The 57,671-nt window shown below is 64.2% G+C and carries 42 protein-coding genes (1 of these 42 running past the window's edge); 20 read left to right on the top strand and 22 right to left on the bottom strand.

Annotated elements, in window-relative coordinates; genetic code table 11:
• On the bottom strand, window positions 1–144 hold the start of the coding sequence (locus GM676_RS20955; RefSeq protein ID WP_229262800.1) for an outer membrane protein assembly factor BamB family protein. The gene continues 819 nt to the left of window position 1, outside the view; only the first 144 of its 963 coding nucleotides appear in the window; its start codon is at window positions 142–144; its stop codon lies beyond the left edge, outside the window.
• A 73-nt stretch (window positions 145–217) separates the two neighbouring features.
• Entirely contained in the window at window positions 218–2,965 is a 2,748-nt protein-coding gene (locus GM676_RS20950; RefSeq protein WP_155465867.1) for a TonB-dependent receptor, read from the bottom strand.
• A gap of 498 nt (window positions 2,966–3,463) precedes the next feature.
• On the opposite strand from GM676_RS20950, the gene GM676_RS20945 reads away from it, so the two are divergent.
• Both GM676_RS20945 and GM676_RS20940 read left to right on the top strand, forming a co-directional pair.
• Window positions 3,464–5,323 carry a glycoside hydrolase family 13 protein gene (locus GM676_RS20945; RefSeq protein ID WP_155465865.1) on the top strand — a complete coding sequence of 620 codons (1,860 nt, stop codon included), beginning with the start codon at window positions 3,464–3,466 and terminating at the stop codon, window positions 5,321–5,323.
• Window positions 5,320–8,616, top strand: coding sequence for an alpha/beta hydrolase-fold protein (locus GM676_RS20940; protein WP_155465863.1), 3,297 nt, complete (start codon window positions 5,320–5,322; stop codon window positions 8,614–8,616). The genes GM676_RS20945 and GM676_RS20940 overlap by 4 nt, the downstream gene beginning before the upstream one ends.
• On the opposite strand, the gene GM676_RS20935 is transcribed toward GM676_RS20940, so the two are convergent.
• The 5 genes from GM676_RS20935 to GM676_RS20915 all read right to left on the bottom strand — a co-directional run bounded on the left by GM676_RS20935 (window position 8,606) and on the right by GM676_RS20915 (window position 14,256).
• Window positions 8,606–10,057, bottom strand: a complete 1,452-nt coding sequence (locus tag GM676_RS20935; RefSeq protein WP_155465861.1) for a putative bifunctional diguanylate cyclase/phosphodiesterase — start codon at window positions 10,055–10,057, stop codon at window positions 8,606–8,608. The two genes, GM676_RS20940 and GM676_RS20935, sit on opposite strands and share 11 nt — an antisense overlap.
• 111 nt (window positions 10,058–10,168) lie before the next feature.
• Window positions 10,169–11,797: a methyl-accepting chemotaxis protein gene (locus GM676_RS20930; RefSeq protein WP_155465859.1), complete on the bottom strand. Its 1,629-nt coding sequence runs from the start codon at window positions 11,795–11,797 to the stop codon at window positions 10,169–10,171.
• A gap of 93 nt (window positions 11,798–11,890) precedes the next feature.
• Entirely contained in the window at window positions 11,891–12,403 is a 513-nt protein-coding gene (locus tag GM676_RS20925) for a GNAT family N-acetyltransferase (RefSeq protein ID WP_155465857.1), read from the bottom strand.
• On the bottom strand, window positions 12,400–12,921 hold the full coding sequence (locus tag GM676_RS20920) for a GNAT family N-acetyltransferase (protein WP_155465855.1): 522 nt from the start codon (window positions 12,919–12,921) through the stop codon (window positions 12,400–12,402). The genes GM676_RS20925 and GM676_RS20920 overlap by 4 nt, the downstream gene beginning before the upstream one ends.
• A gap of 60 nt (window positions 12,922–12,981) precedes the next feature.
• Window positions 12,982–14,256, bottom strand: coding sequence for an amidohydrolase family protein (locus GM676_RS20915; RefSeq protein ID WP_155465853.1), 1,275 nt, complete (start codon window positions 14,254–14,256; stop codon window positions 12,982–12,984).
• 184 nt (window positions 14,257–14,440) lie between these two features.
• Here GM676_RS20915 and GM676_RS20910 point away from each other — a divergent pair, with 184 nt between their 5' ends.
• The 4 genes from GM676_RS20910 to GM676_RS20895 all read left to right on the top strand — a co-directional run bounded on the left by GM676_RS20910 (window position 14,441) and on the right by GM676_RS20895 (window position 20,984).
• Window positions 14,441–15,070, top strand: coding sequence for a phasin family protein (locus GM676_RS20910; protein ID WP_155465851.1), 630 nt, complete (start codon window positions 14,441–14,443; stop codon window positions 15,068–15,070).
• 170 nt (window positions 15,071–15,240) lie between these two features.
• Window positions 15,241–16,995, top strand: coding sequence for an ABC transporter transmembrane domain-containing protein (locus tag GM676_RS20905; protein ID WP_155465849.1), 1,755 nt, complete (start codon window positions 15,241–15,243; stop codon window positions 16,993–16,995).
• Window positions 16,985–18,766, top strand: a complete 1,782-nt coding sequence (locus GM676_RS20900; RefSeq protein ID WP_155465847.1) for an ABC transporter ATP-binding protein — start codon at window positions 16,985–16,987, stop codon at window positions 18,764–18,766. Before GM676_RS20905 ends, GM676_RS20900 begins: the two co-directional genes overlap by 11 nt.
• Window positions 18,767–18,926: 160 nt before the next feature.
• On the top strand, window positions 18,927–20,984 hold the full coding sequence (locus tag GM676_RS20895) for a tetratricopeptide repeat-containing diguanylate cyclase (RefSeq protein ID WP_155465845.1): 2,058 nt from the start codon (window positions 18,927–18,929) through the stop codon (window positions 20,982–20,984).
• On the opposite strand, the gene GM676_RS20890 is transcribed toward GM676_RS20895, so the two are convergent.
• Together GM676_RS20890 and GM676_RS20885 are read right to left on the bottom strand one after the other, a co-directional pair.
• On the bottom strand, window positions 20,985–21,314 hold the full coding sequence (locus GM676_RS20890; RefSeq protein WP_155465843.1) for an apolipophorin: 330 nt from the start codon (window positions 21,312–21,314) through the stop codon (window positions 20,985–20,987).
• 68 nt (window positions 21,315–21,382) lie between these two features.
• Window positions 21,383–21,835, bottom strand: coding sequence for a hypothetical protein (locus GM676_RS20885; protein ID WP_155465841.1), 453 nt, complete (start codon window positions 21,833–21,835; stop codon window positions 21,383–21,385).
• Between the two features lie 138 nt (window positions 21,836–21,973).
• Here GM676_RS20885 and GM676_RS20880 point away from each other — a divergent pair, with 138 nt between their 5' ends.
• Both GM676_RS20880 and GM676_RS20875 read left to right on the top strand, forming a co-directional pair.
• Window positions 21,974–23,005, top strand: a complete 1,032-nt coding sequence (locus GM676_RS20880; RefSeq protein WP_229262799.1) for a M29 family metallopeptidase — start codon at window positions 21,974–21,976, stop codon at window positions 23,003–23,005.
• 41 nt (window positions 23,006–23,046) lie between these two features.
• A complete protein-coding gene (locus GM676_RS20875; protein ID WP_155465837.1) occupies window positions 23,047–23,241 on the top strand; it encodes a hypothetical protein in 195 nt (64 codons plus the stop codon).
• Between the two features lie 36 nt (window positions 23,242–23,277).
• Here the strand turns inward: GM676_RS20875 and GM676_RS20870 are convergent, their stop codons facing one another.
• The 6 genes from GM676_RS20870 to GM676_RS20845 form a co-directional block, all read right to left on the bottom strand.
• Entirely contained in the window at window positions 23,278–24,054 is a 777-nt protein-coding gene (locus tag GM676_RS20870; RefSeq protein ID WP_155465835.1) for a T6SS immunity protein Tli4 family protein, read from the bottom strand.
• A gap of 599 nt (window positions 24,055–24,653) precedes the next feature.
• Complete coding sequence (locus GM676_RS20865; RefSeq protein WP_155465833.1) at window positions 24,654–26,300, bottom strand: T6SS phospholipase effector Tle1-like catalytic domain-containing protein; 1,647 nt, start codon at window positions 26,298–26,300, stop codon at window positions 24,654–24,656.
• Between the two features lie 2 nt (window positions 26,301–26,302).
• Window positions 26,303–26,992: a DUF3304 domain-containing protein gene (locus tag GM676_RS20860; RefSeq protein WP_155465831.1), complete on the bottom strand. Its 690-nt coding sequence runs from the start codon at window positions 26,990–26,992 to the stop codon at window positions 26,303–26,305.
• Window positions 26,971–27,831, bottom strand: coding sequence for a DUF4123 domain-containing protein (locus tag GM676_RS20855; RefSeq protein WP_155465829.1), 861 nt, complete (start codon window positions 27,829–27,831; stop codon window positions 26,971–26,973). Before GM676_RS20855 ends, GM676_RS20860 begins: the two co-directional genes overlap by 22 nt.
• Before the next feature lie 4 nt (window positions 27,832–27,835).
• Window positions 27,836–30,742 (bottom strand): type VI secretion system Vgr family protein, encoded by a 2,907-nt coding sequence (locus tag GM676_RS20850; RefSeq protein WP_155465827.1) that lies wholly within the window; start codon window positions 30,740–30,742, stop codon window positions 27,836–27,838.
• A 163-nt stretch (window positions 30,743–30,905) separates the two neighbouring features.
• Complete coding sequence (locus GM676_RS20845) at window positions 30,906–31,835, bottom strand: LysR family transcriptional regulator (RefSeq protein ID WP_229262798.1); 930 nt, start codon at window positions 31,833–31,835, stop codon at window positions 30,906–30,908.
• Between the two features lie 99 nt (window positions 31,836–31,934).
• Between GM676_RS20845 and GM676_RS20840 the strand changes: the two genes are divergently transcribed.
• Window positions 31,935–32,774 carry a phytanoyl-CoA dioxygenase family protein gene (locus GM676_RS20840; protein WP_155465825.1) on the top strand — a complete coding sequence of 280 codons (840 nt, stop codon included), beginning with the start codon at window positions 31,935–31,937 and terminating at the stop codon, window positions 32,772–32,774.
• Window positions 32,774–33,592, top strand: coding sequence for a sugar phosphate isomerase/epimerase family protein (locus tag GM676_RS20835; protein WP_155465823.1), 819 nt, complete (start codon window positions 32,774–32,776; stop codon window positions 33,590–33,592). Before GM676_RS20840 ends, GM676_RS20835 begins: the two co-directional genes overlap by 1 nt.
• On the opposite strand, the gene GM676_RS20830 is transcribed toward GM676_RS20835, so the two are convergent.
• The gene (locus GM676_RS20830; protein ID WP_155465821.1) at window positions 33,580–35,511 is read right to left on the bottom strand and encodes a CHASE domain-containing protein; all 1,932 of its coding nucleotides are present in this window, start codon (window positions 35,509–35,511) and stop codon (window positions 33,580–33,582) included. The two genes, GM676_RS20835 and GM676_RS20830, sit on opposite strands and share 13 nt — an antisense overlap.
• A 2-nt stretch (window positions 35,512–35,513) precedes the next feature.
• Window positions 35,514–36,596, bottom strand: a complete 1,083-nt coding sequence (locus GM676_RS20825) for an HD-GYP domain-containing protein (protein WP_155465819.1) — start codon at window positions 36,594–36,596, stop codon at window positions 35,514–35,516.
• Between the two features lie 115 nt (window positions 36,597–36,711).
• On the opposite strand from GM676_RS20825, the gene GM676_RS20820 reads away from it, so the two are divergent.
• The 9 genes from GM676_RS20820 (at window position 36,712) to GM676_RS20780 (ending at window position 47,890) form a co-directional block, all read left to right on the top strand.
• On the top strand, window positions 36,712–37,170 hold the full coding sequence (locus tag GM676_RS20820) for a MarR family winged helix-turn-helix transcriptional regulator (protein ID WP_155465817.1): 459 nt from the start codon (window positions 36,712–36,714) through the stop codon (window positions 37,168–37,170).
• A 9-nt stretch (window positions 37,171–37,179) separates the two neighbouring features.
• Complete coding sequence (locus GM676_RS20815; protein ID WP_155465815.1) at window positions 37,180–37,947, top strand: 2OG-Fe dioxygenase family protein; 768 nt, start codon at window positions 37,180–37,182, stop codon at window positions 37,945–37,947.
• Window positions 37,948–37,982: 35 nt separating this feature from the next.
• Window positions 37,983–39,335 carry a hybrid sensor histidine kinase/response regulator gene (locus tag GM676_RS20810; RefSeq protein ID WP_371866318.1) on the top strand — a complete coding sequence of 451 codons (1,353 nt, stop codon included), beginning with the start codon at window positions 37,983–37,985 and terminating at the stop codon, window positions 39,333–39,335.
• Between the two features lie 254 nt (window positions 39,336–39,589).
• Window positions 39,590–40,780, top strand: a complete 1,191-nt coding sequence (locus GM676_RS20805) for a GGDEF domain-containing protein (protein ID WP_155465813.1) — start codon at window positions 39,590–39,592, stop codon at window positions 40,778–40,780.
• A 141-nt stretch (window positions 40,781–40,921) separates the two neighbouring features.
• Window positions 40,922–41,620, top strand: coding sequence for a CerR family C-terminal domain-containing protein (locus GM676_RS20800; RefSeq protein WP_155465811.1), 699 nt, complete (start codon window positions 40,922–40,924; stop codon window positions 41,618–41,620).
• Window positions 41,617–43,173, top strand: coding sequence for an efflux transporter outer membrane subunit (locus GM676_RS20795; RefSeq protein ID WP_229262797.1), 1,557 nt, complete (start codon window positions 41,617–41,619; stop codon window positions 43,171–43,173). The genes GM676_RS20800 and GM676_RS20795 overlap by 4 nt, the downstream gene beginning before the upstream one ends.
• Before the next feature lie 15 nt (window positions 43,174–43,188).
• Window positions 43,189–44,322 carry an efflux RND transporter periplasmic adaptor subunit gene (locus GM676_RS20790; protein WP_155465809.1) on the top strand — a complete coding sequence of 378 codons (1,134 nt, stop codon included), beginning with the start codon at window positions 43,189–43,191 and terminating at the stop codon, window positions 44,320–44,322.
• Window positions 44,323–44,331: 9 nt separating this feature from the next.
• Window positions 44,332–47,457 (top strand): efflux RND transporter permease subunit, encoded by a 3,126-nt coding sequence (locus tag GM676_RS20785; RefSeq protein ID WP_155465807.1) that lies wholly within the window; start codon window positions 44,332–44,334, stop codon window positions 47,455–47,457.
• On the top strand, window positions 47,429–47,890 hold the full coding sequence (locus tag GM676_RS20780; RefSeq protein ID WP_155465805.1) for an AraC family transcriptional regulator: 462 nt from the start codon (window positions 47,429–47,431) through the stop codon (window positions 47,888–47,890). The genes GM676_RS20785 and GM676_RS20780 overlap by 29 nt, the downstream gene beginning before the upstream one ends.
• Here the strand turns inward: GM676_RS20780 and GM676_RS20775 are convergent.
• From GM676_RS20775 to GM676_RS20755, 5 genes are all read right to left on the bottom strand, one after another.
• On the bottom strand, window positions 47,880–49,328 hold the full coding sequence (locus GM676_RS20775) for an efflux transporter outer membrane subunit (protein ID WP_229262796.1): 1,449 nt from the start codon (window positions 49,326–49,328) through the stop codon (window positions 47,880–47,882). The two genes, GM676_RS20780 and GM676_RS20775, sit on opposite strands and share 11 nt — an antisense overlap.
• Complete coding sequence (locus tag GM676_RS20770) at window positions 49,325–50,557, bottom strand: HlyD family secretion protein (protein WP_155465803.1); 1,233 nt, start codon at window positions 50,555–50,557, stop codon at window positions 49,325–49,327. The genes GM676_RS20775 and GM676_RS20770 overlap by 4 nt, the downstream gene beginning before the upstream one ends.
• A gap of 2 nt (window positions 50,558–50,559) precedes the next feature.
• On the bottom strand, window positions 50,560–52,218 hold the full coding sequence (locus GM676_RS20765) for an MFS transporter (RefSeq protein WP_229262795.1): 1,659 nt from the start codon (window positions 52,216–52,218) through the stop codon (window positions 50,560–50,562).
• Between the two features lie 46 nt (window positions 52,219–52,264).
• Complete coding sequence (locus GM676_RS20760; protein WP_155465801.1) at window positions 52,265–54,685, bottom strand: catalase; 2,421 nt, start codon at window positions 54,683–54,685, stop codon at window positions 52,265–52,267.
• A gap of 87 nt (window positions 54,686–54,772) precedes the next feature.
• The gene (locus tag GM676_RS20755; protein ID WP_155465799.1) at window positions 54,773–55,126 is read right to left on the bottom strand and encodes a hypothetical protein; all 354 of its coding nucleotides are present in this window, start codon (window positions 55,124–55,126) and stop codon (window positions 54,773–54,775) included.
• A 176-nt stretch (window positions 55,127–55,302) separates the two neighbouring features.
• Between GM676_RS20755 and GM676_RS20750 the strand changes: the two genes are divergently transcribed.
• Window positions 55,303–57,582 (top strand): hypothetical protein, encoded by a 2,280-nt coding sequence (locus tag GM676_RS20750; protein WP_155465797.1) that lies wholly within the window; start codon window positions 55,303–55,305, stop codon window positions 57,580–57,582.
• Window positions 57,583–57,671 lie beyond the last annotated feature (89 nt).

The following is a 57,671-nucleotide window of genomic DNA, read 5'->3' as shown; positions in this document are numbered from 1 at the left end:
CCATGACGACGCCAGACGCTCGAACACCGCATCGGCATCGGCCACGCCCGCGTGTTGCGGACCGCCCATGAACATCGGCCAGTCGCCGGCATGAGCAGCGGTGGCGGCGAAAACAACAGAGAAAAGCAAACGGTGCAAGCGCATTCGGTCTCCTGTTTTTATCAGCGAAAAAAAACGGCGTCCCGAAGGACGCCGTTCTATCTTAAGCTAAATCAGCTTAGAACTTGTAATTCACGCCAGCCAGCACGGTGCGGCCGTACTTCTGGTATTCCAGCTGCTGGTTGCGGTCGCCGTTGTAGGTTTCGTAGGCGGCGTTGCGCAGGTTGTTCACTTGCAGCAGCAGGCCCAGGCCTTTCATGGCGCCGGTGTTGAAGGTGTAGCCGATCTGGAAGTCGATCACGTTTTCACCCACCACATAACGCAGGGCGCGGTCGTTGGCGAAGTTGCCGATCTCACCCACGAAGTCCGAACGCTTGCGCTGCGAGATACGGGTTTCGAAGCCGTCTTTCTCGTAGTAGGCGGTCAGGTTGGTGACGCGCTTCGACAGGCCTGGCAGCGGGATGTGCTGGCCAATGCTGCCGCTCGGATCTTCAATCGTGATCTTGCTGTCGGTGTAGGTGGTGCTGGCCACGACGCCGAAACCATCCAGCGACTTGCTCACCATGCTCAGCGGCAGCGACGCCGACAGTTCCGCACCCTTCAGGTTGCCACCGTTGCCGTTGTATGGCGCGGTGTAGTTACCAATCGTGGTGTGCAGCGGGAAGCTCGCGCCGCTGCCAACCGAACCAGGCGGAACGTAGGCGCTGAAGTCATACGACTGGGTCTGGGTGAAGATGTAAGTGTCCAGCTTTTTATAGAAACCGGCAATCGCGAAGTAAGCCTTCTTGTCGAAGTATTTCTCGTACGAGATGTCGAAGGCCTTGGCGCGCCATGGGTCCAGACGGGCGTTACCGCCGCTGCCGCCCGGCTCACGCTTGGTGGTGTCGATGCCGAAGTCCAGCGCCGAACGCAGCTGGTCGACACGTGGACGGGCCAGTTGCTTGGCCAGCGCCACGCGCACGGTCTGCTGGTTGTCCAAGCCGAAGGCCAGGTTCATGCTAGGCAGCACGTCGGTGTATTTCTTGCCGTCGTTGACCGGCTTGATGGCGCCGGTGGTGTTGTCATACCAGCGCGATGCCGACGACTGGTCGGTACGCTGCACTTGCACGCCGATGTTGCCGCGCAGGCTGATGTCCGCGCCCAGTTCCGCCTCGATGTTGGCCTTGGCGAAGGCGGTGGTGATTTTCTCGCTGACTTCCCAGGTCTTGGCGATCAGGTAGCCGGCGGTGTCGGTTGGCGCGAACACCATGTATTTGTCGACCACGGCAGGCACGTTCCAGGTTGGAATCGAGCCGGCGCCGGCGAAGCCCAGGTCGGCCGACTGGTAGAACAGGTCGGACGAGATCAGGGTCGGCGCGCCCTTCAGGTTGATGTTGCCTTCAGGCTGGTGCTTGTTCTTGGTACGGTCGCTGTAGTTGGCGCCGATGTCGAAGCTGGAGAAGGCTTTTTCCAGCGCGCCGGACGACTGGATGTTGGCGGTCAGCTTGAAGCCTTTCAGCTCGTCTTCCACGCTCGGGGTCTTGCCGTAGCCGGAACCGTAGATGGTGTTGCGCACATACAGGCTGCCCGGGGCGTTGTAGTCGCGGCCGGTGGTGATCTGCGAGAAGCCGCCGTTGCCAATGCCCAGCTTGACCGAATCCAGGAATGGATCGCCGGCGGCGTTGGAGATTTGCAGGTTGTTTTCCAGGCTCAGCTCGTCACGCTTGGCTTTCGAATAGTTCAGGTCGGCGAACAGCGACCAGCCATCCAGACGGACTTCATTGCTCCAACCGGCGGCGCGGATATCGTCCTTGCGCTTGTTGTACATGCCGCGCACCAGCGGGTAGATGTTGTTGGCGGTGGCGCCGGCGATGGTGCCGTTGGTGGTGGTCACGCCGGTGTAGACCGGCGCCGGATCGAAGCCGCCGTTCCAGCCGCCCAGATTGATCTCGATCTGGTTGGCGGTCTCTTCGGCCTTGAAGCGCGACGCGTACACGTCCACCATGCTGGTCCATTGCTTGTTCGGACGGTATTGCAGCACGCCCATCACGCCATCGCGCTGGTTCTTGCCGCTGCGGGCCACGGCCTTGATGCCGTCGGAGCCGAAGGTGCCAGCCGGCAGGCCGGCGCGCGCGTCGCGCTTCCATGGCTCGTACAGGCCGGTTTCATTGTCGAGGATAGGGGTTTCCAGGTGCGCCCAGCCCAGCGCGATACCGATGGTGCGGTTGGCGAACTGGTCGATGTAGCTGGCGCTGAAGCGGTTGCCGGTGTCCTTGGCGTTGGCGATCTTGCCCAGCGAGTTTTTCTCGCCGCGCAGGTTCAGGGCCACGGTGCGGCTGCTGAAGTTCAATGGGCGCACCGACTGCATGTCGATGGTGCCCGACAGGCCCTGGCCGATCAGGCCGGCGTCCGGCGTCTTGTAGATGGTGACGCCGCCGATCAGTTCCGATGGGTACTGGTCGAACTCGACGCTGCGGTTGTCGCCGGTCGAGACTTGCTCGCGGCCATTCAGCAGGGTGGTCGAGAAGTCCGGCGACAGGCCGCGGATCGAGATCACTTGCGCACGGCCGGCCACGCGCTGGGCGGCCACGCCTGGCAGGCGCGAGATCGATTCGGCGATCGACACGTCCGGCAGCTTGCCGATGTCTTCGGCGGAGATGGCCTCCACGATGGAGCTCGAATCTTTCTTCACCGAGATCGCGTCTTCGATACCGCGGCGGATGCCGGACACGGTCACCGACATCACTTTGGCTTCCTCGGCCGGCGCAGCGTCGGCGCTCTGGGCGTGGGCGGGGATGGCGGCAGCGGCGATCAGCAGGGCGCAACCTGCGGCAACGGGGTTCAACGGGAATGCAGTGTGGGTGCGCTTACTTGCGAAGATGTTCATTTAATGTCCCCTCTCATGACACAAATATAAGTCCCGCAAAGAGCTCAACTACACGGGATCCAAGGAATTACAACGTTCTGAAGACGTTCTGGAAAGAATTTTGTACTAAAACTAGATTCGGTGTCAATGAAACTTCCTTACCACTACGGATTCCAAGGCGCCGCATTGCCTCTACGCCCCACGGTAAGCGCTATCACGTTGTATTTCGGCTACAAGCCAGATAGGGAGGGATTGTAGTGGAACTACAATAAACGCCATAAAGTGGCTGTTTTTTGTTATCAATTGACGAGCCGAAGCAGCCTTGCAGCCCGCAAGAATGCGCAACTTTCCGTGACGAAACGCAATTTGGAGGAAAATGACGAGATTGCTGTATTCCGGGTAAATTTCAGTTCGCCAGCGAGCTTGGCCGTCAGCAGCATTCTCTCGTAAAATCAAGGCATTAAGCCCGACCATGCACACAATACGGGCCTGTAGTACGACTACCAATTTGGAGACTACATGAACAAATCCCTGCTGGCGGCGCTGTTGACCGCCGTCCTGCCGGCCTTGGCCGGCGCCGCGTCGCAGAACTACCGTATCGACCACATGGACCCGCCCTCATGGTGGACCGGCATGCACAACAGCAAGTTACAACTGATGGTGCATGGGCCGCGGATCGCCGACCTGGAGCCGACGCTGAACTATCCGGGCGTGCGCATTGCCAGCGTGTCACAGGTGGATAACCGCAACTACCTGTTTATCGATCTGGAGATTGCCCCGGATGCCGCTCCGGGCAGGCTGGAGCTGCTGTTCAGGCGCGGCGTGCAGAGCCTCCACTACAGCTACCAATTGCAGGCGCGCGCGCCTGGCTCGGCGCAGCGCGCCGGCTTTAACAGCGCCGACGCGATCTATCAAGTGATGCCGGACCGCTTTGCCAACGGCGATGCCGCCAACGACAATGTGGCCGGCTATGCCGACAAGTTGAATCGCGCCGAGGGCGGCGGCCGTCATGGCGGCGATATCCAGGGCATCATCGATCATCTGGACTACGTGGCGGGGCTGGGCTTTACCCAGCTATGGCCTACCCCGCTGCTGGAATCGAATATGCCGGCCTACTCCTACCACGGCTATGCGGCCACCGATCATTACCGCATCGATCCGCGCTACGGCAGCAATGAGGCGTATCGCCAGCTGTCGGCGCAGGCCAGGTCGCGTGGCATCGGCATCATCCAGGACGTGGTGCTGAATCACATCGGCAGCAAGCATTGGTGGATGCAGGATATGCCGATGCACGACTGGCTGACGTATCAGGGCAAGCACGTGCCGACCGCGCATCATCGGGTGGCGGTGCAGGACCCGTATGCGTCGCAAGAGGACCAGCGCAATTTCACGCAGGGCTGGTTCTCGCCGGGCATGCCGGATATGAACCAGGCCAATCCCTTTGTAGCCAATTATCTGATCCAGAACAGCATCTGGTGGATCGAGTATGCGGGCTTGTCGGGCCTGCGTGTGGATACCTACGGCTATTCCGATAATGCCTTCCTCACACGCTGGTCGGGCGCGGTGATGGCCGAGTATCCGAAACTGAATCTGGTGGGCGAGGAATGGAGTCCGCTGATTCCGGTGGTCGCACACTGGCAGGAGGGCAAGCAGAACTTCAATGGCTACGTGTCGCACATGCCAAGCATGATGGACTTTCCGCTGAACGACGCTTTGCGCCGCGCACTGATGGCGCAGGACGATAGCGAGCAGGGACTGAACGCGCTGTATGAAACGGTGTCGATGGATTACCTGTATCCGAACGCCGGCAATCTGGTGCTGTTTGAAGGGAACCATGATCTGTCGCGCATTTACAGTGCGCTGGATGAGGATCAGGATTTGTTCCGCATGGCGCTGGCGTTTGTGGCGACCATGCCGCGCATACCACAGTTCTACACCGGCACCGAGATCCAGATGACCAGCACGGTCAAGGGCCGCGACGATGCCTCGTATCGCCGCGATTTCCCTGGCGGCTGGGCGGGCGACAAGGTCAATGCTTTCACCGGTGCCGGACTCACCCCGCAGCAGGCCGACGCACAAGCCTATGTGCGCAAGCTGTTCAACTGGCGCAAGGGCGCGAGCGTGATTCATGGCGGGAAGCTGATGCATTATGGGCCGGAGCAAAGCACCTACGTCTACTTCCGCTACGGCGGCGGCAAGAAGGTGATGGTCGCGCTGAACAAGAATAAAACCGACATCACGCTGCCCATCGCGCGCTTCCACGAAATGCTGGCCGGCGTACGCAGCGGCGTGGATGTGATCAGCGGCCAGCGCGTGTCGCTGGATGGTCAAGTTAAACTGCCGGCGCGTTCCGCGCTGATACTGGAGATCGAACAATGAAGCAATTCACACCGCTGTGCGCCGCGCTGGCACTCGCCTTCGCCGCGCCGCAGGCACACGCCGCCAGCGGCTCGGCGACTGCCGTTTATCCGACCTGGGACGGCAAGCAGGACACAGTGCGCTATGCCACGCCGGACGCCGGCGCCACACTGCGCAGCTACACGCAATCAACCACCATGCGCGTGCGCGAGGGCGGCAAGCAGGAGATCAGCTACACCGAATCGCCTGCCCTGCCGACGGTCCGCAGCGGCAATCTCGCCTTCGACGCCTTGTTCGCGCTGGCCGGCAATGAAATGAATCAGGACTCCGTCAGCGAAATCCGCGACGGCAGCTACAACGGCGGCAACGCCATCCCTTGCGAGTGTTTTGAAACCGGCGAGTTGTGGCATTACGTCTGGACGCGCGATCTGTCTTATGCGGCGTCGCTGGGCCTCGGCATGCTGGACCCGCAGCGCACGCGCAATTCGCTGGAGTTCAAGCTGGCCGGCTATCGCGATGGCATGAGCGCCGGCCTGCACGCCATCGGTGATGGCTATCAGATCGTGCAGGACACCGGCAGTGGCGGCAGTTGGCCGGTCAGCACCGACCGCGTCACCTGGGCCTTTGGCGCGGACGAGGCATTGAAAGCCCTGCCGCCGTCCGAGCGCGCGGCCTTCGCGAAGAAAGCCCTGCACGCGCTGACCAACACGCTGGAGAATGACCGCATCGCCGTCTGGGACGCGGCCGATGGCCTGTACAACGGCGAAGAATCCTTCCTCGACTGGCGCGATCAAACCTATGCCGCGTGGATGCCGAACGAGTTGTCTTATATGGCGACCTCCAAGGCGCTGTCCACCAACGCCGCACACTACAAGGCGCTGACGCTGGCGGCGCGGCTGGCGAAGGAGCTAGGCGATGCCCGGCTGGCGGCCCGCTACGCCGATTGGGCCGTGCAGCTGAAAGCCGCCATCAACAAACGCTTCTGGCAGGCGGATAGTGGCATGTACAGCAGCGTCACGGCCGGCCACTTCGATGGCGCCGCCATGTACAAGTATGACTGGCTGGGACAGGCGCTGGCCATCGTTACCGGTATTGCCGATGCGCGCCAGGCGCAGAGTATTCTGGCGCATTATCCTCACGGCCCGCTCGGCGCGCCTGTGATCTGGCCGCAGCAGTCCAACACGGCGGTGTATCACAACCGCGCCATGTGGCCGTTCGTAACGGCTTACGGCTTGAAGGCCGCGGCCATAGGCGGCAACGTCGCCGTGGCCGATGCGGCTTACGCTACCTTGATGCGCGGCGCGGCCACCAATCTGTCCAACATGGAGAATCTGGAGTGGCTGTCAGGGCAGCCGATGCTGGACGACGGTAAGCTGAGTGGCCCGGTGGTCAATTCGCGCCGGCAGTTGTGGTCTGTTGGCGGTTATCTGGGCATGGTGGTCGGCAGCGTGTTTGGCGTGCAGACCACCAATGATGGCATGACGCTCAAGCCATTCATCACGGCCAGGTTGCGGCGCGAGACCTTTGCTGGCAGTGATGTGATTACGCTGAATAATCTGGGTGTGCGCGGAAAGCGTCTGCAAGTGCGCGTGCTGCTGCCGGTTGCGGTCAAGGGCGATGGCTACTACGCGGTGGATGGTATTACCTTGAACGGCAAGCCGGTCAATGCGTCGTTGGCATGGGATGCGCTGGGTGAGGATAATGCGATCGAGATCCGGCTCGGCAAACTGCTGCCGGGCCAGCAGGTCAAGCGCAGCGTGAGCGCCAGGCCGCTGGTGCAGGATGCGGCGGTCTACGCGCCGCCAGAACCACGCATCGCAAAACTGGAGCGCGGCACGTATGGCTATCCGACGCTGCACATCACCCCGGGCGGCGGTGCGGACGCGGACGGTGCGCGTGCGAGCGGGGCACATGGCGCGGCTGCGGGCCCGGACGGCGCGGGGGCGGCGGGCGTGGTGTATAACGTTTATCGCAATGGCCAGCTGGTTGGCGCGCGCGTCTCGGCCGCCACCTGGGCGGATCGGCGCGTTGGCGCGGCGGCGAATCTTTGCTATGCGGTCGAAGCGGTGTACGCCAAATCCGGCAACCGCAGTCACCACAGCATGCCGGTCTGCCTGAACGCCGGCGAGGATATCAACGTCGCCCGCGTCGACTTCGGCGCATCGCCGGCCGATGTCTTCACGCAGCAGATCAAGATCGAGCGCGCCGGCAACCATGCGGTGCAGATCAAGTACCGCAACACCGCCCATCAAATCAATCTGGGCGTCAGCGGCGGCGTCAAATGGGCGGCGCTGAAGGACAGCAGCGGCAACATCGTCGCCAACGGCGTGGTGCAACTGCCGCACTCCCCGGCCGACGAAGGCGCCAAGTACTCCACGCCACTGCGCGCCAGGCTGGCGGCCGGCAGCTACACTTTGCAGCTCAATGACTTCTACAACATGAGCTACATGAAGAACAACGCCACCTACAGCGATGCAGGCGGCGTAAAAGGCCCATCCAACAAGTTCGACATCCACGGCGTGCGCGTGATGCCTATCCCCGACAGCGACGCGCCCACCAAGGCTGTCGCCACCGGCACCTTGCGTATCATCGACAGCTTCGCCTCGCCGCAGCTGAACAACAGCCGCAAGCTGCGCATTTACCTGCCGCCGGGCTACGACAACAATCCGCGGCAGCGCTACCCGGTGCTCTACATGCACGACGGCCAGAACCTGTTCGATCCCAAGACCGCCGCCTTTGGCACGGCATGGGAAATCGGCACCAACATGGACAAGCTGATCGCCGCCGGCGTGATCGAACCGGCCATCGTGGTCGGCATCGACAACACGCCGGAGCGCATCGCCGAATACACGCCATGCTGCGACAAGGAACACGGCGGCGGCAAGATCGACGCCTACGCCGCCTTCATCGTCGATACCGTCAAGCCGTGGGCCGACGCCAACCTGCGCACGCTGCCGGACCGCGAGCACACCGCCATCATGGGCTCCTCGCTGGGCGGCATCGCCTCGGTCTACATCGCTCAGAAATACCCGCAGGTGTTCTCCAGGGCGGGCGGTGTATCGAGTTCGTTCTGGTGGAATGATCAGACCTTCATCAAGAACGTGCCGGCGCGCCAGCCGGTGAAGTTCTATATCGATGCCGGCACCGACGGCGACGGCATCAGCGACACCCGCAAGATGCGCGACGCCATGCTGGCACAGGGCTACCAGCTCGGCCAGGACTTGTACTACTATGAAGCCGAAGGCGGCAGCCACAATGAAAAATCGTGGTCGGCGCGCGTGCACCTGCCACTGACCTGGTTCTTCAGGAAGTAAGCACCTCAACAGGCTGCTGGCGTCCTGCCAGCAGCGCCTCCACCTCTTCCGGCGATACGGCGGCGCTGAGGTGGAAGCCAAACGCCTCGTCGCAGCCCATCTCCCTCAACTGCGCCAGCTGCTCGCCGGTTTCCACGCCGGCCGCGATCACCTGCATATTCAGCGTGTGCGCCATCTCGATGATGGCACGCACCATCGCCCCGCCGCGCGACAAATCATCCACAAACGATTTATCGATCTTCACCACATCCACTGGAAAGCGCCGCAGATAGTTGAGCGAGGCATAGCCAGTGCCAAAATCGCTGATCGCTATCCGCACGCCCAGCTGCTTGAACTGATGCAGGATCTCCTCTGCGTTCTGGCTCTTATCGATCAACATCGCCTCGGTGATTTCCAACTCGATGCAGCGGCCCGGCACGCCGGCCTTGTCCAGCGTATCCGCAACCACCTGCACGATCTCCTTGTGGAAGAACTGGCGCGGCGACAGATGCACCGCCACCGTCAGCGCATGGCCGCGCGCCATCCAGCCGCGCACCTGCGCGGCCGCCGTCGCCATCACCCAGGCGCCGACCGGCAGTATCAGCGAGCTTTGCTCCAGCACCGGCAGAAAATCCAGCGGCATCACCAGTCCCAGCTCCGGATGTTTCCAGCGCAAGAGCGCCTTCACGCCGGTGATGCGCCGCTCGCGCAGATTCATCTTGGGCTGATACGTCAGCACGAATTCATTGTGCTCCTGCGCGTGGCGCAGCGCCGTCTCCAGTATCAGGCTGGAATAGGCCTTGGCCTGCATGCTGGGCAAAAAGCGCAGGCTGGCGCCCTTGCCGCGCTGCTTGGCGGCGTACATGGCCACGTCGGCCTTTTCGATCAGCGTCTCGATATCGGCATCGTCGTCCGGGTACACCGCCACGCCGATGCTGGCCGCCACCGGCAACGCGTCGCCATTGATCATGAACGGTTCGGCGATCACCCGCATGATCTTCTCCGCCACCTGCTGCGCGTCGGCGCCGTTGCGCAGCTCCGTCAGCAGCACGATGAACTCATCGCCACCCTGCCGCGCCACCGTGTCCACCTCGCGCACGCACTGGCGCAGGCGCTGGGCGAACTGCGCCAGCACCTGGTCGCCGGCGTCGTGGCCCAGCGTGTCGTTGATGGTCTTGAAGTGATCGATATCGACAAACAGCACCGCCAGCAGGCTGCCGTGGCGGCGCGCATAGGCCACGCCGTGCTCCAGCTGCATCTGGAATTGCAAGCGGTTGGGCAGGCCGGTCAGGCTGTCGTGGTGGGCGATGAAGTCCAGGCGCATTTCGGTATCGCGCTGCGCCGCCAGCGCCGCCTGCAATTGGGCACAACGCGCGCGCAGGCCGCGCGCCTGCCATTGGCCGGCCGCCAGCGCCAGCAAACATGGCGCCACGCCGGCCGCTACCGGCCATAAGCTGTTCATGCTGTCCCTCTTCGTCGGACTGCGGAAGAAGGAATGATAGTGGATAGAGCAAGCCGCCACCGGCCATTCCCGCGCCCGCTTGAGGCGCATCAAACTGCCTGTGGCAAAAACTCAGCCCGCCAGTTGCAGCGCGCGGCCGCGCGAGCGCGGCAAGGCCGCCACATCGGACCGGTCTTGCAGCTTGAAGACGCTGACCGCCTCCGACAGATTGGCGGCCTGCTGTTCCAGCGCGTCGGCCGCCGCCGCCGCTTCCTCCACCAGCGCGGCGTTCTGCTGTGTCACGCTGTCCATCTGGCTGATGGCAATGCTGATCTGCTCGATGCCGTCGCGCTGCTCGCCGCTGGCCACCGAAATCTCGCCGATGATGGCGGTGACGCGCTGCACGCTGGCCACCACCTCGTCCATGGTCTCGCCGGCCTGGCCGACCAGCCGGCTACCCTCCTCGACCCGGCCGACCGAGGTGCCGATCAACTCCTTGATCTCGCGCGCGGCGGCCGCCGAGCGCTGCGCCAGATTACGCACCTCCGACGCCACCACCGCGAAGCCGCGCCCCTGCTCGCCGGCGCGCGCCGCCTCCACCGCCGCGTTCAGCGCCAGGATATTGGTCTGGAAGGCGATGCCGTCGATCACGCCGATGATGTCGACAATCTTGCGCGAGCTGTCGTTGATCTCGCCCATGGTGCGCACCATCTGCGCCACCGCGTCGCCGCCCCTGGCAGCGACGTTGCTGGCGCTGTCGGCCAGGCGGCAGGCCTCGGCCGCGTTCTCGTTGTTCTGCTTGACGGTGGTGGTGAGCTCCACCATGGCCGCCGCCGTCTGCTCCAGCGAGCTGGCCTGCTCCTCCGTGCGGCCCGACAAATCCAGATTGCCGGCGGCGATTTCCACCGTGGCGCCATGGATGGTCTCGGTGCCGGTGCGCACCTGGCCGACGATATTGCTGAGGTTTTGCTGCATCTGCTTGAGCGCGCCCAGCAGCGCGCCGATCTCGTCGCTGCTTTGCACCTGCACTTCACTGCTGAGGTCGCCGCCGGCCACGGTCTGCGCCACGCTCACCGCCTCGTCCAGCGGACGGGTGATGCTGCGGATCAGCCACACCACCGTCACCACGCCCACCACCAGCGTGATCAGCAAGGTCACGCCCATGGCCAGCATGGCCGCGCGGTGGGCGGCGGCGTTCTCCTCGGCCATGGTCTCGCTCAGGCGCCTGGCCTGCTTGCCGATGTAGTCGACGATGTCATCGATCTTCTTGGTCGGCTCGCGGTCCATGCCCTTGACCAGCGCGTCCACCACATGGGCGCTCTCGGGATTGGCGGAATCGTATTTTTTCAGCGCCTCCAGGTAGCGCGTGACCAGCTCGTTCTGGGTCTTGATGGCCTCGTCCACCAGCGGCGTGCCGAGCCGAAGCTTGTCGAGCAGCGCATCGAGCTTTTGCAGCTCGGCGCGGGTGGTTTCGCCGCCCTTGACGAAGGCCTTGCTGTACTTGTCCAGCTGGGCCGGATCGTTGCCGCGGATCAGGATGTTCTTCCACTCCTGCACCTGCGTCTTGAATTCGACCTGGGCGCTGCGCGCGGCGTCGATGGCCTGGCTCATGGCGACCGAGCGCGCCATGGCGTCGGCGCTGCGGGCGTTGCTGTCAGCCAGCGCGCGCCAGCCGGACGTGGCGACGATCGCCAGCGCGACGAAGAAGAATGCGCCCAGCAACCCCAGGCGCACGCCTATCTTGAGATTGGCGAGTTTCATCGTTACCTCCTTGGCAAGGACTGTTATCCATCATGCACGCATGCCGCGCAAATGCCAATATGGGGAAGCCGAAATCCTCGCGAATTCTCACTGCTACAACAGCTGGCGCGCGTAAATATTGGTAGGACGACCATCCGGCGGCAGCACCTTGTGCTCGACAAAGGTCAGGCCCAGCTTGGCCAGCAGGTTGATCGACACCGTGTTGGCCGGATTGGTAATGCCCATCAGGCGCGGGATGCGCAGCACGTCGCGCGCGTACGCCACCACGGCGGCGGCGGCCTCGTAAGTATAGCCCTGGCCGAAATAGGCCGGACGGATGGCGTAGCCGATATCGACCTCCGGCAGGCTGTCGCGCTTGATCAGGCCGCACAAGCCCAGCGGCGCGCCATCGCTCTTGCGCTCCATCACGTACAGCGAATGGCCGAGCCGCTGCTGCATCACGCACGGGCCGTCGAGGATGGCGGTGCGCGCCTCCGCCACGGTGCGGATGCCCTTGTCGCCGATATGCTCCAGCCAGGTGGGATCGTTGACCAGCTCGTAGTAAAACAGATCGTCGTCAGCGTTGATGGTGCGCAGGGTGAGGCGTGGGGTGTCCAGTATTTTCATGCGTCCGGCCAGTGGGTGGGGTCTGTCAGCAACTGGTACATCACGTAGACGTCCACATAGCCGAGGTATTGATGACGGTAAGCGCGCGGCAGGGTGCCGACGATGGAAAAGCCCAGCTTCTTCCACAGCAGCACGGCCGGCATGTTCGAGCTGACCACGTAATTGAACTGCATCGCCAGATAGCCTTGCTCGCGGGCGCGCTCGATGCAGTCGGCCCCCAGCAGCTTGCCGACGCCGACGCCCTGCGCCGCCGGGCTCACCATGAAGGAGGCGTTGGCCACGTGCGCGCCACGGTCGCGCTGGTTGGAAATCAAACGGTACATGCCGACCAGGCGCTCGCCGTTAAGGATGGCGACAAAGCTCTGCACGCCGGGGCCGAACCAGTAGGCGTGGCAATCTTCACGACTGGTATCGGCTGCAAAATAATACGTATCGCCGCTGGCGATCAGTTCCTGGAAGATGTCCCACATGGGGCCGAAGTCGGCTTCCGTTGCGGGTCGGATGGCGATTTCTTTCAAGGTAACTCCAGACCGGTTTAACAGTGTTCAATTGTCATGTATTTCCCGGTGCAAGTCCAGCTAGCGCCCCAAGCGGAAATCCACCTGCGGCGGCCGCTCAGGCAAGTGCAGGCGTGCCTGGGCCCGCGGCGACTCGGCGATGATTTTTCCCCGGCGCATCACTAGGCGGCGGGCGGCGCGCAGGCGGATCGCCTCCACCGGATCGGCAGCGTCCAGCAGCACCAGATCGGCATGGCAGCCGGGCGCCACGCCGTAGCCTTCCAGCCCGAGAATGGCGGCCGGCGTGCTGGTGACGGCGTGGAAGCAATCGCGCATGGCGTCCTGTCCGGTCATCTGCGCCACATGCAAACCCATCTGCGCCACCTCCAGCATGTCGCCCGAGCCCAGGCTGTACCATGGGTCCATCACGCAATCGTGGCCGAAGGCGACCGGAATGCCGGCCGCCAGCAATTCCGGCACGCGCGTCATGCCGCGCCGCTTGGGATAGCTGTCGTGGCGGCCTTGCAGCGTGATGTTGATCAGCGGATTGGCGATGGCGTTGACGCCGGCCTCGCGCATCAGCGGCAGCAGCTTGCTGACGTAATAATTGTCCATGGAATGCATGGAGGTCAGGTGCGAGCCGGTGACGCGGCCCTGCAAGCCGAGCCGGTTGCTCTGGTAAGCCAGCGTTTCGATATGGCGCGACAGCGGATCGTCCGACTCGTCGCAATGCATGTCCACCATCAGCCCCTGGTCGGCGGCGAACTCGCACAGAATGCGCACCGACTCCGCGCCCTCGGCCATGGTGCGTTCGAAATGCGGAATGCCGCCCACCACCTCGACACCCATGGCGATGGCGCGCTTGAGATTGATCAGCGCGTTGGGCGCGCGCAGCACGCCATCCTGCGGGAACGCCACCAGCTGCAAATCCAGATACGGCGCCACCAGCCGCTTGACCTCCAGCAGCGCCTCCACCGCCAGCAGGCGGTCGTCGCACACATCCACATGCGAGCGGATCGCCAGCAGCCCGCGCGCCACCGCCCAGTCGCAATACTGCAGTGCGCGCTCGATCAGCGCTTGCTGGGTAAGATGCGGCTTGAGCTCGCCCCACAGCGCGATGCCCTCCAGCAGCGTGCCGGAAGCGTTGACGCGCGGCAGGCCGTAGCTGAGCGTGGCGTCCATGTGGAAGTGGGCGTCGACAAACGGCGCCGTGAGCAAGTCGCCGCCGGCGTCGATCTCCTGCGCCGCCCGCACCGGCAGGCGCGGGCCGACGGCGGCTATGCGCCCCTGTTCGATGGCCACGTCGACGCCCTGCTGCCCGTCCACCAGACTGGCGTTGCGGATCACCACATCCATCTGCACCTCCGTTGATTTAAAGTAAAACCATTGTAGGCATTTTCACCAAAATACACCAATTGTTGCATCGCATTAATTTCGCCTGTTGCGATTAGTGCGTCATGGTAGAAAAAATAACTTTCCAAGCCAGAAAATCGTCGTTAGAATGGACTTATTGCGTTGCATCATAATTTCAGGAGAAACCATGTCTTCGATCACCGAACAGTTTTCCGCAGCCACGAAATCGCAACTTGAAGCGCAGTTCCAGATTTTCAGCACCATCGCCAACACGGCGGTAGGCAGTGCCGAAAAGGTGATCGCGCTGAACCTCAGCACCACCAAAGCCTCGGTGGAAAAATCCTCGGCCGCCGCCAAGAGGCTGCTGACCGCCAAGGACCCGAAAGAATTCTTCACCCTGAGCACGTCCGAGCCAGCCAGCTTTGACGGCCTGCTGGCCTACGGCCGCGAGCTGTACAGCATCGCCTCGACCGCCCAGAACGAACTGATCAAAAGCGCCCAGGACACCCTGAAACAGGTGACCGACCTGGCCGCCACCAAAGCCACCGTCGCCACCGGCGTCACCCAGACCCCGCCGGCGCTGGCCGCCGCCGTGAGCAAGGCGGTGGAAGCGGTCGCCGCCAACGAACCGGAAGCCGCGCCGGCGCCGAAGGCCCCGAAAGCCAAGCCGGCCGCCGCCCCGGTCGCGGAAGAAGACAGCTTCGTCGAAGTGAAAGTGGAAGCCAAGCCCACCTTGTTCCCGGAACCGCCGCCCAAAGCCATCGCCCTGGCTCCGGAAGACAAACCCGCCAAACCGGCCCCCAAAGCCAAAAAATAACCTCGGCCCCAACCCGGGGTCAGTTCTGGTCCCAACCCGGGGTCAGTTCTTGCAATCCAACACGAGCACAGCCGTAACGGTCGTTATGGCTGTGCTCGTGTTGGATTGCAAGAACTGACCCCGGTTTTTGTGTATCCTAGCGGGCTACACGGTTTACCGAGGCAACATGCATGTCTAAACTCTCCCGGCTGATCGGCGGTTTCGTCCGCCAGCACAGCCGCGCCTATATTCTGTCCGGCGCCATGCTGGCCGGCGTGGCCACGCTCAGTATCTGGGTGCCGCGCAAGGTCGGCGCCATGATCGACGGCCTGGCCAATCACACCCTGTCCGGCAACGCGCTGCTGATGGAAATCGGCGCGCTGCTGTTGATCGGCGCCGGCATTTATTTCCTGCGCGTGGCGTGGCGGCAGATCCTGTACGGCGCCGCCTATCAGCTCGGCGTCTCGCTGCGCACCCGCCTCTACACCCGCTTGACGCTGCAAGGCCCGGCCTTCTACCAGCGCCAGCGCACCGGCGATCTGATGGCGCTGGCCACCAACGATATCGACGCCATCGAGATGGCCGCCGGCGAGGCCATGCTGGCCGGCTTCGACGGCGCCCTCACGCTGGTGATGGTGCTGGGCGTGATGCTGCTGGGCGTCGACTGGCGCCTGGCCTGCATCGCCCTGCTGCCCTTCCCGCTGATGGCGTGGGCGTTCTGGTACATCTCCGGCCATATCCACACCGCGTCCACCGACTCGCTCAAGCGCTTTAGCGCGCTAAACGACCATGTGCAGGAGACCTTGTCCGGCGTGCGCACCCTGCGCGCGCTCGGCCTCGAACAGCGCAGCGCCCAGCAGTTTTCCGCACTGGCCGCGCAGGCCTCCGACGCCAGCCTGCGCGCGCAGGTGTGGGAAGCCGCCTACGAACCCGCCGTCGGCCTGACGCTGACCGCCGCCACCGGTCTGACGCTGGGCCTGGGCGGTTATCTGATCTGGCATGACCAGCTGACCATCGGCGCGCTGACCAGCTTCACCATGTACCTCGGCCAGTTGATCTGGCCGATGTTCGCGGCCGGCTGGGTGCTGTCGCTGATCGAACGCGGACGCGCCGCCTGGCAACGCCTGCAACCGATGCTGGACGCGCCGCTGGCCATCGACGATCACGGCACGCTCACCGCCGTGCCACCCGGCACGCTGACGCTGCGCGGCATCAGCTACGCCTACGCCGGACAAACCTCGCCAGCCATCAGCGACATCACGCTGACGCTGCAACCCGGCCAAACCCTCGGCCTGGTCGGCCCCACCGGCAGCGGCAAATCGACGCTGCTGCGCGTGCTGCTGCGCCAACTCACGCCGCAGCACGGCAGCGTGCAGTGGAGCGGCCACGCGCTCGATGCATACAAGCTGCAAGCGCTGCGCGCCGCCATCAGCTGGGTGCCGCAGGAATCCTTCCTGTTCTCGGCCTCGATCGCCGACAACATCGCGCTGGCCCGTCCGGACGCCACGCGCGCGCAGATCGAGCACGCCGCCAACCTGGCCGCCATTCACGACGACATCCTGCTGTTCGCCGATGGCTATGACACGCAAGTCGGCGAAAAAGGCATCACGCTGTCCGGCGGCCAGCGCCAGCGCGTCGCCATCGCCCGCGCGCTGTTGGCCGATAACGATTTGCTGCTGCTTGACGACGCCCTGTCCGCCGTCGATACCGGCACCGAAACCCGCATCCTCCAGCACCTTGAGGAGCTGCGCCAGGAGCGCAAGGGCCGCAGCGCGGTCATCGCCAGCCACCGCCTCAGCTCCGTGGTCAGCGCCGATCTGATTATCGTGCTGCGCGACGGCCGCATCACCGAAACCGGCAATCACGAACAACTGCTCGCGCTGGATGGCTGGTACGCCAGCCAGTGGCGCTATCAACAATTGGAAGCCAGTCTCGATGAAGCCTGAACCAACCTCCACCGCCGGCCAGATGCGGCAGGCCATCGCCCTGCTGCGCCGCGCCGCCCTGCCCGACCAGCATCACCTGTTCTGGGCCGTGCTATGGCTGATCGGCGCCGCGCTGCTGGAGGTGCTCGGCCCCATCATGGGCAAGGCGCTGATCGACGAACACCTGCTGCCGCACCATCTGGACTGGCCGCGCATGGCCGGCCTGCTGGCCGGCGTGGTGCTGACCGGCTGGATCGCCAGCGGCCTGCGCTACCTGCAACTGGTGCGCCTGTCCGGGCTTGCCATGCGCTCGGTGATGCGCTTGCGCGAAATGGTGTACACGCATGTGCTGCTGCTGCCGATGTCCTTCTTCGACCGCGCCATCACCGGGCAGCTGGTGTCGCGCGTCACCAACGACACCGAGGCGGTAAAGAGCCTGTACATCCAGGTGTTGTTCGTGATGCTCGACTCCACCATCGTATTGGTCGGCACCGTGTGCGCCATGGCCTGGCTGGACTGGCGTTTGATGCTGATCGTGCTGGCCCTGCTGCCGGCGGTGCTGCTGATCGTCTGGCTGTATCAGCGCTGGAGCGCGCCGGCCGTCACCCGTGCCCGCGCGCTGCGCAGTGAGATCAACGGCCAGATGGCCGAATCGATCGGCGGCATGAGCGTGCTCCAGGCCAGCAACGCCGAAACGCGTTTCGGCCAGCGCTTCGCCACCACCAACCAGGATCACTACACCGCGCGCCTCTCGGAACTGCGCGCCAACGCCTGGTTGCTGCGCCCCGCGCTGGATCTGTTCAACATCATCCTGCTGGGCGCCGTGATTTTCATGTTCGGCCACCGCGAGATGACCGCCACCGAAGTGGGCGTGCTGTATGCCTTCATCAGCTACCTCGCGCGCGTGATCGAGCCGCTGATCCAGATCACCATGCAGTTCAGCCAATTGCAGCAATCGGTGGTGGCCACCGCGCGCGTGGCGACCCTGCTCGACGAAGGCACGGCGCAGGAACACGCGCGGCAAGCTCCCCAGCGCGCCGCAGCCGCCAACGATGACAACCTGCCGGCCGTCTCCATCCGCCATCTGAATTTCGCCTACAACGCAGGCCAGCCGGTGCTGCACGACCTGTCGCTGGACATCCCGCAGGGCGATTTCGTCGGCATCGTCGGCCACACCGGCAGCGGCAAATCGACCTTGCTGTCGCTGCTGCTGCGCTTCTATCCAGCGCCGCACGGCAGCATCCTGATGCACGGCATGCCGCTGGACGCCATCGACAATGAACGCTTCCGCGCCGAAGTGGGCCTGGTGCCGCAAGACCCGTTTCTGCTGGCCGCATCGGCGCGCGAGAACATCGACATGGGCCGCGGCCTGACGCAAGCGCAGATCGAAGCCGCCGCCCGCGCCGCCCACGCGCATGACTTCATCGCCGCGCTGGAACAAGGCTACGACACGCCGCTGGGCGAAGGCGGGTCGCGCCTGTCGGTCGGCCAGAAGCAGCTGATCGCCATCGCCCGCGCGCTGGCCGGCGCGCCGCGCATCCTGCTGCTGGACGAAGCCACCTCGCACATCGATTCGCAAACCGAGCAAATCGTGCAGACCGCGCTGGATGAATTGCGCGGCAAGGTGACGGTGATCGCCATCGCGCACCGCCTGTCCACCATCCGCGACGCCAACCGCATCATCGTTCTCAATCACGGCCGCATCGCCGAAACCGGCCCGCACGAGCAACTGATGCAGATAAACGGCGGCTTGTATCAACGCCTATATCTTTTGCAACAACTGGCCGCCTAGCTGGCGCAAAACTGTGCGATTTTGGCGAAAAATTCGTATATCTTGAGGCTTTCTCACTTGCAACAGGCATATAATTGTCTAGACATTGCAGGGTGATCGCGGGGGCGTCAAGTTGGCGGGACTAAGAAACGGCGGATGGTGGCAAACGAAGCGGCATGCCATGGTTGCAGCCGTGGTGCTGGTACTGGCGCCGGCATGCGTGCTGGCCCAGGCCACGCTGGATGAACGCATCCTCGACATCCGCGAGCAAAGCCGCTTCGTGCCCGACAAGGCGCTGGCGCAGTTACTGAAACTGCAACCGGAGCTGGCCGCCGCGCCGTCCGGCACCCGCGCCGAATTCCTCAGCCAGATGAGCACCGTGCGCATGCGCCTCGGTCAGAACGACGTCGCGCTGGATGAAGCCGAACAGCTTATCGCCTTCGGCAAATCGCTGCGCGACAACGCCATCGTCGCCAAAGGCATGCTGGCCAAGACCTATGTGCTGTTTGCCCAGGCCGAGGTGGAAGCGGCGCACCGCCTGGCCTTCGAGGCCGAAAAGCTGGCGCTCACCACCGCCGACAATCCACTCAAGGTGCAGGCCACCATCACCGCCGGCCAGACTTACGCCGAACAAGGCAACTTCCCCGCCGCGCTGGTCAAGCTTCAGCACGCGGTGGATATTGCGCGGCCGCCGGCGGGCGACACCCTCAGCCTGGTGGCGGCGCTTAACGCGCTGGCCAAGCTGCACACCCAGATGAAGGAGTACGACAACGCCTCCGAAACGCTGGACGAGCTGCTGAACGAAACCGAAAAACTTAAATCGCCGGGCCGCATGGCCATGGCCAAGAACACCGAGTACGGCCTGGCCATCGATTCCGGCCAGCCCAAGCGCGCCTTGCGCGCGCTGCTGCAAAGCCTGGACCTGGAACGCAGGCTGGGGGCGGAGCGCATGGTTGGCATCACGCTGGTCAACCTGTCGGACAGCTACCTGAAAGAGCACGACTACGCGCGCGCCGCGCAGTATGCGCAAGAGTCGCTGCGCTCGGCCGAGCAGACCAGGGACAAATCCACCGAAGCCACCGCGCGCCTCAACCTCGGCCAGGCCTACCTCGGCATGGGCCGCCTGGCCGAAGGCAAGAAGCAGTATGAACTGGGCCTGGCGCGCTACGAGCAGGAAAACAACAAGCCCGATCTGCAAGCGGCCCTGCGCGAATATGGCGAAGCGCTGGAACGCAGCGGCGACATGGCCGGCGCGGTGCAGGCCTATCACCGCGAACGCGCCATCTCCAACGAATTGTTTGAAAAGCGCCGCCAGCAAGCCATGCTGGAGCTCCAGGAAAAATACGAGACCGAGAAAAAACAGCGCCAGATCGAAATGCTCAGCCACGAGAATCTGGTGAAGGGCGCGGAGATCGACAACCGCCGCCTGCAACAGCGCGTGTGGTGGCTGCTGGCACTGGTGTTCGCGCTGGCCGCCGCCGTGGTAGGACTGTTGTACCGCAAGGTGCGCCACACCAATGCGCAGCTGGAGGTGAAGAACCTCGAACTGAAAGCGCAGTCCACGCTCGATCCACTGACCTCGCTGTACAACCGCCGCCACTTCCAGGAATTCATGCGCGGCCTGAACGCGAAAGAGCGGCAGGACGATATCGTCGGCGCCCTGTTCCTGCTGGACGTCGACCACTTCAAGCATATCAACGACAACTACGGCCACGCGGCCGGCGACGCCGTGCTGCGGATGATCGCCGAGAACCTGCGCATCGCCCTGCGCGAGACCGACATGATTGTGCGCTGGGGCGGCGAGGAATTCCTGGCCTTCCTGCCGGCCATCCCGCGCCACGGCGTGGACGAAATCGCGCGCCGAATTTTACTGAGCATCTCCTCGCAGTCGCTCAGATATCAGGAGCACGAGATTTCAGTGAACGTGTCGGTGGGCTTCTCGCCCTTCCCGCTGGTGCCGGGCGGCGTACCGCTGCCGTGGGAGCGCGCGGTGAACCTGGTCGACATGGCGCTGTACCTGGCCAAGGCGCACGGCCGCAACCGCGCCTACGGCGTGCGCCGCTTCGAGAACTTCCACCTCACCTCGATGGAAGCGATCGAGCAGGATCTGGAGCGCGCCTGGCGGGCCGGCTTTGTGGACCTGAGCGTGGTGCTGGGCGGCGACCCGGGGGCGCATCCGCCCACGCCGAACGAGCACACCAACGTGGTCTCGATCAAGCAGGCCACGCAAAAGCACTGATTACTTTTTCGATTCGCGCTCGTCGGCGGTGGACTGCATCTTCTCGCCGGCCTGTTCCAGCTTGCGGCCGGCTTCGCGCGTGGCGTCGTTGAGCTTTTCGCTGGCCTTGTCGCTGGCCTGATCGAGCTTCTGGCTGGTTTCCTTGGCCGCGTCGCTGAGCTGCTGATTGGCCTGCTGCACCGCGTTATCCATCTTCTGGCCGGCCTGCTCGGTGGCCTGATCGATCTTGCGACCCGCGCGTTCGGCCGGACCGGCCTCGCTCGGATCGTCCTTTTTCTGGCAAGCGCCCAGCAGCGCCAGCGCCGCCACCATGACTGCGAAATAACGCATGACTATCTCCTGAAAGAATGGGTTCTTTCCAAGAGCATACAACGGCGCGCCAAAACGCAGCGCACTGCTTATTCGGCAACGATCTTCTTGGGGGGAGGCGGCGGCGCGAAATCGATGGTTTCGCCGGCGGGAGCGCTGTCGAGGGCATCGGATTTTTCCAGCCAGTTCATCAGCTTTTCCATGCGGCGGATCAGGATGCCCTTGTTGCTGATATAGCCGACCTGCTCGAAATTCTCCGGCTTGCTGACCATCTTGGACACGGTGGGCAGGTTCTCCGACAAGCGCTCAAACGCCTTGCGGGCCTTCTGCTCCCACTTGGCCAGGTTGGCCTCGTTGAAGCGATTGCTTTCGTAGTAAATGGTCAAGGTTCTGTCATGGTTGCCGTAGCCGACTATCGCCGCGCCCATGCGCACGGCTTCCAGCACATCGCCCTTGATGGCGGCGGTCGGCACAAACAACGCTGCGCGCCCGGTGGCATCCGGTCGCTCCAGCGGCAAATCCTGTCCCATTAATACAGTCATCTTGCTTCCTGTTGTCATCGCCATGAAGTTGCTGGTAGGCTATTTTTTAATTCTATATCGCACTTGTGAGCATTACAAGGAGAAAGCGCAGGCTGGCCAGCCCTTATAATGCGGGCTGATCCATCTGAACCACGCATCATGACGTCCACCCTGCCCCCATCCGCGGTCGATACCGCCGAACGCAACCTGCGCGACACGCTGACCCACGCCATCGAACACCGCGCCCCGCATGCCGCGCTGATCGTCTACGACACCCGCACCGAGCTGAATCGCGTGCTGACCGAGGCTTACCGGCGCGTGGTGCCGGACGCACAGTTCATCGATTTCGACAGCACCACGCCGGACGTCATCCTGGGCGTTTTTGAGCGCATGGCGGCCGGCGACCTGGTGGTGCTGGTGCAATCGACCAGCTTCCGCATGGACGCCTACCGCATCCGCATCGAACTGTTCAAGCGCGGACTGAAAGTGATCGAGCACGTGCACCTGTCGCGCATGCCGGGCGAGCAGGGCCTGCACTACATCGACTCGCTGGCCTACGACCCGTCGTACTACCGCGGCGTCGGCCATGCGCTGAAAGCGCGCATCGACAGCGCGGGGCAAGGCGTGGTCGATAGCGGCGACGGCGCGCGGCTGGTGTTTGCCTCCCCGTTTGAAGGCGCCAAGCTGAATATCGGCGACTACAGCGGCATGACCAACGTAGGCGGCCAATTCCCGCTAGGCGAAGTATTCACCGAAGCGCGGGATCTGGAAGCGGTGAGCGGACGGGCGCGCATCTTCGTCTTTGGCGACACCAAATTCCTGGTGAACCGACCCGAGACGCCCATCACCATCGTGGTTGAAAAAGGCCGCGTGGTGGGAACGGAAAACAGCACGCCGGAATTTGAGAACATGCTGTCCATCATCCGCGAGCATGAAGGCGAAGTATGGCTGCGCGAACTGGGCTTCGGCATGAACCGCGCCTTCTCGCGCGAGTGCATGGTGGACGACATCGGCACCTACGAGCGCATGTGCGGCATCCACCTGTCGCTAGGCGCCAAGCACGGCGTCTACACCAAGCCGCAACTGAAGCGCAAAGACGCCCGCTACCACATCGACGTCTTCGCCATGACCGAAGGCGTCTACCTCGACGACCAACGCGTCTACCAGAATGGCGCCTGGCAAATCTGCTGACTGATACACTTGCTCGCAGTCGCGGTGAAGCGCGTCATTGCATGGCAGATTGTCCTGGGAAAGAAAGAGCAAAAAATGACGAGGACCACCCTGGCCGAAAAGATGCTTACCAGCGAGCCTTCATCGGCCCGCCCCGCATCGAAGACTACAACTTCGCCTACGATAAAAAAGCCGGCTGGCAGATCGACTCCATCTTCTACGGCGGCAATGACTTCGGGCGCGTTCAATTCAGCTGAACTCAACCGCTAGCGTTGCTGGATCGCCCCCTTATCTCAACGCATGCGTATTGTCCTGGTGACGCTGTCCCATAATGCCAGCAATCCTTTTTCATCCTGCGTGCCAGAGCCTTTGGCATCCATCTCAAGATGGATTTTGGGTGCGGCAACCGAAGGGACAGGTCGCATTGTCTCCAGCGCAAAACTCACTTGCTTCTCGCCTCCATCCTCCCCCAGCACAACCGATGCGCCCCACTCCTGCGCGCGCATGCCTGCTACTGTATGTTCACTTTTCCGTAGCACCTTCTCCTTGGCCTGAAATTTTCTCAGCAAAGAGTCCTTGCCGCCGACGCGCTGCAACAACGATTCAGTATCGTCCTTGCGGAAAGTATCAAAGTCCAAGGCAAACGTAATCTCCGAAGCAGTACTTCGATAGCCAAGGCTAGCTGACTCCGAACGGTATCTCCCCTTGACAGCTACATCCCCTAAGCAAAAAGTGCCGGGAAGGTCGCTGGGGGATTGCACGTACTCGACATTGCGTTTGAATTCGAGCAGCAATGCCTCCGCACTTTTAACCTGATTATTGTACGAGTCGATACGTGCGATCAGGTAACGGTCATGTAACAGCCAATGGACTTCGCTCTTATATGCATCATCGATTTCATTCACCCGGAACAGCATGCCGCCGTCGCCGGTCTCCTGCGACAAGACCAGCTTGTCCATGTTGCCATGGTTGACCTCAGCCAAGGCGGCCTGACGCTCCTTGACCCGCTTGGCAAATGCGGTCTGACTGGTTTTTTCTTCAACGATCAGATCAATACTTGCATCCGCCACCACATCTGATACGGCACAAAGATGCCTAGTGCGCCAGGACTCGACGTATAGCTATCAGGCAGATCGATAAGGCTATGACCGATGCAGTGCGGCCTCATTGCCGACGTCATTTTCAATTTTTCAACATCATTTTTCTTCGCATCACACCCCGCGAGAATCAGGGTGAGCGCCAGACTGCGTATCACCGCCACCGCTTGTCGACGAGCTGAGATAGATATTGCCAATTGTTGTCACCGTGGTCGTATCGTTCGGGTAACGCGGCCCCACAGGGCCAGCGCCTGGGATTCGTCTTTTGCGCTATCGCCCTTTACCGTCATCTCGAAATGAATTTTTGGCGCAGCCGGCGACGGCACAGGCTCGGCCAGCATGGCCGAGGCTTGGTCGACAGCATCACGCAGCGCCCTCCCATCCGGCCTTAACGGAGGTGCTTTGCTATCGCCGACAATGTCATTCGTGGGGTTTGCGATCATCGGGACACCGTGGGTAACGAGACAAGTCCTCGCGCACCCAGCAGGTGGCGTCGCCGTTGTCCTGCCAGTGGTAGCGGATGCGCACGCCGCCCAGCTTGTCGCAAGAAAGTAAACGGCATCGACCACGCATCAGGCCATGGTACGACCCTCGGACATATCCGGGGAAGGCGTCAGCATGGCCGTTTTCGCACCTTGGGTCAAAGGACTCTTGCCTTCGTACCGCCAGTAGAGGAACTTCTTGTCGCGTTTACCCATGAAATACTGGCGGTTCCTGCTCCAGCGGCTGGCCTCAACGAAGCCAATATAAGCATCGCTCATCTGATTTTTGAAACCTGCCACGGAATCGTGCACATACCGGTCGAAGAATTTATCGAACAACGCCCGCTTTTCCGCGCTCATCTTTTTGCGTATAGTGCCTTTCCAAGCCTCGAATATCACATCCTCCAATGGCGTGGTGGAGCTGCGGAAGAAGCCGGTTCTTTTTTCTGCGATATCCTGCACATCAGCTTCCCATTCCTGGTCTGTGACCGTCATATAGGTATCAGGAGTGGCGTACGCCACACTCTGACCGGAGGCAATGATCGCCTGACGCTGTTTTCGCTCTGCGCGCTGACGTTCCGTCCGCCCCCAGCGCCAATGGTAATAAGCGCCCATGTGACTGACCACTTGCTGCTCCAGCCTGCTCCCATCCGGAATCAGGCTCATATAAGTCTCAAAACACGACTGTAACTCTGAACTGATCGAGAACAATCCACCGCATTCACGATTGATTTGTTCGGGCGACTTGAATGGCACCCCTGCGGCATAGGCGGAAAGATACATATTGCAAAGCGGAATGCGCGCCAGCTCGTTGGTGCGACCTTCCTGCGCCATAGACTCATAGCCGCCTCCGACATCCGAATGCGCGCCGGGATAGAAGGTTTCGCGGCAGTTGCCCGGAACGGCCTGATCCACGCGCACCGAATCGGAGGGAAACTTCTCCCTGACTTCATGCGAAGCCACGTAGTGCTCGCAAAAGCGGACATAGGAAGGTATACGGAGCTCGTTGGCCCAAGCAGCGTGACCACCATCATCCACGAGATAAAGAAGCCCGCCCCAAAACGGTCCCACCAGATATTTCAGGCGGGATTCAAGCCTGCTACCTCCGAACCCGACCGAAGCTACAGTATCGAAAATGCCGACAAAATAAATCACCACCCGGGGCACATCGCCACCGCTGTGCGTCCATAGTAAATCCTGATTTTGCCGGGCACAGATAGCGCCCAACTGATGGATGAAGGCACGCGCCTCAGCAGCACCACGACTGAACCCAAAGATCGCGACATTGATCTGGTTAACATGGGGCATGTGCGCGTCGACACGCTTTTTAAATTCCTTCATCATATAGTCTAGGCGAAGTTGCCCTTTGGCGGCGTTAGCCATGCCGGTGGCCTTGTCGATGCCGCCGCCACTATCGCCCACTTCCGGAAATGGCGTCCCCACCCCCGGCACATAAATCGCGTAAGCGCGGTTCGGCACGTCGGCGTCCTTGTGCGCGAACATGCCCAGCTTGGCCACGTTGCTGTACTTGATGTTGTCGGGATTTTGGCTACCAAAGCCATCTTCGCGGAAATTGTTACCTGTACCATCAAAGAAACAACTGATCCACACCGGCTTTTTGCACGCCGAGAGGTCGGCGGTCATTTCCACCTTGCTCAACTGGTTGCGATAAATACCGCGCGCGGCTTTCTCCGCTTTACTCAGTGATTCCACCCTGCGCACCGTCGGCTTGCTCATCTCTACTCCCTATGTGGTTTGCGCGGAATCCCATACCAGGGATTGTCAATCTCATGCTGGCAGTGACTTCCTTTGGGCAAGGTCATCGCATGGACCGCGACCTCCGCCGAAGGTAGAGGCTGCTCCAGCTTGCCGTCGCCAACCAATGCCACGACCGCACCATCGCGCAGGAAGTGCAAACGCAGATTATCGAACTGAGCGGGATATGGCGCGCGTACAGGCACCACCAGTTCGCACCAACGGCTTCCGGGTGCCGCCGCTCTGGAGGCGCGGTGGTCGAAACGGCCGCTCTCGCCTTCAAACAGATCAAGGTCGTACACCACCTGCCAAACCACCCTCAACGACACCGGAGGCTGAACGCTTTTATCCCAATAAAAACAGCAGGCGGACGACGAGTAATAAACCGTCTGGCCATTGTCCATGGTCGTCTGACTGGCATTGCGAAAATACACGGGACCGGCATAAGCAGCCTCCTCAATCTTAAACGGCAGATTGGCAAACTTGAAATACACTTCGGTGACATTACTGTCCGTGTAGTTGTACACGCTGGTATTCAAGGTCTGCTGCAACTGATTCTGGCGCCAGCGCAGATCCTTTTCGGGCCCGTCGCATCCCGCCAAAAACAGCACTGCCAGCCAAAGAAATATCCTGTATATCACGCTCACTCCCATCAAACTTCCAAGCTTTGCCATTCCGCCGCGCCCCAGTCCAGCACCGCGTTGCTTAGGCCGTGCGGCGACTGAAGCACCGTGCGCAGCAATGGCAGTCCATCAAACTCGGGGCCCAACAGGGTCGCCAGGAAGCAGTATGTCTTTAGGTCCGCCATCCCAGTTACACCATGCTCTTTTGCCCGCGTCAATTGGCGAAGAAAAAAATCATATCTTTCGAAATCAGGAATCGCACGCAATTCCTCGACATGGTCACTGAGCAGAAGATCCGTCATCGTATAGGGCAGGCACGCATCCATCAACCTGTCTACCTGCGCCGCGCTCAACTCGACAGGGCGGGACGGCGCCGGCAAGTACCCGCCCTCATGATGAAGGGTCTGCAACTCCCCTCTGCAATCGACATAAGACCATTGCGCGATACCGGCCAACGCCTCGGCCCGCTGCTCCTCTGTAAGAACACTTAACCAATGCGGCAATACCCGCGGGTCATAGTAACGCATCACCCATCGGCTGCCATCGTCATGCAGAACCTCCGTCAAGGCGCTTAAACGCTGGATGATCTCATCGACAAGCAATCGCGAGCGAATCACGGAAACGTAAAGCGCCGCATCGGGTAGCTCGACAAGCCGGCCAAGCTGGTAGCGCAGCATGCCCGGCTTGAAAGATTGCAGCAAAGGACCCGCGTATTTTGCATCATGCTCAACCGTACCGGTCAGCAAGGAAACCGCGGCCGATATTCCATAATCCCGCTCGAACTCGATAAAGCTCTTGCTGCATTGCGCACCGTCCACGAGCGCATAAATATTCTCAGCATCATCCAATGGCATTTGCTCGGCCAGCTTTTGAAGATTGATCTGGTTCATCCTTTCAACCTCCTATGGCGGCAAATGGTGAGGCGCTTTTCGCCGCGTTAAGAAGACATTCCTTACACACACTGCGTGCCAGGACTGGCATGGCGTATTTGGCACTTTCGGCGCTGCTGAATGACTTCTTACCGGCATGGACGGTCAACTTGCCCGGACACTGCACCGTGATGTTGCCGCCCTCGATGGTGATGTTGGCGCCGCCCGCCGTGGACAGGCTGATGCGCTTGGCCGCCGCCCAGTCCACGCCGGCGTTGGCGCTGATGACGTTGACCTCGTCGCGCGCCTGCACTTTCAGTTCGTCGGCCTGCGCCTGGATGTCGACGGCGTCCTTGGCGGCGATCAGCTGTACGCCGACGCCGCCCTCGCCCGGCTTGACCGCGCCGCCCAGCACGCCGATCGCCTGGCCGCTGTGCGCGCGCAACTGGCCGCCGGTGATGAACTGGCTGTCGTTGCCGCTCATGAGGGAGATGGTTTCGCCATTGGCCAACTGCACCGCCGCGCCGGACGTGACGCCGATGCCGCTTTTGCCGCTGATGGCGATGATGGGCGCGCCGGCGTGCGGCAACTGGTCGTCGCCGGGGGCGGTTTTCCTGTCGGCCGCGTCGGCGCGCGCCGCGTCCAGGCTGGCGTTGCCGACCATGCCGGATACCGCCGTCAACATCGCTTGCAGCGGCGCGGCCTTGTCGTCCAGCGTGCTGGCGTTGGCCTTGGCCGCGCCCAGATGGGCGGCCAGCGCGACCGTCTCGTGCGTCCTGGCCGCGTCGTTGAAGGTTTCGCCCAGCTTGAGGGCTTGCTTGAGCAGCGCGATGCCGGCCGCGTTGTCGCCCGCCGGTTCGCGCGCGTCGGCGTTGTGGTTGATCTTGTAGCTGCTCACCAGCAGGCCGGCGCCGGCGCGCACCGCGCCGTAGGCATCGGTGCGCAATTCCGCACCCTGTCCGCGCAGGCTGCCGCGATAGTTGTCGGCGCTGTGGATCAGGTGACCCAGCGTCAGTTCGCTGGCGGCGTGGGTCGAGTGCAATTGCACGCGGCCTTGGGCGTCGGTGTCGTCGAACAGCAGTTGGTTGTAGCCCTTGCCGCCGAATTCCTTGCTGCGCACGCCCCACTGGGCGGCGGCGTTGCGGTGCCCCGCACTTTCCGCCGAGGCGCCATGCCATAGCGGGCTGTTGCCGCCGGCCAGATTGCCTTGCGCCGACACCGCATGGTCGCTGGCCGGCTGGAAGCGCGCGGCCTGGTCCTCGCCGCCGCTTTGCGCGCCCGGCGTTGGCGGTACGCCGCCCTCGCCCTGTCCGTTGTACAGCGCGCCGATGATGATCGGCCGGTCGATGTCGTTTTCGATGAATTGCACCAGCACTTCCTGTCCGATGCGCGGCAGGAACTGGCTGCCCATGCCGCCGCCGGCCGAGCGCTGCGCCACGCGCACCCAGCAGGTGGCGTCGCCGTTGTCCTGCCAGTGGTAGCGGATGCGCACGCGGCCCAGCTTGTCGCAGTACAGTTCATCGGCGCCCGCTGGTTGCGCCAGGCCGTCGGCGCCGATGACGATGGCGCTTTGCGCGCCGCGCGCGGTGGGCTTGGGATGGCTGCGGCCGTCGCTGCCCGGCAGTTGCGGGCGCCAGATGACGTCGGCGGCGATGGCGTCAAAGCTGTTGGCATAGCCGGTCTCACGCGCCTGTGCGATGGTCAGGGCGAAGTCGTCGCTAGCGGCGGCCGCCAGTTCTGCGAGTAGTTCCGGCAGCGGGCCAAACAGTTCCGCCAGCGCCTGCTGTGCCGGCGACGGCAGGTTGTTGACGCCAACGCTGCGCACGCGCAGCAGCACGTACGCAGGCGCGGCATCGTCCGCCGCGCCCGAGGCCGAACCGGCCGTCGCGCCAGCCGTCAGCGACAGTGGCCCTTGCGTCAGCGTGAAACGCGTGCCGGCGGCCATGGTACGCACGGTGGAACGGCCGCGCCACAGCTGGGCGGCGGCTTCGCGGCCTTGCATCTGGAGGTCGGCGTAGCGCTGCGCCTGCGCGGCATTGGCGTAGCTGTACTGGCCCGGCACATCGTAGCTTTCCAGCGGTGGCAGCTTGCCGGACGGGAGACGCGAAGGTGCGCTAGCGTTGACCGCCTGTTTTGCCTTGTAGTCGTAGCTCAGCAGCGTGGTCAGCGAGGCGGTGACGGCGCGCCGCGCTTGCAGGGCCTGTATCGTATCGCTGGCCTCGCCGGCGCGCACGCCGTGGTAGCGAATGCCGCCGCCCGCCTCGCTGCTGGCGTCTTCCGGCGTGGCGCTGAGCTGACGGCTGTCGGCGAACAGCACCACGCCGACGCCGTCTTCCAACTGTTCGTAGCGCCACGCCAGGCCTTCTTCGGTCAGCAGGCGCTGCACGAAATCGAGATCGGATTCGCGATACTGGCAGCAATAGCTGCGCGCCACCGCGTCCGCCATGAAGGGCTCGGCTTCTTCGCTCCAGCGCCATTGCGCCAATGGCGCGTAGCCTTCGAACACCTCGTCGATTATTTCAATAACGGTCTTATCCTGCCAGACCCGGCTGTTGCGCACCTGGCTCAAACGCCACAGCCACGGCGTCAGGCGCAGGCGGAAGCGCGCCAGGCCGCCCTCGCTGCCCAGCATGGCGGCCTGCGTGATCTCGCCACGGAATTGCGTGCGGCTGCCGTCGGCCAGGCTGACTTCGAGCGCGGCCGTCCGTCCCAGCAACGGCGCCAGCGGTACCGAGGCGTTGGTCGACAGCACGATGACGTCGCGCGCGCCCACGCCCTGAACGCTGTCCTCCGCCGCGAACGCCTCCACCAGCAGGCCACCGGCGCCGAGGTCGTCGCTGTCGCCAGCGTCCAGCGTCAGTTGGAACAAACGGGTGGCGCTGGAAAACTGGGCCAGGGCGGCGGTGATTTGCTCTAACAATGCCACAGCCATGAAATTTAAATATTATCAATAGTGCAAAACACTATACTGACTCGTCTGTTCACATGGCGCACGATTCATACGTAACACCTCTGAGAATGGGAGCGACTAAGTTCAACGGCCAAATCCATTTTGGCATTTTGCGTTGTCGTTGCCAAAAATGATAGCGATGGATTTAAAACAGGCCGGCGGTGCTGAGTTCCTTGTCCCAAGGCGGGAGCGGGTGGTATTCGGCGATCAGGAAGTCGATCAGTGCGCGGACTTTGGGCGAGGGCTGGCGGCTGGCGGGATACAGTGCGCTCAGGTGGTTCAGGGGAAGTTCCCAGTCGGTCAGTACTGGCACCAGCGTACCTTCCAGCAAGCTGCGCCATGCGAGGAACGTCGTGTTGTAGACGATGCCCAGACCGCGCTGGGCTGCCTGCTGTAGCACCAGGCCGTTGTTGGCGGTGAAGGCGGCGGGCACGCGCACCGATTCCCGCTCCTCGCCGCGCTGGAAGTGCCATTGGGTGCCGTCGGTCAGGTGGCTGAAGTGCAGGCAGCGGTGTTGTTGCAGCTCTTGCGGCGTTTGCGGCATCCCGTGCCGCGCCAGGTAGTCCGGCGACGCGCACAGCACGGCGCGACATGGCGCCAGCGGACGCATCGCCAATGCGCGCACGTCCGGGATGCCGCCTACCCGTATCGTCAAATCAAATCCATGCTCGATCGGGTCGAGCAGCGCGTCATCCACATACAACATCGGCGCCAGCAGCGGATGCTGGAGCGCGAATTGCGCCACTGATCCGGCCAGCCATTCACTGCCGAAGCTGGACGGCGCCTGTATCCGCAGCGGCCCGGCCAGATCGTCGCCGGCCTGCGCCACCACCCGCGCCGCTTCCTGCGCCTGCGCCACGGCCGCCGTGCACGGCGACAAGTAGGCCTGGCCGACATCGGTCAGGCTGACCTCCCGTGTCGAGCGGTGCAGCAGCCGCGCGCCCAGTTTTTCCTCCAGTTGCAGGATGTGCTTGCTCACCATGGCGCGCGTCAGCCCGAGACGGCGTCCCGCCTCGCTGAAGCTGCGCAGCCTCGCCACTTCCACAAAAATTTCCATCGCCCGTAACTGATCCATGGGCCGATTGTCTCCATTCCGGCGACAATGTGTCAACCCATTGTCGTTCAAAGGCCTTGTAAAATGGCAGCCATCGAATATTCCCCACGGGAGCTGGACATGCTGACGGAAGCACAAAAACAACAATATCAACGCGATGGTTTCATCGTCATCCCCGGTTTCAAGACGGCCGAGGAGATCGCCAGACTGCGCGCCCGTGCCGCCCAGATTGTCAACGATTTCGACCCGGCCGCCCAATCCGGCATTTTCAGCACTGTCGAGCAGGAAAAGACCACCGACGATTACTTCCTCGGCTCCGACAACACCGTCCGCTGCTTTTTTGAAGAGGAAGCCTTCGGCCCGGACGGCCAGCTGAAACAGGCCAAGGAACTGTCGATCAACAAGATCGGCCACGCCATGCACGATCTCGACCCGGCCTTCCGCGCCTTCACCGCCGACGCCCGCCTGGAAGAACTGGCGCGCGAGATTGGCCTGTCCGATCCCCGGGTCTGGCAGTCGATGTACATCTTCAAGCAGCCCGGCATCGGCGGCGAGGTGCGCTGGCACCAGGACGCCACCTACTTCGACACCGATCCGGTCAGCGTCACCACCTTCTGGTTCGCGCTGGAAGACGCCACCCTGGACAACGGTTGCATGTGGGCCGAGCCGGGCGGCCATCGCGGTCCGATGCGCGAACGCTTTCTGCGCAACGGCGACAAGGTGCGCATGGAAAAACTCAGCGATCTGCCATGGCCGGACAACAGCACCGCCGTGCCGCTCGCATGCAAGGCCGGCAGCCTGGTTTGCTTCCACGGCCTGCTGCCGCACTACAGCGCGCCGAACCGCTCGCCAGTCTCGCGTCACGCGTACACGCTGCACGTGACCGACGGCGCCACCCACTACTCGCCGCGGAACTGGATTCAGCGCGACGACAAGCTGCCGGTGCGAGGCTTCCTGTAATGCGGATTCAGATTTTCGCCGCCCACTGGGGCCACCATGAACTGCAACCGCAAGTCTTCATCGACCGCGCCAAGTCCGCCGGTTTCGACGGTATCGAGATGTCGCTGCCGCTCGACGCCGCGCAACGCGACGACTGGACCCGCCGCATCGCCGACGCCGGCCTGGCGCTGATCGTCGGCCAGTGGGAGACGGTATTCCACAAGGACTTTGAACCGCACAAGGCGGCGCTGGCCGAACTGCTGCACAACGCCTGCGCCGCCAGGCCGCTGCACATCAATTCGCAAACCGGCAAGGACTACTTCACGCAGGAGCAGAACCGCGAACTGCTGGATCTGGCGGCCGATATCTCGCGCCAGCACGGCGTGCCGATTTATCACGAGATCCACCGCAGCCGTTTCAGCGGCCATCCGATGCTGTTGCTGCCTTACTTGCGGCAGATGCCCGAGCTGCACCTGACCGCCGACCTGTCGCACTGGTGCTGCGCCTGCGAGACGCTGCTGGAAGACCAGCCGCACACGCTGGCGCAAACCCTGCCGCACGTGCGCCACATCCACGCCCGCGTGGGCCACGCGCAAGGTCCGCAAGTGGCCGACTTCCGGGCGCCGGAATCGCAGGCGGCACTGGAAGCGCACCTGTCGTGGTGGGATGAAGTGATCCGCCTGCGCAAGGCGGCCGGCGCGCGGCATATGACGCTGACGCCGGAATTCGGCCCGGTGCCGTACACGCAAACCTTGCCTTACACGCAGAAGGAAGTCTCGAACGCCTGGGAGCTGAACGTCGCCATGCTGGCACTGCTGCGCCAGCGCTACGCCGCCTGAACCACGACGTCCTCCTGCAGCCAGAGCGGCAGCACCAGCGTCACGCTGGTGCCTTCCGCCGGCACCGACTCGACCCGGATGGTGCCTTTCAGGACACCGGTCACAATGTTATAAACAATATTCATCCCGAGGCCGGAACCGCCCTGCCCCATCTTGGTGGTGAAGAACGGATCGAAGATTTTGTGCAGCACCACGTCGGTCATGCCGATGCCGTTGTCCTTCAATTGCAGCACCACCACATCGTTGCCCTCGCGCCGCGCGCTGATCGCCAGCATGCCACTTTCGCGTCCATCGAAGCCGTGCAGCAGCGCGTTGCCGATCAAATTGCTCAGCACCTGGCTCAAGCTGCCCGGATAGGAATCGAACACCAGGTCGGCCGGCACGTCGGCCGTGACCGTGCAGCCGGCGCGCCGCAGCTGCGCGGCGTAGGTGGCCAGCGTATCGTGCAGCACCTCGTCCAGGCGGAAGCGGCGCCGCTGGCCGCTGGCCTGGTCGACCGCCACCTGCTTGAAGGAGGTGATCAGGTCCGCCGCCCGCGTCAATGAATTGGTCATGATGTCGCAAGCCTTGCGCGCATCGTTCAGGTGCGATTCCAGCGCCGAGCGTTTCAAGCCGCCGTCCTCCTTCAGACGCCGGTCGAAGTCGCGCACCATGTCGCCCAGCGCGCTGGCGGTCAGCAGGCTGTTGCCGATCGGCGTGTTCAGTTCATGCGCCACGCCGGCCACCAGCGCGCCCAGCGACGCCATTTTCTCCGAGGTTTGCAGATTGCTTTGCGCCTGCTTCAAGGTCGCCACTACCCGCGCCAGATCGTTGCGCGCCTCTTCCACATTGCTCTTCTGCCGTTCCAGTTCCTTGAGGCTGAACTCCATCCCGTGGCGCGCATCCGATTCGCGCCGGTTGGCCACCAGCAGCAAGGCAATCAGCCCGCTGATGACGACGCCGGCGATGGCGATCAGCACCACCGGCAGTTGCGAGCGGCCATAGCGCGAGCCTGAGCGCCCTTCGAACTTGATGATCCAGTTGCGCTGTCCCACCGGCAGCACGGTGTCCACCTTCAGGCCCGGCACGTTCTCGGCGCGCTCCTGGTGCGACTCCACCCTGCCGTCGCTGTCATACAGCAGCGTATCGGCCTCCGGCGCCGGTGCTTTGCCGTTCTGGAAGCCGCCATCCTCGATGCGGATGTGCAGATGCTCCAGCAGCGCCGGATCGATCACCTCGCGCATCAGCGCATTCACCCGGAACACGATCGCCACGAAGCCCACCAGCGACTCGCGCCGCTGCGCGGTGGTCTCCAGCGCCGCGTCGTTGCGGTACACCGGCGCGCGCGCCACGAAGCCCGGTTCGCCGGTGACGTCCTGCACCAGCGTGATGCGCTCGGTGGCGACGATCTCGCCGCTGTCGCGCCCCAGCTCCAGCGCTTTCAGGTGCGGCGGCAGCGCCGACAGATCGAGGCCGAAGGCATTCTCATTGCCCTTCAACGGCTCGGTATATTCAATGATGAAGTGCAGCGGACGCACGCTGGCCGGATGCACATGGAAGTTGGGATAGCCCTGCGGCTCGACGCTGGTGTCGCTCTTCACGTGCGCCACAAAGCGCGGCAGCTCGCCCTCCGGCACCACCCGCACGAATTGCAACGCCTGGAAACCGGGATAGCGGCGGTCGATCTTGAGCTCGGTGACGAAGCGGTGAAAATGCTCGCGGTCGATGCGGTCGTTGATGGCGTACAAGCCGCGCATGGCATGCAGCGTGTCGAAGTAGATTTGCAGCCGGCTTTGCATATCGCGCGCCACCTTCTCGGCGTCGTGCTGGAAGCTGGCGCGCACTTGCAGCTTCTGCTGCTCTTCCATGACGAAATAGCAGGTCCAGGCTGTCAGGCAGATCCCGACAAAGAACGCCAGGTAGCCGCGCCCGCGCACCATGATCACCCCGGGTCGCTGTAACGTTCGGCGATGGACATGAATTCCTCCTCCACCGTCAGCATGGCGTCCACCACATCGGGATCGAAGTGTTCGCCGCTTCCCTGCCGTATCATCTCCATGGCGGTTTCGTGGGTAAAGGCCGGCTTGTAGACGCGCTTGGAAATCAGGGCGTCGTACACGTCGGCCACCGCCATCAGGCGCGCCGACATCGGAATGGCGTCGCCGGCCAGCCCCTGCGGATAGCCCGAGCCGTCGAATTTTTCCTGGTGCGACCAGGTGATCTCGCGCGCGTAGCGCAGGAAGGTGTTGGTGTAGCCCAGCGCATTCTCGACGTTGACGATGGCGTCGCGGCCATGCACCGTGTGCTGCTTCATGATCTCGAATTCGGCGTCGGTCAGGCGGTCCGGCTTGAGCAGGATGGCGTCCGGGATCGACACCTTGCCGATGTCGTGCAGCGGCGCCGCCTTGAACAGCGCCTTGATGTTGGCGTCGCTCAGTTCTTCCGCGAAGCGCTTGTGCGATTGCAGCTGGCGCGCCAGCGCGGCGACGTAGTGCTGCACGCGACGCAGGTGGTTGGCGGTTTCGTACTCGCGCGTTTCGGCCAGCGAGGCCATGGCCCAGATCATGGCGTCCAGCATCTGGCTCAGTTCCAGCGTGACCTCTTCCACCACATGTTCCAGCAGATTGCGCTGCTGCTTGAGCAGCTCGCGCGCATGGCGCAATTGCAGATGGGTGTCGACGCGTGCGCGCAACACGCCGGCGCTGACCGGCTTGGGCACCACGTCGGCCGCGCAGGCGTCCAGCGCGCGCTGCTCGTCGGCCGCGCGTTGCAGCAAGATCACGGGGATGTCGGCGGTGTCGGGACTGGACTTGAGTTGCTGGCACACGCTGTAGCCGTCGACGCCGGGCAGGTCGGCGTCCGCCACCACCAGGTGCGGGCGCGGCACATGCTGCATGATGTCGAGCGCCGCGCGGCCGCTGTTGGCCAGCCGGACTTCGTACTGATCCTCCAGCATGGCATTCATCTGGATCAGCTGGTCCGTAGCCTCATCGACGATCAGTACGATGGCCTTTTTGACATTCATCTGCCGCCACTCCCCCTGTGTTCTCACTGTCATCATAACCGAGCGGAATTGCCCGCCAAAACTATTTTTCCCCGCCTAGCTTGCAATTATATAGCACGCTACCTATACTAGGGAGATGGAAACGCACACTCAACCCCCTTCGGCCGTCCCGCAGCTGGACGCGCAGCTCTGTTTCGCCCTGTATTCGACTTCGCTGGCGATGAGCAAGCTGTATCGCAAGCTGTTGCGCGGCCTCGGGCTCACCTATTCCCAATATCTCGTGATGATGGTGTTGTGGGAAAAAAACGAACTGACCGTGTCGGAGGTCGGCGAACGCCTGTTCCTCGACTCGGCCACGCTGACCCCGCTGCTCAAGCGCATGGAGGCGGCCGAGCTGCTGACCCGCACCCGCGCCGCCAACGACGAGCGCCAGGTCATCATCAAGCTGACCCCGCACGGCGACGCCCTGCGCCACGAGGCGGCCAAGCTGCCGCCGTCCATCCTGCAAGCCACGCAATGCACGCTGGACCAGGTGGTGGACATGAAAAAACAACTCGACGAATTGCGCTCCAGCCTGATGGCTTCCGCCGCTTAAAAGAAGAATATGACGACACCACTCTACACGCCGCTGGCCGATGCGTCCGCCGCGCTGCGGCGGGATGGCTACGCCCTGCTGCAACCCGGGGACGTGGCCGCGCTGGCCGGCGTGCCGCTGGCCACGCTGAACGCCCTGATCCCCAGCTGGGACGCGCTGGCGCTGGACAATTATCTGAAGGACGGCGGCCGCTATCGCCGCCGGCGCCACTCGTGCTTCGTGCAGGAGGGCGCGCGGCTGCGCCAGACCGCGCACCGCGCCCACTGGCAGCCGCTGGAATACAACGCCCTGCACGGCGGCATGCACCGCCTGTTCGAGCCGGTGCTGCCGGCCACCGTGGCGCAGCCGGCCTGGGCGGCGCTGATCACCGCCATCGGCCAGCTGTGCAGTGAAGCGCGCGACAACCACGGCAAGGCCGAACCGTGGTACGTCGAGGCGCACCAGTTCCGCATCGACACCACCGATGGCATCGGCCGTCCCACGCCGGAAGGCGCGCACCGCGACGGCGTCGATTTCGTGGCCGTGCTGCTGATCGCGCGCGCCGGCATCAAGGGCGGCGAAACCCGCGTGTTCGAGGCCGACGGCCCCAACGGCAAGCGCTTCACCATGACCGCGCCGTGGACCCTGCTGCTGCTGGACGACGCGACTGTCATCCATGAATCCACGCCGATCCAGCCGCTGGGCGCGCATGGCCACCGCGACACGCTGGTGCTGACCTGGCGCGCGGGCGCCTTCCAGGGACAGGAAACTTCCACTCGGGTGGCTAATCCGATATAGTCTGTATAGCTAACTATGCACCAGGAGGGTGGTCTGTGGACACCACTTACGAAATACAGCCCGATGAAATTGAGATCCTGATCGTCGAGGACAGCCCCACCCAGGCTGAACGTCTGCGCCGCCTGATCCAGTCGATGCGCTATGGCGCGCGGGTGGCGCCCAATGGCAAGCTGGCGCTGGAGGCGATCCGCGAGCGCAAGCCGCACCTGGTGCTGTCCGATATCGTCATGCCGGAAATGGACGGCTACGCGCTGTGCCGCGCCATCAAGACCGACAACGAGCTGCGCGACATCCCGGTCATTCTGGTGACCTCGCTGATGGACCCGAAGGACATCATCCGCGGCATCGAATGCGGCGCCGACAACTTCATCCGCAAGCCGTACGCGGAAGACTATCTGCTCAACCGCATCGGCCACATGCTGATGAACCAGAAGCTGCGCAAGAACCAGAACATGGAGATCGGCATCGCCCTCTATCTGGGCGAGCAGAAGCATTTCATCAACGCCGACCGCCAGCAAATCCTCGATCTGCTCATCTCAACTTACGAGCAGGCGGTGCAGGTCAACGCCGAGCTGCAAGCGCGCGAGCGCCAGGTGATCGAGCTGAACATGCGGCTGGCGCACCACGCCGGCGAGCTGGAAACCATCAACCGCGAAATCGCGCTGAAGAACCTGGAGCTGGCCGAGGCGAGCCGCATGAAGTCTGCCTTCATCGCCAATATGTCGCACGAGTTGCGCACGCCGCTCAACGCCATCATCGGCTTCACCGGCGCGCTGCTGATGAAGCTGCCCGGCCCGCTGACGCCGGAGCAGGACAAGCAGCTCAACACCATCCGCACCAGCGCCCGCCACCTGCTCTCGCTGATCAACGACATCCTCGATGTCGCCAAGATCGAGGCCGGCAAGGTCACGCTGGAACTGGAAACCGTGCAGTGCCAGGAAGTGGTCCGGAACGTGGTCGACACGCTGCGCCCGCTGGCCCTGCAAAAAAACCTGGCGCTGGAAATGGAACTGGCCGATCCCGCCATCGTGCTGGAAACCGACCGGCGCGCATTGACGCAGATCCTGCTCAACCTCGGCAACAACGCCATCAAGTTCACCGAGACCGGCACCGTGCGCGTGACGCTGACCGAGCGCGCCGGCGAGAGCGGCAAGAACATCATCGAATTCTCGGTGGCCGACAGCGGCGCCGGTATCCGCGAGGAAGACCAGGCCAAGCTGTTCCAGGCCTTCTCGCAACTGGATTCGACCTCGACCCGCCACGCCGAAGGCGCCGGCCTCGGTCTGTACCTGTGCCAGAACCTGGCCAACCTGATCGGCGGCTCGCTGTTCTTCAAGAGCGATTTCGGCCACGGCAGCACCTTCACCCTGGCCCTGCCGCGTAACTAGTTACTTGAAAGCATGTGCATCGCAACACGCGGCTTGCCGAAAAAACCACCTCTATAGAGGTATGAACAACGTAGTTCTACGGTATTGCAACGCAACATAAAGAGGCGTATAGTTGGAACTGTCTCCTCCAACCGTTCGCTGAACATTGGAATTCAACCCGCACCGTGTGGTCGCGGGTTTTTTTTTGCCTGCGCGCGGCGGCGCGGTGAGAATTGGTGATATTTTCCTCATCGCAAACATCTATACTTGCGGGCATGGACTCCTTCACTCTGGTCATCGTGTCGGCGCTGGCAAGCACCATCATGGCGGCCACGATGTATCTCCTGCATCGCGCCAGCCGGCGCACGCCCTGCCTGCTGGACTGGTCGGCGGCCGGCCTGTGCTTCCTCGCTTCCAACGCGCTGGCCCTGCTGGCCATGCACGTCCAACTGCCCTTCCTGCTGGCGCCGGGCATCGCCAACGTGTTCTATATCGGTGGTCATTACATGATCCTGGCCGGCGTGCGCCGCCATCTTGGCCTGCGCCCGCGCTACGACTGGCTGGCAGTGCTGGCGCTGATGGTGCTGCTGCTGCACGTCACCGGCTTTGCCCACGGCCCGGTGGCCAGCCGCCTGATCATGCTGACGCCGTTCGTGGCCGGCATCAACGCCAGCGTGGTGTGGCTGCTGGCGCGCCAGCAGGAACGCGCCATGCGCGACTCCTACCTGCCGCTGCTGGTGGTGGAGGCGGCTTTCATGACGCAGATGACGCTGCGCGCCGTGTTCCTGGCGCTGGGGCAGCCGGTGCAACTGACCTTCCTTGGCAGCCAGATCTGGCAGACCGGCGGCTCGCTGGCGGTGCTGGCCTTCCTGTCGCTGGCCACCATGTGCTGCGCGCTGATCGTGATCCGCCACCAGGAACTGGCGCTGCGCAGCGCCTCGCTGACCGACAGCCTGACCGGCTGGCTGAACCGCCGCGCCTTGCTGGACATGGCCGAGCGCGAATTCCAGCGCCACCGCCGCAGCGGCGACGCCCTGCATTTCCTCACCTTCGACATCGACCACTTCAAGGCCATCAACGACCAATTCGGCCACGCCGCCGGCGATGCCGCCATCCGCCACGTGACCAATGTGTCGGCGCAGGCGTTGCGCGGCTACGATGCGCGCTTCCGCATCGGCGGCGAAGAGTTCGCCGTGCTGATCACCGGCGACGGCAATTTCCAGACGCGCCAGATCGGCGAACGTCTGCGCCTGCTGATCGAAAGCACGCCGCTGCTGATTGACGGCCAGCGCCTGACGCTGACGGTCAGCCTGGGCGTGGCCGGCTGCCAGCCGGACGACCTGCAATGGGACGAGGCCCTGCGCCGCGCCGACCAGGCGCTGTACCACGCCAAGCGCCATGGCCGCAATCGCCTCAGCGTGTACGGCGAAGACTTGCTGCCGCCATCCCTCGCCCGTCTGGCCTGATTCCTTCCGCTAAAAAAGTTTTCAAATGCTGCAATATTGGCGGCAGGCCCGCGTCTACCCATAGGCAAGACCATTCAGCGATAAATTAAACAACCGATTTAGTTATATCATTTGTTTGAATTATGTGATGTAATGCCGGCCATGAACGCTAAACCACTCCATCACGATTCCAGCCAGCCAGCCGAAGACGGCCGCAAGCCACGCTCGGACGGTGAGCAGTCGCGCGAGCGACTGCTGCAAGCTGCCATGCGCCTGTTCGGCGAGCAGGGTTTTTCCAAGACCTCGACCCGCGAAATCGCGCAGGCGGCCAACGCCAACGTGGCGGCGATCAGCTACTACTTCGGCGACAAGGCCGGCTTGTACCAGGCTTGCTTTACCGCGATCTGCACGCCGGCGGAGGACAACATCGCCATGTTCGACCAGCCGCACTTCACGCTGCGCGAGTCACTGCAAGGGTATTACCGGCAGATGATCGCGCCGCTGATGGCGGGCGGCGACGCCGATGTGATGCTGCGCCTGTTCTACCGCGAGATGCTGGAGCCAACCGGCATCTGGCAGCGGGAGATCAGGGACAACATCAAGCCGGAGCACATGGCGCTGGTGGGCGTGCTGTGCCGCCATCTGGGCAAGAAGAAGCCGGACGACAGCGTGCACCGCCTGGCGTACGCGATCGTCGGCATGTGCGTGCAGATGCTGATCGGGCGCGACATCGTGGCGGAAATCACGCCGCACATGATGGCGACGCCGGAGGCGCTGGCCGAATGGGCGTCGCACCTGACGGTGTTTGCGGAGGCGCTGGTGCAGGCCGAGAAAACCAAACTTCAACAAGGGAAAGCATGAGTATCTTTTTACGCGCGATGGCACTGGCTGTCGCGGCGACGCTGAGCGCCTGCGCTGTGCAGGGTCCGGCGAAGCAGGTCGATTCGCTGGCGCCCCAGCAGTGGCAGGCGCCGTTGCCGCACAATGGCAGCCAGGCCGATCTCGCCACCTGGTGGCGCGGTCAGGCCGACGGCTTGCTGGTGGAGTTGATCGAGTCGGCGCAGGCGGTCAGTCCGACCGTGGCGTCGGCGGCGTCGCGCATTGCGCAGTCGCGTTCCGAACGGGTGGCGGCGGGTGCCGCGCTGGCGCCGAATGTGGATGCGGCGGGGAGCGTCAGCCGCTCCAATCAGCAGTCGGCGCTGCCGATGGGGACCACCTCGCAGGCCGCCTTGAATGCCTCGTGGGAGATCGATTTGTTCGGTGCCAATCGCGCGGCGCGCGATGCGGCGCAGGCGCGCCTGGAAAGTGCGCATGCGGGTTGGCATGATGCGCGTGTCTCGGTGGCGGCCGAGGTGGCGAACCAGTACTACGGCTTGCGCGCTTGCGAGCAGTTGCTGGCGGTGGCGCGGCAGGATGCGGTGTCGCGGGCCGATACCGCGAAGTTGACGGAGCTGAGCGCCAAGGCGGGCTTCCAGTCGCCCGCCAGCCTGTCGCTGGCCCGCGCCAGCGCCGCCGACGGCAACAGCCGCTACATCGCCCAGCGCGCCGCCTGCGACGTCGACGTCAAAGTGCTGTCCGCGCTGACCGCGATCAGCGAGCCAGCCCTGCGCCAGAAACTCGCCATCGCCACACCGGCGGTGGCACCATCGTTGGCGATTGCTGAGCTGCCGGCGCGCACCTTGGGCCAGCGGCCGGACGTGTTCACGGCCGAGCGCGAAGTGGCGGCGGCCAGCGCCGATGTCGGCAACGCGCAGGCGCAGCGGTATCCGCGCCTGTCGCTGTCCGGCTCCGTCGGCGTCGCCAACTTCCGTGCCGGCGGCACCAACACCAAAACCGACACCTGGACCATCGGCCCGGTCGCCATCTCCGTGCCGGTGTTCGATGCCGGCCGCCGCGCCGCCAACGTCGATGCCGCCAACGCGCGCTACGATGCCGCCGTCGCCAGCTACCGCGCCACCGTGCGCAACGCCGTCAGCGAAGTCGAGCAAGCGCTGGTGAACCTGGACAGCACCGCCGCCCGCGCCGGCGACGCGCAAACCTCGCTGGAAGGCTACCGCGCCAACTACACCGCCGTTGAAGACCGCTACAAAAACGGCATGGCCAGCCTGTTCGAACTGGAAGACGCGCGCCGCACGCGCCTGGCGGCCGAACAGACCGTCATCAACCTGCAACGCGAACGCAGCGCCGCCTGGGTCGCCCTCTACCGCGCCGCCGGCGGCGGATGGAATCCCGCCACGCCAATCGCGGCCGCCGCCGGCGCGCAGCCCGCGCCTGCCGCTGCGCCAGCCGTCAAGATGGCCGCGGCGCCCGCACCATCCGCCACCCCGGTCGCCGCATCACAAGCCGCCGCGCCATCACAAGCCGTCGCGCCATCGCCGGCCGCGTCGCCACGCGCCGCCCTCGCCGCCAACTAAACATCCAAGCCAACCATGAAAACCAAACTCAAACCAGTCGTCTATATCCTGGCAGCCGCTTTCGCCGTGGCAGCCGCCGGCATCGCCGCCTACGCCCCGGCCACGCAAGCGGCCGACGAGAAAAAAGCCGAAGCCCCGAAAGCCGCCCTCACCGTCACCACCACCAAACCGTCCAACGCCAGCCTGCCGATCAAGCTGACCGCCAACGGCAACGTCGCCGCCTGGCAGGAAGCCAGCGTGAGTAGCGAATCGAACGGCCTGCGCCTGACCGAAGTGCGCGTCAACGTCGGCGACGTGGTCAAAGCCGGCGACGTGCTGGCGGTGTTTTCATCCGAAACGGTCAACGCCGACCTGGCCCAGGCCCAAGCCGCCGTGCACGAAGCCGAGGCCAACGCCGCCGACGCAGCCGCCAACGCCGCCCGCGCCCGCACCCTGCAAAACTCCGGCGCCCTGAGCGCCCAGCAGATCAGCCAATACAATACCGCCGAACAAACCGCCAACGCCCGCATCGCCTCCGCCAAAGCCGCGCTGGCGAGCCAGCAACTGCGCCTGAAATACACCAGGGTGGTGGCGCCGGACAGCGGCGTCATCTCCGCCCGCAGCGCCACCGTGGGCGCCGTCTCCAACGCCGGCACGGAACTGTTCCGCATGATCCGCCAGGGCCGCCTTGAATGGCGCGCCGAAGTCGTCGCCGCCGACCTGCGCAACCTCAAACCCGGCGTCGGCGCCACGGTCAAAGCCGCCAACGGCAGCGAAGTCACTGGCAAGGTACGCATGATCGCGCCAACCGTCGATCCACAAACCCGTTCCGCCCTGGTCTATGTCGACCTGCCGCTGAACGCCGGCAGCAAGGACGCGCCATTCAAGGCCGGCATGTTCGCCAGCGGCCAGTTCGAACTGGGCGCATCCTCCGCCATGACCGTGCCGCAGCAAGCCATCGTGGTGCGCGACGGCTTCAGCTTCGTGTTCCGCCTCAACGCCGACAAGCACGTCAGCCAGATCAAGGTGCAGCCGGGCCGCCGCCTCGGCGACCGCATCGAAGTGCTGGGCGGCCTCACGCCCGAGACCCAGATCGTGGTGCGCGGCGCCGGCTTCCTCAACGACGGCGATCTGGTCAACATCGTCGCCGACACGCTGGCAGCGAAATAAGGAAGCGCCATGAACTTCTCCGCCCTATCGATTAAAAATCCCATCCCGGCGATCATGCTGTTCGCATTGCTGTCGCTGGCGGGCTTCATGGCCTACAAAGCCAATCCGGTGCAGGACTTCCCGGACATCGAACTGCCCATCGTGACCGTCACCGCCACGCTGGACGGCAGCGCGCCGGCGCAGCTGGAAACCGAGGTCTCGCGCAAGATCGAAGACTCGGTGGCCACCCTGCAAGGCGTGAAAAACATCTACACCACCGTGCTCGATGGCGTCTCCACCACCACCGTGGAATTCATCCTGGAGAAAAACATCTCCGACGCGGTGAACGACGTGCGCGACGCCGTGGCCCGCGTCAAGGCCGACATGCCGGCCGAACTGCGCGACCCGAGCGTCACCAAAGCCTCCACCGCCGGCCGCGTGGTGCTGACCTTCACCGCCGCCGCAGCCGAGGGTCACGGCGAAAAAATGGATGCGCAAGAAGTCAGCTGGTTCGTCGACAACACCGTCGCCAAGCGCCTGCTGGCCGTGCGCGGCGTGGGCGCGGTCAAGCGCGTGGGTGGCGTCTACCGCGAAATCCGCGTGGAGCTGGACGACGCCCGCATGGCCGCGCTGCGCGTGTCCGCGCTGGACGTCTCGCGCCAACTGCGCCAGGTGCAGAAAGAAGCACCGGGCGGACGCGGTGACGTCAGCGGCGCCGAGCAATCGGTGCGCACCATCGCCACCGTGAAGACCGCCGCCGAACTGGCCGCCATCGACCTGCCGCTGCCGGATGGCCGCCGCGTGCGTCTCGACCAGGTGGCGACGGTCACGGATACCGTGTCCGAACCACGCGCCATCGCCCTGCAAGACGGCAAACCGGTGATCGGCTTCGAAATCTTCCGCACCAAGGGCGCCAGCGAAACCGATGTCGCCAAAGGCGCGCGCGATGCCATCGCCGAACTGCAAAAGGCCAATCCCAAAGTCGAGCTGAAACAAGTGATCGACAACGCCCATCCGGTCGAAGAAAACTTCGAAGGCTCGATGGAGCTGCTGTACGAAGGCGCGGTCCTCGCCGTGCTGGTGGTGTGGTGGTTCCTGCGCGACTGGCGCGCCACGCTGGTGGCGGCGGCCGCGCTGCCGCTGTCAGTGCTGCCGGCCTTCCTCGGCATCTACCTGTTCGGCTACACGCTGAACACCGTGACCCTGCTGTCGCTGGCCCTGGTGGTCGGCGTGTTGGTGGACGACGCCATCGTCGAAATCGAAAACATCGAGCGCCACCTGCGCATGGGTAAAACCCCGATGGAAGCGGCGATGGAGGCGGCCGACGAAATCGGCATGGCGGTGATCGCCACCACCTTCGCGCTGGTGGCCGTGTTCCTGCCGACCGCCTTCATGAGCGGCATTCCGGGCCTGTTCTTCAAGCAGTTCGGCTGGACCGCCGTGATCGCGGTGCTGGCGTCGCTGGTGGTGGCGCGTCTGCTGACGCCGATGATGGCGGCCTATCTGCTCAAACCCGCCATCCACAAGGAAGAACAGGACGGCTGGATGATGTCGCGCTACATGCGCGTGATGAAGTGGTGCCTGCAACACCGCCTGGTGACCGCCTGCGCGGCGGGCGCCTTCTTCGTCTGCTCGATCATGCTCACCGGCCTGCTGCCAACCGGCTTCGTGCCGGCCGCCGACCGTGCGCAAACCCAGATCAACCTGGAACTGCCGCCCGGCTCCACGCTGGCCGAAACCAGCGTGATCGCCGAGCGCGCACGTCAGGCCGCGATGGAAGTGAAGAACGTGAAGTCGGTATTCAGCTCCATCGGCGGCGGCTCCAGCGGCGACGCCTTCGCGCCGGGCGCCGCGGCCGAAGCACGCAGCGCCGTGCTGACGCTGACCACCGCGCACCGCACCGAACGCAAGGAATCGATGGCCGACATCGAGGAAGCCATCCGCCACAGGATGGACGCCATCCCCGGCGCCCGCTTCAAGGTCGGCCCGGCCGACAATGGCGTCAAGATGCAGCTGGTGCTGCGCTCCGAAGATCCGGTGGCGCTGAAAGAAGCGGCGCAAAAAGCCGAGCGCGAACTGCGCACGCTGAAAGGTGTGGGCAATGTGCGCTCGACCGCCTCGCTGGTGCGTCCGGAGATCATCGTCAAGCCAGACTTCGCCAAGGCGGCGGACCTGGGCGTGACGGCGGCTTCGATCGGGCAAACGGTACGGGTGGCCACCGCCGGTGACTACGACACCGACCTGACCAAGATGAACCTGCCGGAACGCCAGGTGCCGATCCGCGTCAAGCTGCCGGACGCCGTGCGCGCCGACCTCGATGCCATCGGCCGCCTGACGGTGCCGGGCAAAAACGGCCCGGTACTGCTGGCCACCGTGGCCGACATCACCATGGAAAGCGGCCCGGCGCAGATCAATCGCCTCAACCGCAGCCGCAACGTCACGCTGGAAGTGGAGTTGGGCAAGCGCGCACTGGGCGAGGTGAACGCGGAGGCGCGCGCCCTGCCGTCGCTGAAAAACCTGCCGCCGTCGGTGAAGATCGCGGAGCTGGGCGACACGCAGGAGATGGCCGCGCTGTTCGCCAGCTTCGGCATCGCCATGCTGATCGGCGTGTTGTGCATTTACTGCGTGCTGGTGTTGCTGTTCAAGGACTTCATGCAGCCGGCCACGATTCTGGCGGCGCTGCCGCTGTCGATTGGCGGCGCCTTCGTGGCGCTGCTGATCACCCACAGCGCGCTGTCCATGCCATCCATGATCGGCCTGATCATGCTGATGGGGATCGTGACCAAAAACTCAATCTTGTTAGTTGACTATGCTATTCTTGCACGACAGGACGGCATGGGACGTTTCGAGGCGCTGGTGGACGCATGCCACAAGCGCAGCCGCCCGATCCTGATGACCACCATCGCGATGGGTGCCGGCATGATGCCGCTGGCCTTGGGCTGGGGCGCCGATCCGAGCTTCCGTTCGCCGATGGCGATCACCGTGATCGGCGGCCTGATTACCTCGACCCTTCTGAGCCTGCTGGTGGTACCGGCGGTGTTCACCTATGTCGACGATCTGGAACACTGGATGAAGCGCGTCATGCGCAAGCTGCGCAAACAACCGCCTGCCAAACAAGGAGACCTGCATGAAGTACGAAATCAAAGAACTGCCTGAAGTCCGCGTAGCCTACCTGCGCTACAAAGGCCCGTTCGGCGCCGCCATCGGCGAATTCTGGAAGGAAGTGTTCACGCCGTGGCAAAAGGCCTACGGCCTGATGGACAAGGTAACGTATGGCGTGGCACAGGACGATCCGAGCACCACGCCGGCCAGCGAGTGCCGCTACGACGCCTGCGTCGAGGTATCGGCCGAATACGAAGCCAAGCCGCCGGCGCAAATCGGCAGCATTCCCGCTGGCCGCTACGCCGTGACGCAATTCACGGGCACGGGCGACCAGGTGCCGGCGGCATGGGGCGAATTCTTCGGCCAACTGCACGCCGAAGGCAAGGCCGACGCCGGCGTCTGCTTCGAGCGCTACCCGGCCGATTACGCCATGGACCCGGTCACCGGCGTGTTCACCGCGGAACTCTGCATTCCGGTCAAGGCTTAGTCCAGCCGCCCCCCATGACGCGGTACAGGTCCACCGAGGCGACCAGTATCCGCGTCTTCAACTGCAAGCGCCCGACGTCCGCCGCGAACAGCGTGCGTTGGGCGTCCAGCTCCTCCAGGTACGAAGCGTAGCCGTTGCTATAGCGGTTGTGCGCGATGCGCAGGGTTTCGGCCGCCGTCGCGCGGCGTGCGTCGTTCTGCACCGCCTGTTCTTTCAACCGCACGATGGCGCCCAGGCTGTTGTCGGTTTCCGCAAACGCGGTGCGCACGGCGTTTTCATACGCGTAGATGGTCTGGTCGCGCTGCGCGGCGATGGCATCGGTTTGATGCTGCACGCGGTCGCCCTCGAACACCGGTGCGGCCACCGCGCCGGTCAGCCGCCACAGCGCGGTTGGGGCGTTCACGAAATCATGCCATTTCAGGTTTTGCACGCCGCCCACCGCCGTCAGTTTGAAGGATGGCAGAAGTTGGTCGCGCGTGGCTTGCAGGTTGGCGTTGATGGCGATCAGGTTGTACTCGGCGCGCGCGATGTCGGGACGGCGGCGCAGCAGTTCCGATGGCAGGCCGGCCGGCACTGCCGGTGCTTCCAGCTGCGCCAGCTCGGTGCCGCGCACGATGGGGCCTGGATTGCCGCCGGTGAGGATGGACAGTGCGTTCTCCTGTTCGAAGATGGAGCGTTTCAGTTGCGGCACCTGTTCGGCGGTGGTCTGGTATTCCGCCTGCGCTTGTAACCATTCCAGACGCGAACTGTAGCCGACGTCGAACTGCTTCTTTGCCAGCCGCGCCGATTCCTCGCGCAGCTTGAGCGTGGCTTCGGTCAGCGCCAGTTGGGCATCGAGGCCGCGCAAGTTGAGGTAGCCGGAGGCCACGGTGGCGGCGATCGACAGCGCCACCGCATCGGCATTGGCTTGTTCCGCCTGATAGGTGGCGGTGGCGGCATCGGTCAGCGCGGCCAGCCGGCCCCACGCGTCGACTTCGTAGCTGGCCTGGAATTCGGCCTGGTAGACGTTGGTGACGTAGGGTACGCCGTTGTAGGCCAGCTGGCGCGTGCGGGTGGGCGCGCTGTCGACGATGACGTTGGCCTTCTGGCCGGCGGCGGTGACGCCGACCAGCGCGCGATACTGCGCCACGCGCGCGCGGGCGACGCGCAGGTCGCCGTTGTTCTCCAGCGCTTTAGCCACCAGCGCGCTCAATGCGGGATCACCGAAACTCTGCCACCACTCGCGCGCCACCGGCCCGCTGCCCTGCCCTTCCACCGCGCTACGCCATGCGGCAGGCGTCTGCAACGTCGAAGCCGGCGGCGGCGCCACCGTCGCCGCGCACCCAGCCAGCAGCCAGGCGACAGCCACCGCCGCGCCCACGACCGCCGCATGGGCTCGCGTACCGCGCGCGGCACTGTCGGCGGCGAGGGGGCGGCGCAACGCTGCGCGCCGCATCATGGCTTGGCTCCGGCGGCGGCCGGAGTGGCGGGACCGTCGGCGCGGGCGGCCGCGGGGGCTGGTTCGTTCTCGCGCACGCGCACCGAGGTGTCGATGCTGACGATCACCGACATGCCAGGCGCGAGGCGGCGCGCCTTGGCCTGGCCGTTGTCGATGCGGATGCGCACCGGGATGCGCTGCGCGATCTTGACGTAATTGCCGGTCGCATTATCGGCCGGCAGCACGCTGAACTCGGAGCCGGTGGCCGGCGAAATCCGCTCCACCACGCCGGTCAGCTGCGCGCCATCCAGCGCGTCGACCTTGAACGTGGCCGGCTGCCCCACCTGCACATTATTCATCTGCGTCTCCTTCAGATTGGCGATCACCCACAGCTGCTTCGGCACCAATCCCATGAGCTGCGCGCCGGTGTTCACATACGCCCCCTTGCGCACCGTGACCTGCCCCAGTTGCCCATCTTCCGGCGCCGTGATGCGCGTGTTATCCAGATCCACCCTGGCCGCCTTCAAAGCCGCCTCCGCCGCCGCCACCGCCGCCTCCAGGGACTGCTTGTTCACCGCCACCGTGCGCACCTGCTGTTTGGCGATCTCCAGACTCGCACGCGCCTGCGACACCGCAGCCGCCGTCTGCGCCCGCGCCGCGCGCGACGAATCCTGCTCGCGCAAGGACAGCGAACCATCGGCCGCCAGCGAATCGACCCGCTTCAGATCCGCCACCGATTTCGCCGCCTGCGCCTCTGCGTTCGCCAGCGTGGCCTGGTTCAGCACCACGCCGGCTTCCGCCGTGCGTTGCGACTGTGCCCAGTTTTCCAGCGCCGCCTTCTGCGCCGCCAACTGCGCGGAAGCCTGCTCGTAGCGCTGCTGGTAAATGCGGTCGTCGATCTGCGCCAGCAACTCGCCCTGCTTCACGTACTGGAAGTCCTGCACCTTCACGTCCACCACATAACCGGGAAGCTGCGTGCCGATCAAGGTCACCTGCCCGCGCACCAGCGCATTCTCGGTGGAGACAATCGCTGAACTGAATGGCGGCAAACGCCACGCGTACAACACAACCAGCACGCCCACCAGCGCCACCAGCGAGAACAGCAACGCCGAAATGATCTGCGCCCGCCGGTCCGGCGCCGGCGCGGTGGGCGCCGCCGCCGCAACCGCCGCTGCCGCCGCTGCCGCGGCCACCGCCGCTACGCGGCTCTCGGATGAAGATGCATTGTCTGGAGTGTTATTGTTTGCCATGTTCAGCGAGATCCTGAATTGTTAAGAGAGACGTTGGCCATGCCTGTCTGCGCGTTGTGCGCCGCCTTGGGCTGGCACACCACGCACAGCGTCCACAGATAGCGCGCCAGCAACCACGCCATGGTCAACAGCGCCAGCACGGTGATGGCGAGGAACACATCGTTATACGCAAGGATGTTGGCTTCGCGCGTGGCCACGCCGCCCAGCGACGCCAGGCCGCCGGACTGGATGCGCGCCGCCACCTGCGGGTCGAGCTGCGTCAGATGCTCGACCAGAATACTGGAGTGATACTTCTCGCGCCACACCTGGAAGGTGCCGGTCAGCGCGGTGCCCAGCAAGCTGCCCAGCGTTTGCGTGATGCTGAACATGACCGAAAAACTGATCAGGTTATTCGGCGCCGCGATCACCGCGCCGAAGCCGGAGATGAAGGTGGGCCCGACAAACAGCGCGCCGCCAAAGCCCAACAGGAACTGCGACACATACAAGTCGGCCGGCCGTGTGAGGTTGGTGGCATCCGAATCCAGGTAGGCGCCAAGCGCCATCAGCGCCAGCGAAATAATCAGCTGCCCCGGGATGCGCGCCGGCGTGATGGTCAGCGCGCTCACCACCATGCCGGCCAAGGCGCCGAACATCACGATCCACCATAGCGTCAACATCTGGTCGTTGTTCAAGCCCAGCGCCTGCAAGAAGCCCACCGTGCCGCTGGCCTCCGACTGCACCACGCGGATCAGCAGCACCGACAACGCCAGCCGCGCGATATTGGCGTTGGTGAGCCAGCGCGTGTTGAGCAGCGGACGCGCGCGGTTATGCTCCACCGCCAGCGCCGCCGTGATCAGCACAATCGCCCCCACCAGGCTGTAGCCCAGCCAGCGCGACTCCAGCCACCACACCGTGCGGCCCAGCGCCAGCACCGCCGACAACAACGCCACGCCCGGAGCGAACAGGCCGAAAGTGACGAAGTCCATTTTCTCGAACGCCTTGATGCGGTCGCCCGGCGGCAGCTTGAGGAACAGCACGCAGGCCAGCGACACCAGCGCCAGTCCCAGTTCGAAAAAATACAGGCCGCGCCATTCGGCGATCTCCATCAGCTCCGACGAGAACAGGCGCGCCATCGGCACCGCCAGTTGCGAGAAGCCGATGCCCAGCACCGCGCCCTTGAGCCGATGCTCGGCCGGGAAGGCTTGCAGCGTGTAGTACAGGCCCAGGGTGGTCAGCGCCGCGCCGCTCATGCCGTGCGCGGCCCGCACGGCGATGGCCGATCCCAGTCCGTGCACGAACAAGTGCGCCACCGTCGCCACCGCGTACAGCACCAGGAACAGTTCCGTGAACAGCCGCAGCCCGTACTGCTGGCGGAATTTGACCAGCAACAGGTTCATGGAGACGTTGGCCATGACGTAGGCGGCCGGCAGCCACTGGATCTCGGCCGAGTACACGCCCAGCGATCCTTGCAGGTACGGCAGGTTGACCGACACCAGCGCGTTCCCCAGGCCGCCGGTAATGGCGACGATGAAGCCCACCAGCAGGAAGGCGATGCGTTTTGCAGTGGGATGATGCGGGGTGGACGGCGATCCGGGCAGGGTGGGACGCTCGTGTGGCTGCCAGGCTTGTGGGGCGTAAACGTCCATGTCGGGGAAGAAGACGAAATGCGTTATGGCGAGCATATCACTATGCTCGCCAGAGTTGAATACTTCAAAGGGATAGGTGGATTTACAACGGCGCGGCGTCCATTTCGCGCCGGAAGTCGCGGTGGGTGGACAGCGCTTGCTGGAAGGCGGCCAGCGCGCCATCCAGCGCACCGGCTGCCGCGTTCAACAGGGCCGGATCGGGAGCGCCGTCCAGCAAGGCGGGCGGCACGCCGGCAGCCGTCAGCAGTTCCTTGCCGGCGCCGACCGCCAGCATTGGCTTGCAATGACGGTATTGCAGGCGCACGAACTCGCGTGCGTCGGCATCGCCCGACAGCATGGCCGCGCTGGCGGCACCGTCGGCCACGATCACGCCGTCGTACAGCACCGATGGCCCGGCGTCGATCGAGATCTCGACGTCGATCCGGCTGCCGTCGGTGGCCACCAGTTGCCCCAATTGCGGCGCCACCACGCGCGGCGCCGCGCCGGCCGCCAGCAGGCTGGCGTAGACCGCCTTCAGGCTGGGCGCATCCACGCCGTGGCCGGCCAGGATGGCCACCTTGCGCGTCCGGGCGCCCAGCGCGCCGGGACGCGCCAGCAGCGACAGGGCCGGCGACGGCGGATAGTGCGGCGGCGGCGCGTCAGTCGCCAGCGGCATCGGCTGCGGCACTTCCATGCCCAGCCCCTGTGCCACGCCTTCCACCAGGATCGGATCGACATTGGCCAGCATCGACAGCAGCCGCACCCGCACCGCAGGCGTCTGCACCCGGGTCAACTCGAAGCGGAAGGCGTTGACGATGTGGGCCTGCTCGGCCGGCGTCTGGCTGATCCAGAACAGGTGTGCCTGCGAGTAGTGGTCGGCAAACAGTTCGGGCTTGCCGCGCACCTTGTCTTCCGGCGGCTGCGGATGCTGATGGAAGGTGGTGGTGAAGCCGGCCATGCCGGCCTGGAACGGACAGCCGCCGCCCAGCGAATTCGGCTCGTAGGACACGCGTCCGCGATGCACGGCCTGGCGGTGCACGCCGTCGCGCTGGTTGTTGTGCACCGGCGCCAGCGGCGCGTTGACCGGGATCTCATGGAAGTTCGGTCCGCCCAAGCGGCTGATCTGGGTATCCAGATAAGAGTGGATGCGCCCTTGCAGCAGCGGGTCGTTGGTGAAGTCGATGCCTGGCACGATGTGCGCCGTGCAGAACGCCACCTGCTCGGTCTCGGCGAAGAAGTTGTCGGGATTGCGGTTCAGCGTCATCTTGCCGACCGCGCGCACCGGCACCAGCTCCTCCGGCACGATCTTGGTGGGATCGAGCACGTCGAACGGGAAGCCGGCCGCCTGCTCCTCGGTGAACACTTGCAGGCCCAGTTCCCACTCCGGATAGGCGCCGGCCTCGATGGCTTCCCACAGGTCGCGCCGGTGGAAGTCCGGATCGGCGCCGACGATGCGCGCCGCCTCGTCCCACACCAGCGAATGGGTGCCGCCCACCGGGTTCCAGTGGAATTTGCAGAACACCGATTCGCCCTGCGCGTTCACCAGCCGGAAGGTGTGCACGCCGAAGCCCTGCATGGTGCGGTAGCTGCGCGGGATGGCGCGGTCGGACATCTGCCACATCAGCATGTGGGTCGATTCCGGCATCAGCGAGACGAAGTCCCAGAAGGTGTCGTGCGCGCTCGATGCCTGCGGCATGGCGTGGTGCGGCTCGGGCTTGACCGCGTGCACCAGGTCGGGGAATTTCATCGCGTCCTGGATGAAGAACACCGGCATGTTGTTGCCGACCAGGTCCCAGTTGCCTTCGTCGGTGTAGAACTTGACGGCGAAGCCGCGCACGTCGCGCACGGTGTCGGCCGAGCCGCGTTCGCCGGCCACGGTGGAGAAGCGCACGAACACCGGGGTGCGCTTGCCGGCGGCGGCAAACGGTGTGGCGCGTGTCAGGTTGCCGAGGTCCTGGTAGCTCTCGAAATAGCCGTGCGCCGCCGAGCCGCGCGCATGCACCACGCGTTCGGGGATGCGCTCGTGGTCGAAGTGCGTGAGCTTCTCGCGCAGGATGAAGTCTTCCATGGCGGTCGGGCCGCGCAGGCCGACCTTGAGCGAGTTCTGATTGTCGGCCACCGGCACGCCCTGGTTGGTGGTCAGCGGCTGCTCGGTGCCGTCCGCGCGCACCCGGTCCAGATGGCCGGCCGGGCAGACGCCGGGCGGCGGCGTGCCGTTGCCGACCTTGGACGAGGCATTGACTTCGCTGGCGGTGCTGCCGGTGGCGGCGGCATGCGGCACCGGACAGGTACGGCCGGGCTGCGGCTCGCGCGCGGCTTCGCCATGCTCGCCCTCCTTGTTGGCGTTGAACGGCATGCCGGCCGCCAGTTGCTGGCCGCCCGCCACCTTGTCGATCAGGATTTGCTCTTGCGGGCTGGCGCCGCCCAGGCTGTCCGGCGGGGTCGCCGACGATGGTCCCGAAACGCTGCTCAATACGGAACCGGCCCCCATGACGGAGGCCGGCGAATTCTTCTTGGTTGCCATGTATGTCCTCTAGACGCTGTAGACGAAAGACGCCCGGCTTGCGCGGCCGCCGTTCGCCCGGCAGCGCTGTCGGCCGGGCGGGAAGGGTTATTTGCTGCTGCGCGAACCCAGCAGCTTGGAGATGCCATAGCCGGCGGCGGCGGCCACCAGCACCGAGATCACCGGGCTGGCGCGCACGTGTTCGCGGCTCGACTCGGTCAGGTTGCGGCAGCTGGTGGCCAGTTGCTTGCCGCGCGCGGCCAGGCGTTCGGAGGTGCTTTCGACGCCGTCGGCCACTTTGTCGACGCCGGTGTGGGCTTGCGCTTTCAGACGGTCGGTGGCGGGCGGCACTTGCTCGGCGATTTTGTCGATGGTGGCGTGGGCATCGGCGCGCAGGTCTTTGCCGATTTGGGTGACGCCGTCGCGGGTGTTGTTCAGTTTGGTCTCGGTGCTATTTTCCATGATGGGTCCTCTCGTTGTGTGGGCAGTAGGAGCGACCACAATAGGCCCATCAGGCGCGCTTGACCGTGCGGAAGCTAACAATGTTAAAAATGCCTCGCATATGTGAACTGGCACACGGACGGGGCGGTCCTGAGCGCGCATGCTATACGTGACCCATATCTTCTTTGGAGAGCGGCATGTTTCCTATCTCATCCTTGACGTCGCCGGAATTGCAGCCGGTGGCGCGCGCGGCCGAAACCTCGGCGGTCAACAACGCCGGCATCAACGCGGTGGGTACGGCAACCGATGCGCCACTGGCGGGGTCGGTGGAGGTGGACCTGTCGCCGGTGGCGAGTTTCCTGCTGTCAGTTAGCAATGCGCAGGAGCAGCTGTCCGGCACCCAAGGTACGGTGGCGCAGCGGGCTGATACAGTGAATGCGGCGGTGCAGGATGTGGTGGATGCGTTCAATCTGCTGCCGTCGGTGGATTTCGATCAGGGCGCGGCGCAGCAGGCGTCGCTGCTCAACAATCTGGTCAGCAGTTTGAATCAGGGCAACAACGATGGCGGCACTTCGCAGGCGCAGAATCTGGCGCAGTTGGGCGTGACCTTGCAGCCGCCGCTGTTGTCGGATCTGACCGGCGGGCTGTCGCTGGAGCCGGAGGTGTTGCGGGCGGCGGTCAATGCGAATAATGAGCAGACCACGTCGACCTTGCAGAATACCTTGAATACGTTCCGGCAGATTGCCACGGACTTTGCGGAGCGGCTGAGTGCCGCGGGCAGTTCGCAAATCCCTGGCCTGAATCCGGAGCAGCAGCCGGCGTTGACGCCGGAAGACCTGGCGGCCAACGCGCGACTGGACCTGGCGCGGGCGGCGCTGGATAATCTGTCACAGAATCCGCTGCCGGCGACCGGCGCGGACCGGCTGGCGGCGCAGCGTGCGCAGCTGGAGCAGGCGGGGAACTTGCAGCAACAGCAGCAGATCCCGTCACCGATTGTGAATCAGCAACTGGCACAGCAGGGCAACCAGCAGGTGGCCCAGCAGAATCAGGCGGCGCTGAATCAGCAACTCCAGCGCGGCACTCTGCAACAGAGCCAGAATGCACAGCAGTTGCAGGCGGCGCTGCAATCCCAAAACGCCCAGGCCGCGCAGCAAGCGCAGCAGACGCTGACCGCCCAACAAGCCCGGGCGGCCCTGCAAGCGCAGAACGCGCAACAGGCGCAAACGGCGCAGCAAGCACAGGCCGCACAGCAGGCGCAAACGGCACAGCAAGCACAAGCCGCGCAGCAGGCGCAAACGGCACAGCAAGCGCAGGCGGCACAGCAAGCACAGGCCGCGCAGCAGGCGCAAACGGCACAGCAAGCGCAGGCGGCGCAGCAGGCGCAAACGGCACAGCAAGCGCAGGCGGCGCAGCAGGCGCAAACGACACAGCAGGCGCAGGCGGCGTTGAATCAGCAGGCGCAGCTGGATCAGACGCAAGCTGCGCAGCAGGCCCAGCTCCAGACGGCGGCGGGGCAGTTGCAAAACGCTCAGCAGGCGCAGGCCGCACAGGCATCGGCCTTGCAGCAAACGCTTGAAGCCAATCGGGCAGCAGCCGAGCAAGCGCAACAAACCACACAGGCTCAGCAGACGCAACAAGCCAACGCCACCCAATCTGCCCAGCAAACGCAACAGACGCAGCAAGCCAACGCCGAGCAGCAGGATGCGCAGGAAGCCAACACCGCCCAGTCTGCCACCGAACAGGCACGCGCTACCGCACAGGCTGAGACCACCCGCCAGCAGGCCACCAGCACGGTGAACACCGCCAATGTCGCCGCCCAGGTGGCGCAGCAACAGGCCGTGGCTGCGCAGAATGCGGCACAGAGCGTCGTTAACGTCCCGGCCAACGCCACGGCCGCGCAACGGGCTGAGATCCTGCAAAACGCTGCCGTGCAAGTGGCGATCGCCAACTCCGCCGCGCAGGCAGCAGCGGTGCAGGCGCAAGCAGCCCAGAATGCCGCCGATGCCATGGCCGCCCAGAACGCCGCCGCCAACGCGGCCGTGGCCCAGGCCCGCGCCGCCCAGAACAACGCCGGCACCGCCGATGCCGCCACCACAGCGGCAACGGTCGCCGCCCAACAGGCAGCAGCCGCGCGCGAAACCGCCTCCAGTCTGGCCGCCGCCAATGCCGCGGCCGCGACGGCGGCGCAACAGGCAGCGTCAGCCGCCAACGCCGCACAGCAAGCCGCCGCAGCACAGCAGGCCGCTGCGGCCGAACAGGTCAGCGCGGCCCAAGCCGCAGCCGCGCGCAACGCGGCCAACGCGCCGACCGATCCACTGCGCGCCAACCCAGCCCTGGCCGCCGCGATTGCCGCCTACAACATCAACGACGTCGCCCGCACCAACGCCCGCGCCGCGCAATCCGCCAACGCCGTCATCCCGCCAGTCGACGCAGTGAGAGCCGCCACCGCCACCCGCACCATCGGCACGACACCTTAACCAAACACCCCGCCATCGCAGCCCGGCTCGAGGCCACGGCCGCCGTGGCGCCGGGCCACGCCGTGCGGCCCCCGCGCCGCGCCCGCGTG

It is taken from the genome of Duganella radicis (assembly GCF_009720825.1).
GTDB lineage: Bacteria > Pseudomonadota > Gammaproteobacteria > Burkholderiales > Burkholderiaceae_D > Rugamonas > Rugamonas radicis.
This window is presented reverse-complemented; position numbering and strand designations above follow the sequence as displayed.

What these genes read in the sequence shown, in the direction of transcription:
- GM676_RS20950 (WP_155465867.1), bottom strand. Translation starts at nt 2,965, where the DNA reads ATGAACATCTTCGCAAGTAAGCGCACCCACACTGCATTCCCGTTGAAC.
- GM676_RS20945 (WP_155465865.1), top strand. Translation starts at nt 3,464, where the DNA reads ATGAACAAATCCCTGCTGGCGGCGCTGTTGACCGCCGTCCTGCCGGCC.
- GM676_RS20940 (WP_155465863.1), top strand. Translation starts at nt 5,320, where the DNA reads ATGAAGCAATTCACACCGCTGTGCGCCGCGCTGGCACTCGCCTTCGCC.
- GM676_RS20935 (WP_155465861.1), bottom strand. Translation starts at nt 10,057, where the DNA reads ATGAACAGCTTATGGCCGGTAGCGGCCGGCGTGGCGCCATGTTTGCTG.
- GM676_RS20930 (WP_155465859.1), bottom strand. Translation starts at nt 11,797, where the DNA reads ATGAAACTCGCCAATCTCAAGATAGGCGTGCGCCTGGGGTTGCTGGGC.
- GM676_RS20925 (WP_155465857.1), bottom strand. Translation starts at nt 12,403, where the DNA reads ATGAAAATACTGGACACCCCACGCCTCACCCTGCGCACCATCAACGCT.
- GM676_RS20915 (WP_155465853.1), bottom strand. Translation starts at nt 14,256, where the DNA reads ATGGATGTGGTGATCCGCAACGCCAGTCTGGTGGACGGGCAGCAGGGC.
- GM676_RS20910 (WP_155465851.1), top strand. Translation starts at nt 14,441, where the DNA reads ATGTCTTCGATCACCGAACAGTTTTCCGCAGCCACGAAATCGCAACTT.
- GM676_RS20905 (WP_155465849.1), top strand. Translation starts at nt 15,241, where the DNA reads ATGTCTAAACTCTCCCGGCTGATCGGCGGTTTCGTCCGCCAGCACAGC.
- GM676_RS20900 (WP_155465847.1), top strand. Translation starts at nt 16,985, where the DNA reads ATGAAGCCTGAACCAACCTCCACCGCCGGCCAGATGCGGCAGGCCATC.
- GM676_RS20895 (WP_155465845.1), top strand. Translation starts at nt 18,927, where the DNA reads ATGGTTGCAGCCGTGGTGCTGGTACTGGCGCCGGCATGCGTGCTGGCC.
- GM676_RS20890 (WP_155465843.1), bottom strand. Translation starts at nt 21,314, where the DNA reads ATGCGTTATTTCGCAGTCATGGTGGCGGCGCTGGCGCTGCTGGGCGCT.
- GM676_RS20885 (WP_155465841.1), bottom strand. Translation starts at nt 21,835, where the DNA reads ATGACTGTATTAATGGGACAGGATTTGCCGCTGGAGCGACCGGATGCC.
- GM676_RS20880 (WP_229262799.1), top strand. Translation starts at nt 21,974, where the DNA reads ATGACGTCCACCCTGCCCCCATCCGCGGTCGATACCGCCGAACGCAAC.
- GM676_RS20875 (WP_155465837.1), top strand. Translation starts at nt 23,047, where the DNA reads ATGGCAGATTGTCCTGGGAAAGAAAGAGCAAAAAATGACGAGGACCAC.
- GM676_RS20865 (WP_155465833.1), bottom strand. Translation starts at nt 26,300, where the DNA reads ATGAGCAAGCCGACGGTGCGCAGGGTGGAATCACTGAGTAAAGCGGAG.
- GM676_RS20860 (WP_155465831.1), bottom strand. Translation starts at nt 26,992, where the DNA reads ATGGCAAAGCTTGGAAGTTTGATGGGAGTGAGCGTGATATACAGGATA.
- GM676_RS20855 (WP_155465829.1), bottom strand. Translation starts at nt 27,831, where the DNA reads ATGAACCAGATCAATCTTCAAAAGCTGGCCGAGCAAATGCCATTGGAT.
- GM676_RS20850 (WP_155465827.1), bottom strand. Translation starts at nt 30,742, where the DNA reads ATGGCTGTGGCATTGTTAGAGCAAATCACCGCCGCCCTGGCCCAGTTT.
- GM676_RS20845 (WP_229262798.1), bottom strand. Translation starts at nt 31,835, where the DNA reads ATGGATCAGTTACGGGCGATGGAAATTTTTGTGGAAGTGGCGAGGCTG.
- GM676_RS20840 (WP_155465825.1), top strand. Translation starts at nt 31,935, where the DNA reads ATGCTGACGGAAGCACAAAAACAACAATATCAACGCGATGGTTTCATC.
- GM676_RS20835 (WP_155465823.1), top strand. Translation starts at nt 32,774, where the DNA reads ATGCGGATTCAGATTTTCGCCGCCCACTGGGGCCACCATGAACTGCAA.
- GM676_RS20830 (WP_155465821.1), bottom strand. Translation starts at nt 35,511, where the DNA reads ATGGTGCGCGGGCGCGGCTACCTGGCGTTCTTTGTCGGGATCTGCCTG.
- GM676_RS20825 (WP_155465819.1), bottom strand. Translation starts at nt 36,596, where the DNA reads ATGAATGTCAAAAAGGCCATCGTACTGATCGTCGATGAGGCTACGGAC.
- GM676_RS20820 (WP_155465817.1), top strand. Translation starts at nt 36,712, where the DNA reads ATGGAAACGCACACTCAACCCCCTTCGGCCGTCCCGCAGCTGGACGCG.
- GM676_RS20815 (WP_155465815.1), top strand. Translation starts at nt 37,180, where the DNA reads ATGACGACACCACTCTACACGCCGCTGGCCGATGCGTCCGCCGCGCTG.
- GM676_RS20805 (WP_155465813.1), top strand. Translation starts at nt 39,590, where the DNA reads ATGGACTCCTTCACTCTGGTCATCGTGTCGGCGCTGGCAAGCACCATC.
- GM676_RS20800 (WP_155465811.1), top strand. Translation starts at nt 40,922, where the DNA reads ATGAACGCTAAACCACTCCATCACGATTCCAGCCAGCCAGCCGAAGAC.
- GM676_RS20795 (WP_229262797.1), top strand. Translation starts at nt 41,617, where the DNA reads ATGAGTATCTTTTTACGCGCGATGGCACTGGCTGTCGCGGCGACGCTG.
- GM676_RS20790 (WP_155465809.1), top strand. Translation starts at nt 43,189, where the DNA reads ATGAAAACCAAACTCAAACCAGTCGTCTATATCCTGGCAGCCGCTTTC.
- GM676_RS20785 (WP_155465807.1), top strand. Translation starts at nt 44,332, where the DNA reads ATGAACTTCTCCGCCCTATCGATTAAAAATCCCATCCCGGCGATCATG.
- GM676_RS20780 (WP_155465805.1), top strand. Translation starts at nt 47,429, where the DNA reads ATGAAGTACGAAATCAAAGAACTGCCTGAAGTCCGCGTAGCCTACCTG.
- GM676_RS20775 (WP_229262796.1), bottom strand. Translation starts at nt 49,328, where the DNA reads ATGATGCGGCGCGCAGCGTTGCGCCGCCCCCTCGCCGCCGACAGTGCC.
- GM676_RS20770 (WP_155465803.1), bottom strand. Translation starts at nt 50,557, where the DNA reads ATGGCAAACAATAACACTCCAGACAATGCATCTTCATCCGAGAGCCGC.
- GM676_RS20765 (WP_229262795.1), bottom strand. Translation starts at nt 52,218, where the DNA reads ATGCTCGCCATAACGCATTTCGTCTTCTTCCCCGACATGGACGTTTAC.
- GM676_RS20760 (WP_155465801.1), bottom strand. Translation starts at nt 54,685, where the DNA reads ATGGCAACCAAGAAGAATTCGCCGGCCTCCGTCATGGGGGCCGGTTCC.
- GM676_RS20755 (WP_155465799.1), bottom strand. Translation starts at nt 55,126, where the DNA reads ATGGAAAATAGCACCGAGACCAAACTGAACAACACCCGCGACGGCGTC.
- GM676_RS20750 (WP_155465797.1), top strand. Translation starts at nt 55,303, where the DNA reads ATGTTTCCTATCTCATCCTTGACGTCGCCGGAATTGCAGCCGGTGGCG.